Here is a 57,671-nt window from a genome sequence, read left to right as displayed (position 1 = left end):
CCGTATCACATCGCGGGCGTCGGTGCGGCACTGTCGAATCTCTATGCCGGCCGAAAAATGGTGTACCTCAGGCAGTTCGAGCCACGGGAGTGGATCCGGCTGGTCAACGACGAGCAGATCACCAACGCCACCGTGGTGCCGACGATGCTCGATCGGATCGTCGGCACGCTGGAGGCCACGCCGGTGACGCTGCCGACCCTGCGTACCCTCGCCTACGGCGGTTCGAAGGCGCCGCTGCCGCTCGTGCGCAAGACCCTCGAGTTGCTGCCCGACGTCGGCTTGGTGAACGCCTACGGCCTGACCGAGACCAGTTCGACCATCGCGGTACTCACCCCCGCGGATCACTGGAACGCTTACCACGCCGACGATCTCGCCGTCGCGAAACGACTCGGCTCGGTCGGCCGCGCGGTCCCCGGCATCGAACTGCAGACCCGCGCCGACGACGGCACGATCGCCGCCCCAGGCAAGACCGGCGCGCTGTTCGTCCGCGGCCCGCAGGTGTCGGGCGCCTACGCCGGTATCGGTTCGGTGCTCGACGGCGAAGGCTGGTTCCCCACCAACGATCTCGCCACCCTCGACGAGGACGGCTACCTGTTTCTCGGCGGCCGCAGCGACGACACCATCATCCGGGGCGGTGAGAACATCGCACCAGCCGAACTCGAGGACGTGCTCGTGGAACACCCGCACGTCCATGAGACCGCGGTGATCGGCGTCCCCGATCCGCAATGGGGCCAGATCATCGTCGCCGTGATCGTCCCCGCACCCGGTACCAATCCGCATCCGGACGTACTGCGCGACTACGTCCGCGCCAACCTGCGTGGGTCGCGAACACCGGACCGCATCGTATTCCGCGATCAGCTGCCAACCACACCAACCGGGAAAGTGCTGCGGCGCAACCTGATCGAAGAACTCACCCCGACCAGCGAGGAAGCATCGTGATCAACAGTGGCGCCCGGCTGGAAAGCCAGGTCTGCGAAACCCAGGTGATCGTCATCAGAGCCACCGACGCTCTCGACGGACTGCGCTGCGGCGGTGCCCCCATGGTGCCGATCGGAGCCGAGAAGACCACCGCCGATCTCGACCCGCGCTTTGCCGACGGCACCGCCCTCGGAAAACGCTACGTCCACGAGACCGGGGCCGAAATCCTCGTCACCCGACCGGGATCCGGCACGCTCGCGGTGCACGACATCCCCTTGGAACTCAAGCAAGCCAAAGCACTGCCGTCCAGCGACTGACACGTAGGAGCAATCGTGCATCACCCCCGGCCCCCAAGAATGGCGTGATCGCTGCCGAGGCATCCCGCTACGCTGCATCGGTGACTTTCACTACGAACGAGCAGCAGTTCCTCGCGGAGGCCGGGATCGGTCGGCTGGCCACGGTATCGCCCGACGGCGTTGTACAGAACAACCCGACCAGCTATCGGGTGAATGCCGACGGCACCATCGACATCGGCGGTATGCGCATGCAGACCAGCCGCAAGTACCGCAACGTCGAGGCGGGCAGTCGGGTGTCGTTCGTCGTCGACCAGCAGGTCTCGTTGGAGCCGTATGTTATTCGCGGCATCGAGGTGCGCGGCACGGCCGAGGCACTCGACGACCAGGAGCCGCCGTTCCCGCCCCAGGAGCGCTCGATCATTCGGATCCACCCCGAACGGATCATCTCCTGGGGCATCGACAGCGGTTCCTTCGATTTCACCAGTCGCACACCCAATAACTGATTCGAAGGCTCTCAGGCGTCGACGCCTTCGTCGGCGCCTGTGAAGTCCTTGGGCGAGAAAACCTTTCGCTGAACAATAGTGGTCGTCCCGGGCTTCATGGGGACCGAACTTATCGACAAATCCACAGGAAAGACACTGTGGGGACTGAAACCTTCGCACCGGTGCGGGCCGGATTCGAGCCGTACACCGATCTCGTCGCGAAACTCGCGACCGTGGTCCATCATCCCGGCGCCAGATCTGCGTTCAGGCGGTCCGTGGGGCGAAGGCCGTAACCCGCCGCACGCGTCCACCGATCTCGATCGAGCCGTCGGGCTTCGGACATGTCAGGATCTGCGAGCCCCGACCCTGTGTGATGGTCAGACATCGGCCGAGAGTGGCCGTCAGGAGTAGCGCCGCAGCACCGGTCGCCTCGTCCTCGTCGATGCCGTCGCCGCGGCCTGGGAATGCTCGGGCCCGGACCCGGCCGGTGGGTTCGTCCTGCCAGGCCCACGCGTAGATCCATTCACCGGGTGGAGGTACCTCGAGCTCGTATATCTCCTCGGCCGAGTCGTACTGCTTCAAGGTACGGGACGGCGCCCACTCTGCGCGGGCAGTGATCCAGGTGAACTCGCCGTCGCGGCGCGCAGTGACAATCCCTGCGGCGGTTTCGAGTTCCGATGTATCCAGCAGCCACGCCGCACCGACGCAGGGATGCCCGGCGAATGGCAGCCGCACCGATGGTGTCCAAATATCGATGGCGGCACGAACCGAATCATCGACAAACACCGTCTCGCTGAACCCGAGGTCGCGTGCGATCGCGAGCCGCTCGGCGTCGGAGGCGACATTCGGACCCTGCACGACGCCGAGTTCGTTGCCGAAATCGCCTGCTGGTCCACAGAACACACTGAGCACATCATGATCGATCACCGACACAGTCAACCGTAATCACAGACGTGACAGTTGTCGGCGCCCCGCCGCCGTCACCGGTCCGCTCGCAGCAGCAGCACACCGCTGGGCGTCAGCCCGCCGCTGGTGACCACGCCGACGCGAGCGTCGGGAATCTGTCTGACTCCGGCCTGACCCCGAAGCTGGAGGACGGCCTCGCGGACCAGGCCCATGCCGTGGGTGCGGCCGTGTGAGAGCTGCCCGCCGTGGGTATTGAGCGGCAATACACCGTCACGGGCGATGTTCTTGCCTTGCGCCAGAAAGTCTTTCGCCTCGCCGATACCGCAGAATCCGAGGGCCTCGATCCAGGACAGGCAGTTGAAGGTGAATCCGTCGTAGAGTTCGGCCACATCGACGTCGGCGGGTGTCAGGTCGGTGCGCGTCCACATGTGCGCGGCCTGGCCCAGTACCTGCGGCTCATGGGTGAGGGTGCTCTGATCCCATTCCAGGCGTTCGATGATCTGGGTTCCGACGGCCTCCACCAGCACCGGCGGTTGCGCCAGATCACCGACGGTTTCCCGGGCGGAGACGATCACCGCGACCGCCCCGTCGCATGGCACGTCGCAGTCGTAGAGCCCGAAGGGCGTGGTGATGGGACGCGCCGCGAGGTAGTCGCCCATGGTGAGCGGGTCCCGGTAGATCGCCGTGGGATCCAATGCGGCATTCGTTCGTTGGTTGAGGGCGATCCAGCCGAGGGTCTCGCGATCGGTGCCGTAGCGGTGAAAATGCCGCTGCGCGGTCTGCGCCAGCAGATGCGCCGCCGAGCTCGCACCGAACGGCACGAGCCATCCGTCGGCGATCCCGCCGGAAGGCGAAATGCGCCCGGCGCGAATCAATTCCCCATAGGTCGACTCCCATACGGTGCGGAAACACAGCACGTGCCGGGCCAGCCCGCTGGCCACCGCCAGCATCGCGGCGATGACCGAACCCCCCGGCCCGAAGGTCTCCGCGCCGCCGTTGTACCAGGTCGGGCGGATACCCAGGGCCGATTCGAGGGCGGTGACACCGCCCTCGCCGAATGGGCCGAAGCCACCGGATCCCGGATAGGTCGACAGCCCGTCGATATCCTCGAGGCGCAGGCCCGCGTCCTCGACCGCCGCCCGGCAGGCTTGCACCGTCAGCGACAGCGGATCGGCCATCAACCGCCGCCCGAGCTCCGACATCCCGATTCCGGTGAGAGCGACCTTGTCCTCGAACTTCTCCGGTGACGCCATCGGCCGCACATGGCGCGACACCGATGCAGGCTCGATATCGTCGGATGGCAAGGCGGCCAACGGCTTCTGCTCATCCGCCGGGCGGAACAGCGGCAGCCACACCTCGCCGAGACCCTCGAACACTACCTGCATGCGCATACCGAGGGTCAGTTGTTCCGCTTCGCATCCCACCGTATTGGTGGTCAGCCGCACGCGCGGATCCTCTTCCAGGGCAACCTGTGCCACCACGTAGGGCGTGGTCAGACCGGGCACACGAAAGCGGTGGTTGACGGTGAAACCGATGAGGGTGGCGAAGCCGCTGACCGCCCGCACGCCCATCCGGTCGCCGCGGCAATAGCGGCAGACCGGTTGCGGCGGGTGGATCAACGCGGCACAGGACAGGCATTCCCGGATGCGCAGCCGGCCGTCCGCGCCGGAGGTCCAGAAGAATTCGTTCTCGGGCGTGATGGCCGGTAGGGGACGCGTCACTCTTGGACCTCGAACACCGGCGGATGCTGCGCGGCCGGATCGGGATTCGCGATCGGCAGGCCCATGAATCGGCGTGCGTTGTCGCCCATGAAGTCCCAGGTGCGGCGCTCGTCCATGCCCTCGGCGTACTTCCAGTAGCCCTTGGGCTCCGGTAGTCCCTCGGGGTGGGGGTAGTCCGAGCCGAACATCACCCGGTCCCAGCCGACCGTTGCGACGACGTCGGCGACCGATCCCTCCCAGAACGGGCTGACCCAGATATTGCGCCGGAAAACTTCCAGCGGGTCTTCGGGGAAGTTCTGTGGCATCTTCTTGGTCAGGTCCGCCAGATCACGGAAGAGGGGATGGATCCACGAACTGCCGTTCTCCACACTGGCGATGCGCAGCTTGGGGAATCGGGTGAGGGTGCCGTGGCAGATCAGGCTGCCGATCATGTCGGAGATCTCCCGATGCCCGAGCGCCAGCCACCGGAATGAACTCATGGCCATGAAGTTCTTGGTGGCCGGCGGTTCCCACTTGTTGATGTACTCATCCAGCGGCGGCTGGCTGGCATGCAGCACGATCGGCAGCCCGGCGTTCTCCACGTCACGCCAGAACGGATCGAACTCCGGCAGCGCCGGGGATCGCCATCCGTGCAGACCCTTGACCGGCGCCGGCTTGATCAGGGCCACCTTCGCGCCGTTGTCGAGCAGATACTCGAGTTCTCGCCGGGCACCGTCGACTTCGGCGCAGTTGATGATCGGCGTGCTGAAGATCCGATCCCGGTAGGCGAAGCTCCAGTGCTCGAGCATCCATTGGTTGAGTGCGTGGATGATGGCCAGGGTCAGCTCGGGATCATCGGCCGCGGAGTGCTCGACGAGACTCGCCAGTGTCGGATAGTTCAGTGTTTCGCGGACACCCTGGCGGTCGAGTTCGATGATCCGATCGTCCGGATTGCGGGTGGCGGCGGGCGCTTCGATCGCGGCGCCCTGCATTTCGCGCAGGGTGAGGCCTTCGGTATTCGCACCGGCAAAGAACTTCTCGTGCGCGCCCGGCGCGGCGACACGATCGAAGGTCGGGTTCGGGATGAAGTCCGTGATCCGGCCGTTGATCGCGATCCGGGTATGGCGTCCGATCTGGACGTACTGGACAGCCTGCCGGTACTGCTCGGGCAGGTATCGGGTGAGAGCTTCGACGGTCTCGTACATGTGTGAGTCGGCATCGAAGATCGGGGCGGCTATCGGCTGCGCCATGTCTTATTTCCTTCGCTATTTGGCGATGAACCTGGTTGCGTCGAGCAGCAGCACGACCCGATCGTTCACGTCGGCGGGCAGGCCCTTCTCGGTTTCGCCGTACAACTCGTTCAACGCCGAATAGAACGAGCCGTCCTCATCCCCTTTGACGGTGACCAGCCATCCTTGCGCCTCCAAGACCCGGGACGGAGCGTCCGGATCGGTGATGATGAAGGAATAGTTGGGGTTGGCCTGCAGGCTCGTGAACTTCCGCCGCGGGATCGTATGGCTCATGCGTAGATGTGCGCCATCCCAGGTGAACCGCATAGGCGTCTGGTCCGGGGATCCGTGCGGGGTCACGGTCGCGAGCACGCCGACGATCGGGCGCCGCAGCAGGTCCTCGAATCCGGCAGGCACTTTCGACATCTTCCACCACCGTTCGCCAATAGTATCGAAATGAATACCGTAATGCTCTCTAGAGACTGCCGCAAGCGTCGCCGGGCGACGGCTCGACCTCGCGATCGGATGGTTGTGACAGCACTTCCGGTATGGCTTACTGTATAAGTATCCGCAAGCTGGAGGAACGAATATGCGCAGAATGATTGCCCCGGAGATCTCCAACTGGCCGAACGAAGAGTTCCGGCTCGTCGGCGGGTCGTGTGGCGAGTGCGGTGCGACCGTCTTCCCCATCCAGGACCTGTGCCCGCGGTGCAGTCGGCAATCGATCGAACCGATCACACTGCCGCGCAGCGGAACCCTGGTGGCCTGGACCACCCAGGGGTTCCTCCCAGGGCCGCCCTATCTCGGCGACGAGACAGCGAAAAACTTCGTTCCCTTCGGGGTCGGTCTGGTGCAGCTCGGCGATGTCATCCGGGTCGAAGCCCGGCTCACCGAAAACGACCCGGACAAGTTGGAGTTCGGAATGGAAGTAGCGCTGACAGCCGTGCCGCTCGGCACCGACCCCGAAGGCAACGAGGTGCTGACCTTCGCCTTCCAACCAGCCTGAGGGACAGGATTTTTCAGATGACCAACGATGTAGCGATCATCGGTGTGGGTATGCATCCATTCGGCCGCTTCGAAGGCAAGACCGCGATGCAGATGGGGACCGACGCCATTCGCGCCGCACTCGCCGATGCCGGATTGGAATGGCGAGATATCCAATTCGCCGTCGGAGGCAGTTGGGAGGTCGCCAATCCCGACGCGATTGTCGGCCTGATGGGACTGACCGGGATCCCCTTCACCAATGTGTTCAACGCCTGCGCCACCTCGGCCAGTGCCACCGAAGCCTGCGCCGACGCGATCCGGCTCGGCAAGTACGACATCGGCATCGCGATCGGCCTGGACAAACATCCACGCGGCGCGTTCACCGTCGACCCCACCCTCGTCGGCATGCCCAAGTGGTACGGCGAGAACGGTCAATACCTGACCACACAGTTCTTCGGGATGAAGGCCAACCGCTACCTGCACGACCACGGGATCTCCGTGCAGACCCTGGCCAAGGTCGCGGCCAAGAACTACCGCAACGGCGTATCGAATCCGAACGCTTTCCGCCGCAAGCCCGTCTCCGAGGCGGACATCCTCGCCGCGCCGATGCTCAACTACCCCCTGACCCACTACATGTTCTGCGCGCCGGACGAAGGCGCCGCCGCCGTGATCATGTGCCGAGCCGACATCGCGCACCGCTACACCAACAAGCCGATATACGTGCGCGCTGTCGAGGTGCGCACGCGCAAATACGGTGCGTACGAGGTCAATACGACCTACGCACCGGTGCAGGAAGACGTGTCCCCCTCGGTCTACGCATCGCGCGCGGCATTCGAGTCCGCGGGTATCGCACCGAAGGACATCGACGTCCTCCAGCTCCAGGACACCGATGCCGCGGCCGAGGTCATCCACATGGCCGAGGCCGGATTCTGCGCCGACGGAGACCAGGAGAAGCTGATCGCCGACGGTGTCACCGAGATCTCCGGTGCGATGCCGGTCAACACCGACGGCGGACTGATCGCGAACGGCGAGCCCATCGGCGCATCGGGAATGCGCCAGCTGCACGAACTCGTCCTGCAACTGCGCGGGACCGCCGGGGATCGTCAGGTATCCGGCGCACCCAAGGCCGGTTTCGCGCTGCTCTACGGCGCTCCGGGCACAGCCGGGGCAACTATCGTCACCACCTGATTTCTTCCGTTCCGGACCGGAAGACGCGGGCGATTGTGGCGGTGGTAGGGCCACCGCTACACGCATCCGGGAAACCGATTCCCACCACCGACAGCCACATGCACGGAAACTGCAGAGCCTGTTGCCGAACACGCCGAACATGCGATCGTGCCGTCACACCAACGCGCCCAGCGACAGACCAATCCCCTAGCGGCGGGCTAGATTGCGCCGTAGCGGTCCACATAGGCACATGACATGCGTCACGGCCAAGACCGCGCCAATTCGGCAACAAGCTCTGCAAGGTTGGCTTGACACCGGGTCCACCCTTACTGCAGCGAATTGGCCAAGATCGGGCCTGGTAGCCGCCGCGGGCACCGACCAGTTGTACAGGTGCGGTCAGGGGCTACCACTCGCTAGCGCCCCCAAGCATCCAACATGTTCGCTGTCGTGGTCACGGTGGCGAGCAGGGACAGCGTGTTCTCGATAACGGCGGCGCCGTACTCGCGCGGCACCCCCGCGACGGCATCGCTGGGCAGCACAACGCGATAGGCGGCATTCACCGCGTCCATGACCAAATTCGGGATGGCCACATTGAGCGACACCCCGACCGCGACGATGGTCGAGACACCGAGATTGCGGAGCACCGCGTCCAGATCGGTGCCGCCCATGGGGCCGAGGCCGTGTCCCCGTGTGAGCACGAGGTCGCTCGGTTCCGGCCCGAATTCCGGTAGCAGCGCGGCACCGGCACTGCCGGGAGCGACGGAGACACCCCGGCGGCCGACGGCGAAGAGTTTGGCATTGTGGTTGGCGCCTTGGCCGTCGGCCCGCCGCGATACCAGGCAGTGCACCACCCGGACTCCGGCCGCACGCGCCGCGGGCAGCAACTTGCCGATATTGGGCAGTGCCTCGCGACGCGCCTCGTCCGCGAGGGCGGGCAGACCGGCCTCGGGCCCGACGACCGCGCCCTGGCACTCCTGGGTGAGGATGGCTGTGCGCTCGGGCGCGACCAGATCCGCCAGCGCGAGCCGACTCACTCGGCGCCGACCGGCGGAACGTCGTAGAACTGGGTGGCCCACTTGCGAAGCGACAGATATGGTTTCGCGTCCTTGGGTGAAAGCGGCGGGCGCTCGACGTACTTCTGATGCCGCCAGATGCTCAGGTCTTCCCACACGGTGACCAGGAACTGCTTCTCGACGCGTTCGCGAACCTCCGGTGGCGGAACGTCGGAATCGTCACCCGGATTGCGCGGCCACCAGATCGAATAGAACAGGTCCGAGCACTCGTCGTCGACCGGCGTCGTGGCGAAGATGAGCCGGTGCTTGGACGATCCGTCGAATGCGCTGATGGAGCCGCCGAGGCCGAACATCTGCGCGTGGATCTTCAATGCCATCTTGTCCGGATCGTCACTGCGCGCGTCGGGCCAGCCGGTGAGGAAGTTCCAGGTGTGGTCGACAACGCTGTAGTCCAGCATCTGCGGGGTGACGGTGGCGCCGTGCACATACTCGAAATGCAGACTGTCCGGACCGTTCTCCAAAACGACCTGCGGATGCACCGGTTCGCGTTCGGTCTTGCGGGAGAACTCCGGATACGGCCGGTAGAAGTTGTCCGGGTCGGTCCCGAGTTCCGGGAACAGGCGCAGGATATCGGGCATCTCCCACTGCGGTTCCTTGCCGTCGGGCTGATGCCACATGAACACGCAACCGTTCTGCTCGTTGACCGGATAGACCCGCAACCGCAGTCCGCGGTTGGTCCGGTCTTCGCCGGGGATGCGGCGATTGGTGCCGTCCGGGCCCCAGCGCCAACCGTGGAACGGGCATTCGACACAGTCGCCGACCACCTTTCCGCCGTAGCCGATATGCGCACCGAGATGGCGGCAGTGCCCGGTCAATATGTGCAGTTCACCGGATTCGTCACGGTAGGCGACGAGATCCTCGCCGAAGTATCGGAGCGGACGAACCTCACCTTGCGGGAATTCGGCCGACCACCCCACCATGAACCACCCGGTGACCTTCCAGGTGAAGGGGACCTTCACGTGACACCTCCAGTCGTGCCAGGGCGGAAACCGCCGATACTGATATATTTACAGTAATGCATATTGCATGGCTTTCGCGACCCACCGCGGTCATCGATCGGCGATGACGGTCTGCCCGAACGTCCGCACGAAATTCACCGCCGCTTCGGGGCTCGAGCCGTCGACGTGCACGACCGTCCAACGGGCACCGCGCTTTTCGAGATCGCCGAGATAGTCCCGCGCTGCGCGCACCGTGCCCGCTGCGGCGAAATCCACATGCGGGCACACCACTTGCACATCGACCGCATCCGGGTCACGGCCAGCGGCGGCCAGCCGCCGGCGCAGTTCGGTAACACCGTCACTGAACTGATCGGGATTCTCGATGGCCTTGGTGCGCATCGCGGCGGCCATATCCGCACCCGCGATGATCGGCATCCACCCATCGCCGTGCTGCACCACCCGCCGCAGGGCGGCCGGACCATTGCCGCCGATCCAGATCGGCGGATGCGGTCGTTGCACCGGAGCCTGTAGCCACAACGGCCCGGGTGCCGCGAAATCTCGGCCCTCGAACGGCTTTTCGGGTTCGGTCCAAATCCGCCGCAGCGCGCCCAATGCCTCGTCGAGTAGTCCGGCGCGGCGTTCGTGGCGCACGCCGACGGCGGCGAACTCCGCGCGCAGATAGCCCGCACCCACACCGGCGATCGACCGTCCGCCCGAGACGATATCCAGACTGCCCAGCGCTTTCGCGGACAGATACGGATTGCGGAACGGGAGGACATACAGGTTGGTCAGCAACCGAATTCGCTCGGTGACGCCTGCCATGAAACTCAGCGCCGCGATCGGGTCGAGGGTGTTGTGCCCGCCGTTGCGCCGCCATTTCAGCGACGGGGCCGGATGTTCGCTCAATGCCACCGCCGAGAATCCGGACTCCTCGGCGGCGGTGACGACCGCCCGAATCACCTCCGGCCGCAGGAACTCGTCGGAGGCGCTCGGTAGCTCGCTCGGATATTCGAGCACGTATTTCATTGCGCTGGTCTCCTTGTCGAGTGCAGCGCGCACCTATTCAGTTCGCCTTCGCATTGGCCGGCGCGGCATAGTTGGGACGTCCGAGACCGAGCGCGTGCTGCGCGATCAAGTTGCGGAAGACCTCGAGAGTGCCGCCGTAGATTCCGCACAGCGGCGCCCAGCGGTAGAGGTATTCGGCGCCGCCGTCATCGATGGCGCCATCGGTATCGATCGGCAAGACCGAAGCGGAGCCGAGGATATCCATCAGATCCGGGGAGATGTCCCGCATAGCCTGGGCGATCGCGACCCGCCCGAACATATTCGGCGCCGACAGCGCGGCCTCCACCCGGGCGATGCTGCGGCCGAGCCGATACGCGACCGATCCGTCGTCGAGCAGCCGACGACCGTCCGGAGCGCGCCGCGCCGTAATCGCGGCTACCTTGTCGACCGATGTAGCCATCATCAGGCCCTGATGCACCAGGACCGACACATCCTGCAGGCCGTCCGGTGCGGCGTCGACCACTCCGTGCTCGACACTGAGCGGCTCCATGAGCACTCGCCAGCCGCCGTTCACTTCGCCGAGCCGGTACTTGTCATCGATCCGGACATCGCTGTAGTAGACGATATTGGTGCGATCGCCGTCCACCGTTCGGATGCCCTGGATCTCGATGCCCGGGGTATCCAGCGGGACCAGGAACATGGTGAGGCTCTTGTGTTTTCGCGCCTCGGGATCGGTATTGGTGATCAGGAAGACGTACTGGCAGTTGTGCGCGCCGGTGGTGAACATCTTGGCGCCGTTGATGACCCACTGGTCCCCGTCGCGAACCGCGCGCGTCTTGCACGTCGCGACATCGGATCCGCCCTCGGGCTCGGTGTAGCCCAGGCACAACCGGACCTCGCCCGTGAGCACCCGCGGCAACACCTCCTCGCGCAGTTCGGGCGATCCGAACTGCGCGACGGATTGCGCCACGATTATGGTGGTGCCCCAGGTAACCCAGGGCACGTGCACGCGCCGCTTCTCCAGATCCCAGATGCGCCGTTGCACGCGGGTCATCCCGCCCTCGGCGCCGCTGTTCATCTCGGCCGCCAGCCATCCTTCGGCGCCCATGGCCAGGTGTACGCCCGCGTCGAAGTTGTCGCCGGTTTCGCGATCGCGACGGCGCACCTCGCCGGTGACATGGGTGTCGAGAAACTTTCGCACCCGCTCGTGGAAGGCCGCGTCCTCGGCGGAGAGTTCAACGAGGGAAAAGTCCATCGGTAGCTCCGTCCTAGGCCCGCGCGAACAGTTCGGCGACCCGCACGGCGCTGGCACCGGGATCACCCGCCGCCAGCGGCCAGCCCCGGGCACGCACCAGATAGGCCGAGGCCGCCGATTCGGTCGTGACGCCAAGTCCGCCCTGGACGTGCACGGCCATCGTGGCGGCCTTGGCGGCCTCCTCCGCCATATACACGAAGGCCGCCGCCGCGAGTCCGGGCTGGACATCGGGTTCGTATTCGAAGAACCAGGCCGCGCGCCGAGCCAGGTTGCGCCCGCTCTGCACGACGATCGCGATATTGGCCAGCGGATGGGAGATGCCCTGCAGGGTCGAGATCGGAACACCCATGGTGTAGCGGGTTTTCGCGAATTCGGCCGCGATACGCATCGTCTCTTCGACCAGCCCGACCAGCGCGGCCGCGGTGAGCACGCGCCATTCATCGAGGGCCCGCTCGTAGTGCGCGAGCGCCTCGGCGCCGCTGGCCAGCACAGTCCGCCCATCGGCCGCCGCCGGATCGACCCATGCCATTGGCAGACGGCCGATATTGTCGACCTTCGCCGGTCGGCTGGCGAAGCTCAGCGCCACGATATCGTCGCCGTCGCGCACGATGATCCGATCGGCGACCGAACCCGATGGGATGAGCCGGATTCCGGCGACGGCATCAAGGCGCGGATCCAGCGCGACCACCTGTCGGCCTTCGACCACGTCGGCCGCCTCGGCGCCTAATGCGCCGAGCCGCCCGAGCAGACGCGCGGCGCAGACGTGATCAATCCACGGCACGGGTGCGATGGTGCGGCCGAGTTCTTCCGCGACCAGGACGAGGTCGACCAGTGTCGCGCCGTCGCCGCCAACGGATTCGGGCAGCGCCATGGTGGTGGCACCGGTACCGCACAGCTGCTCCCACAGATTCTTGTCGAAACCCGTCGGCTCGGCCGCGCGCACGACCTCCAAGGGGCACCGGCTTTTGAAGAACTTCGCATACACGGCCTGGAGTTCCGTTTGGTCTTCCGACAGGCTGTAATCCTGCCTGCGCAATTCGTAGCGGTCCATATTTCCCTTGCTCCTCGTTCCGCGCGCGGCTCAGTCGGCGACCGCTCGGTCACCGAAAAAGAATTCCTGGGCGTTGTTGTAGAGATAGTTGTCCAGCACGTCTTCGGGGAGGTCGAGCGCGAGCGCTTCCGGCACCACCCGGCTCATGCGAAGCACCGGCCAGTCCGAGCCGAAGATCACCTTTTGCTTGCCCCGGGTCCGCATGAAATGCACCAAACTCTCCGGCAGCCGTTTGGGCGACCAGGCCGAGGTCATGAGCCGAAGATTCTCGTATTTCATGAGCAGCCGGATCGCGATATCCCACCACGGATCGGCGCCGTGGATCATGCACAGCCGAAGCTCCGGGAACCGGAAGCACACCCGATCCAGGTAGATGGGATTCTGCACCTCACCGGGAATCGGCGGTCCCGGTATTCCGGTATTCATGCACAATGGCAGACCCAGCTCGGCGCATTTGTAGTACAGCGGGTAGTAGACCGCGTCGGTCGGCGGATACAGGCCGTCGCCCCAGAAACTCGGTCCCGCCGTCGTATAGACCACCGGCAGATCCTTGACCAGGGAATCCAGTTCACGCAGCGACCGAATCGGATGCAGGAGATCGACCCCGTTGATGGCCAGCGCGAATCGGTCCGGGTGGGCTTCGACGAATTTCAGCGCGGTCTTCGACGGTTTCGCCATCGAATACATCAGGATCGCCCTCTCGACGCCCTGCCCATCCATCTCGTCGAGCAATTCCGAGAGCTCGACTTGCGCGTACAACGACGCCGGGCCCTTGAAATAGTCGTCCCGAACCTTCAGCATCCAATCCGGCTGGTCGCGCTCACCGAAATGCACGTTCACCAGGCCGTCGATTACTTTGCGCACAGTCATGCCCCAATTTCCTCCGCGACGCCCGGCACCACACGTTTCGCGGCCCAGCGGTAATCAGGCTTACCGTTGCCGAGGCGTCGGATCTCCGCTACGAAAATGAATTCCTTCGGCACCTTGAATCCGGCAAGCTCGCGTTTGCACACCTGCCGCAGTGCCACATCGGTGATTTCCTCCCCCGCCCGAGGGCACACCAGTGCGACGACCTCCTGCCCCCAGCGCGGACTCGGCCGCCCCACCACCAATGCGTCGAATATCCCCGGATGCGCCCGTAGCACCTCCTCGACTTCTTCGACGAAAACCTTCTCCCCGCCGGTATTGACGACCAGCGAATCGCGGCCGAGCAACCGGAGGGTGCCGTCGGCATCGACGCTCGCCCGATCGCCGGGGATGGCCATGCGCTGACCATCGATCTCCGGAAATGTGCGCTCGGTGGCCGCGCGGTCGTCGAAATAGCCGAGGGGAACCCGGCCGATTCTGGCCGCCCACCCGATCTCGGTGTCACCGGGCGCGAGAAAATGGGTACGGTCCTGTGCCACCGCCGCCGCACCGGGACCCGGATCGAATGTCTCGACCTCGGCACCGCGGCGACTACGGCCGAAGGCCATACCGCCGGTCTCCGAGGCGCCGTAACCTTCGACCAGCATGACGTGCGGCAGCAACTCGAGCAGCTGCCGTTTGTGCAGCGGGTTGGTCGCCGCTCCCCCGGTCCCGAGCACCAGCAAGGATGGCAAATCATAAGGGCGCGTTTGCATTTCGCGTACCAGCGGCCCGGCGTAGGCGTCACCGACGATCGTCATCAGCGCGGCGTTCTCGCGCTGGGCGGTTTCCAGCGCGATGCGCGGATCGAAGGGATCGCGATCGTCGTACAGGACGATCGTCTGCCCGGCCAGCAGTCCCGCGAGCGCGGTCATGATGCCCGCGGCGTGCGAGAGGGGCGACACCGCGAACCAGACCTGCCCGGTCATCCGCGCGAGGTCGCGCAAGCCCGCGGCGGAGTCGTGATCGGCACCGTTCATCGATGACACATACAGATCGCTCTGCCGCCACAGCACACCCTTGGGCCGACCGGTCGTACCGCCGGTGCACAGCATGACCAGATCGTCGGGTGTCGTCGCGATCACCCGGTCGGGATCACCGAGGCGCACGGCATCCTCGAATGCCACCGTGCCCGCCGGTTCAGTGGCGTCGCTGCCGTCGTCGACCGATATCAACAATTCCACGTCATCCGGCGCGGCCTCGGCTACCACCGGCCCGAACGACCGGTGGTAGACGATGCCACGCGGCCGGACATACGCCAGCAGCTCCCGGATCTCGCGCGCGGTGTAGTGGTAGTTGATATTCACCGGGACGACGCGCGCCTGCACACACCCGAGCAGCACGTCGAGGTACTGATCGTTGCGCATGAGCAGGGCGATGCGGTCCTGACCGCACTCCCACCGTGCGAGCCGGTGCCGCGGCGTGTGCTCTCCGAAACCCTGTGCCGCAACGAAATTCGCGAACCGCCGGATGCGCAGCCCCGACTCACCGAAGGTGCCGCGCCGCTCGCCGCAGACGGTCATCGTCCGGTCCGGCACCGCCGCCGCGACAGCGTCGAAGACGGCCCCGATACTCCATTCGGTCAACGCGGCCCCGATCTCACGCGGTGGCTGCGACCGGCAGCCCCAGGAATTCCAGAGCGTTGTCGCGCATGATCTTTCGCACGTCGGCGGCGCCGAAGGCGGTCAGCTCGTGGGTAAAGTCCACCGGCTCGGCCAGCCCTTCGCCGTGCGGCCAGTCCGAGCCGAACAGAATGCGCTCAGCGCCGATCTTTTCCGCGAGCAGCGGCAGATCGTCCTCGTAGTACGGGGCCACCCACACATGCTCGCGCAGGGTGTCGACCGGATCGTTCGGGAACGCGCGCGGCGACTGGTTCGCCAGCTTCTTCATCCGCTTGGCCAGCCTGTGCACGAAGTCCGAGCCGTTCTCGATACTGGCGACCCGCAACGTCGGATGCCGATCGAACACACCGTGGATGATCAGCGAAGCCATGGTGTCGTGGATGGCGCGGTCGTCGACGAGGATCTTGTCCAGCGCATCTCCGGGCCCGAACGGCTCGAACGTATCCTTACCGCCCCACATGGCGGCGATCTTCAGATATCCGCTGTCGCCGAGGTGGAATGCGACCGGCACATTCGCCTCTGCCAGTCGCGCCCACACCGGATCGTGCGACCGATCACCGAGCGAGCGCGGCCTGCCGACACCGGGCACCGGGGCGGGCCGGATATGGACGACGCGCGCGCCGCGAGCCAGCACGAAATCGACCTCGGCGACCGCGGCCGCCGGATCGGCCAGCGAGATCATCGGCGCCGAGAGGATCCGGTGGTCCGGCCGGTCGAAACCCCAATCCTCGTCCAGCCACAGGTTGAAGGCGTGCAGGGACGCAGCCGTCGCCTCGACATCGTCCCTGAGCGCCTCTTCCACGCCGCAGCCGAAGGTCGGGAACATGAAGATCGTTTCGATGCCCTGCTTGTCGAGCACGGCCACGCGGGCATCCCGATCCTGGTATTCGGGCCGCATTTCCAGGCTCTCGACCTGCATCAGCGTCGCCGGATCAACGCCCTCGGGGACCTGACCGCGGAAGATCAGATCCAGGCAGCCCGGCACGATGATCGGGTCGAAGGTCGGATTGGGAATGAACCGGTTCACCCGGTTGCCGATAATCGCCGTGTGGTACTTGCCGTCCTGGACGATCTGGACACCCCGCCGCCGGAACTTCTTGTCCAGGTGCCGGGTGAACGCGTCCATCGGCTCGTAGTAGTGGTTGTCGACGTCGATCGCCTTGTAGTCGAGCGCGCTCATCAGCATCCTTTCAATTCGCCGGATGGTCGTTTCGACCTGTCCGGTAGCCCAAGCACCGACTTCGACAACAGCGGTTTACGCAGCCTCGTAGCGCGGTCCGAGTTGGGCGAATAGTGCGGTGTGACAGTCCATTCCGGCTGCCATCTGCTGCTATCGAACAACCTGCCGCAGGTCGAATAGATATGTCTACTGTATACCTATCGGTAGTGCATTGCACAAGAGTTCCACCGAAGGCCGGATCCGAACATCAGCCGCCGAAAACGCAAAGCGCCCGGGTGCCGGACGTTCGTTCCGGCACCCGGGCGCTCCGGGTTCGCGATCGGTCAGCAGGCCGGGGACTGACCACCCTGGAGTGCCAGCAGAGCGCAGAATGTCGTCGCGGCAACCTTCCACTGCGCGCCATCCTTGACCGCCTGGCCGGTTTGATCCGGCAGCACCGGATTACCACCCATCAGCAGGGTGTAGGTGACATCGGCATGGGTGGCGTCGACCGGCTTGACCGCAGACACCGTGACCGAGGTGCCCTGCGCCTGCGGGTTGCCCGCCTGCGCCTGCAACACCGGCGCGAAGACCTGCCCCTTCTCCACGACCGCGATCCGCTGGTCCGCGGGCGCCCCGCCATTGAAGAAGGTCACGTACGCATCGGTGACAGCCTTGATGGTCGCCGAATCAGCCGAGGCCGCCGCAGTGGCGGCGCTGGACGATGCGGCCGACGTCGATGCCACGGCACTCGAGTCGTCGGAACAACCGGTCAGAACCGCGGCCGCAATGACCGCCGAACCACAGCACGCCACCGCAGCGCGAAGGAGTGAATCACGCATGGAAATCCTCATCTCGAGTGCCAACTTGCATACTGTAGTTAATACAGTATGAAGGACTGGCGGATTGCTAGAATTTTGCCCAGGTACACCAGAAGGCCACCTGAGCCGACGCCGCCGCCAGCACGCACGGAAGTATAACGACGTTTCCGTACTTGAGAATTAGATTTCCCGAAAATAGTGACGGCGGACCATCGCTCCAGACGTATTGCCCGACCGGGCTGCACCAGCGCCGGGCGGGCCAACCATTGGCAGGTCTGCCGCCGAGTGATCCGATTTCGTGCGAATATGACCCGAGCTGACACCCAGGCCGGCCAACGCACACCGCATGCGCAAGAGCGTTACCATCACAGAGAATCCAATTACCGGGCGAAGATGCCCGGTCGCATGAATGGAGACAAGCATGATTCGTGACGTGCTGGTGGTCATAGGCGCCGGCGGGATGGGCCGGGCGATCGCACGGCGGCAGGCCGGTGGCAAACAGGTGTTGCTCGCGGATTTCGACGAAACCACATTGCGGACGGCCGCCGACGCCATGGCGGACGACGGCCACACGGTCATCGCCGCGAGCGTGGACGTCTCCGCCCGCGAGTCGGTCGCCGAACTGGCGAAGACGGCCGAGTCCCTCGGACCGGTCACCCAGATCGTGCACACCGCCGGGCTCTCCCCCGCACAGGCGCCGACGGCCGCGATCCTGCGGGTAGACCTCGTCGGCGTCGGCCTGGTGCTGGAGGAATTCGGCCAGATCGTCGCACCGGGCGGGGCGGGAGTGGTCATCGCGAGCATGGGCGGACATATGGGCACCCTGCCCGCGGATCTGGAGGCCGCGCTGGCCACCACGCCGACCGACGAGTTGCTGAATCTGCCCGCCCTGGCCCCGGACGTGCTGACCGAGCCCGGCTTGGCCTACGCAATCGCCAAGCGGGCCAATCATTTACAGGTCCGCGCCGCGAGCGTGGCATGGGGCGAGCGCGGCGCCCGGATCAACTCCATCAGTCCCGGCGTCATTTCCACCGCGATGGGGCGTCAGGAATTGTCCTCGGCGGCCACCGGCGACGGGATGCGCGCCATGATCGGTATGTCGGCGGCCAAGCGAACGGGCACTCCGGACGATATCGCCGCCGCGGCGGCCTTCCTGCTCGGCCCGGACGCGGCCTTCGTCACCGGCACCGATCTGTTGGTCGACGGTGGCGTGGTGGCTGCCTTCCTCGGGCTCGCCGCCAGCACTGCCGCCGAAACACACTGATCCGCAATGCCTTTGGCGCATGCCGAAGGGCGCCGGACAAATGTCCGGCGCCTCCCGTGCCAGCATCGATCAGGGCACGATGACCGTGCGAGAAACCGGCTCGGCGGCGGCCTGCCGGGCATAGATGCCCCGCTGCAGTGACACCAGCAGCGCGTTGCGCGTCTCCTCGGGACGGATGAGCTCGTCGAAGCCCATGTGTTCGGCCGAGTGGTACGACGCCTGCAGTTCCATGGCGCGCAGGGAGGCCGAGAGATCTTGCTCGGCGTGCGAGGCACTGCTCAGTGCGGCGGCGCTCATCGCACCCATGGTCGCGCCCGGGTACGCGAAGGTGGCCACCTGGCTGTCGAATCCGATCAGCGACATCACCATGGACCCGAAGCCGTACGCCTTGCGCAACGTCAGGTGCAGCTTCAGTGTCGTCGCCGCCGTCTGTGCGACGAACATCCGTGCGCCACTGCGTAATACGCCGTCCTGCTCGGATTCGCTGCCCGGGAGCATGCCCGGGTTGTCGGCGAGGAACACGATCGGCAGGTGGAACGAGTCCGCGACGGTGATGAAGTGGGCGGCCTTGTCGGCGGCGGCGGCATCGATCGACCCGGCCAATACCTGCGGCTGATTGGCTACGACCGCGACCGGGTGACCGCCGAGGTGACCGAGCGCGCAGATGATCGCCTCGCCGAAGTCGGGCTGCACCTCGAACCAGTCGGGATTGTCCAGAACTACATCGACCACCGCACGCATATCATAGGTACGCCGATTGTCACGGGAGATGATCTCGAGCAGTTCCGGCGTCGGACGCGGGTCCGCCGATTCGTCAACAGCCACCGCGGGTGGATAAGACCATGCGCTCGACGGGAAATACGACAGGTAGCGGCGGATCGCATCGAGAACATCCTCGTCGGTCTCGGCGAGATTGTGGATCAGCCCGCTGGGCAGCGCGACATCTGGCCCGCCGAGATCCTCTTTCGAAATATCTTCCCCCGTCGACACTTTCACTACAGGCGGCCCGGCGGTGAAGATCGCGCCCTGCCGGCTCATGATCGCGAAATCGGCTACGGGGGCGATCAGCGCACCGTGTCCGGCCGAGGGGCCGAGCACCCCGGTGACCATCGGCACCCGGCCGGAGCATCGCGCCTGGGCCAGCAAATCGGTTGGCGTGCGCCCGTAATGGTCGCCGGTGGGCCGAAATCCCGCACCCTCCAACAGCATTATCAGCGGCACCTTATTGCGCAGCGCGAGTTCGGCCAGCCGGTAGCGTTTGGAATTGCTGCCCGGCGCGATACTGCCCGCCAGGGTCGTGAAGTCCTCGGCGCCTACCATCACGGGCGCGCCGTCGATCAGTCCAGAACCGGTCACGACCGCGTCGGCGGCCACGTCACCACCGACCAGAGTGCCGAATTCGTGGAAGGTGCCGGGATCGAGCAGCAGCTCGATGCGGGCCCTGGCGTCGAGCTTGCCCCTGCCGCGATGTTTGGCGACCCGTTCGGGCCCGCCCATCGCCTGTGCGCGCGCACGACGGCGCCCGAGGTCTTCGAGGGTTTCGTCCCAGGTCTGGGCATTCGTCATCGCTACGTCCTAATCCACATTGATCGTTCGTTGATTCGCGTCTGGCGTTCCGGTCACATCAGCGAGTAGCGAATCGGAAGATGTTTGAGCCCGCCCACGAATGTGGTCGCACTGAGTTCGGGCACACCGTTCAGCTCGATCGAGGTCAATCGCGGCAGCAGTTCGGTGAGGAATTTATTGATCTCCATCCGGGCCAGTCCGGCGCCGAGGCAGAAGTGCACGCCGAATCCGAAGGCGACGTGCTTATTGGGCTCCCGCTCGATATCGAACCGGAACGGGTGGTCGAAGGCGTCCTCGTCACGGTTTGCGGAAACATAGGACAGCAATACCGATTCCCCGGCGGCGATGGGCACATCGTGGACCGTGGTGTCCTCGGCGGCGGTCCGCATGAATGCCTTGACCGGGGTGACCCAGCGGATGATCTCCTCGGTCGCCTGCGGCATGAGGTCCAGATCGGCACGCAACCGTTCGCGCTGATCGGGATGTTCGATCAGCGCGCGCACACCACCGGAGATGCTGCTGCTGGTGGTGTCGTGTCCGGCCGTGGCGATGATGGCGTAGTAGGACATGGTGTCGACATCCGAGAGCGGCTCGCCGTCGATACGGGCATTGGCGATCGTGGATCCGAGGTCTCCGGTGGGATTCTCCCGCCAGGACGCGGTCAGGTGCTGGAAGTAGGCGAACATTTCCAGCAGCGAGTTCATCTTCTCGTCCGTCGGTGTGCTGCGCTGCAACTCGGCGTCGTCGTTGCCGACCAATTCCTGGGTGAGCTCGAGCATCCGGGGGAAATCGGCTTCGGGGACGCCGAGCAGCGACATGATCACGTACAGCGGGAAATTCACCGCGACCTCCTGGACGAAGTCGCATTCCCCACCGGCATCGCGCATCTTGTCGACGTAGTGTTCGGCCAGTTGTTCGATCCGATCACCCATTGCCTTCATGGCTTTCGGGCTGAACCAATCGGCGGCGATAGCGCGCACGATGCGGTGCTGCGGATCATCCATATGGATCAGCGTGCGAATACCGGCCGCCGCCTGCATGTCATCCGATTCGGCGGTCATCAGCACCGGCCGCGGCCAGTTCGTGAACAGCCGGTCGGCCCGCTCGATCGCCATGATGTCGGCATGTTTGGTGATCGCCCAGAACGGCTTGTAGCCGGGCACATCGACCAGCGATACCGGAGCCTTCGCCCGCAGCGCGGTAAGCGCGCCGTGTAATCGGGCCTCATCGGTATAGGCGGTCGGGTCCGCGAGGACATTGGCGGCTTCGTCGACGATCGGCATGCTCATCAGCGGGACTTCCATTCCATCCGTCTTCATACGGGTCCGATCCGGGCAGGCGCACCGCGCCCCAGATCGTTTGTATCGGCCAACAGCCTGATTTATAGTGACCCTTACTGTCAAGCATTCTATAACGCGCATCCGTGCAGCGGAACGGTGGTATTCATGGGCTCCGGGCAACGCAAAATCCTGGTGGTAGGCGCCGGATCGGGAATCGGTGCGGCGACCGCCACCCACTTCCACGACAACGGCGACCATGTGCTCGCGGTCGATCTGCGTCCCAACGAAACTCCGGCCGCACAGCACGAACAGTGCGACCTGCGCGACGCCGCCGCGATCACGGAGCTGCTGGACCGGATCGGTCCGGACTGGGATCTGCTGGCCTACGTCGCCGGTGTGCCCGGCACGGCACCCGCCGCGGATGTTCTGAAAGTGAACTATCTCGGCATGCGGCTGATGGTCGAGGGGATGCTGCCGCGGCTGCGGCAGGGCGGCGCGATCGTCACAGTCGCTTCGGTCGCGGCCCTCGGCTGGCAGCAGCGCCTGGACGAGCTGGCCGGGCTGCTTGCCGCGACCGACGCCGAAACCGTCGAGTGCTGGCAGCAGAGCCAGGATCCGGCCTATCCGGTGTACAGCACATCCAAGCAGGCCGCGATCATCTACGCGAAGCGGCTGGCGCCGACGGCATGGCAGAAATACGGAATCCGGGTCAACACCGTGAGCCCGGGACCGACCGAGACGCCGATCCTGGCCGACTTCGAGGCATCGATGGGCAAGGACGTCCTCGACACCGTCAAGGCGACGATCGGCAGGCATGCCACCGTGGACGACATCGTGCCCGTGATCGCTTTCCTCGGCTCACCGCAGGCGCGCTGGATCAACGGACAGGATATCCACGTAGACGGCGGATTCGTCGCGCCGCTGGTCGCGGGGCCGCCCATTCAGCTGTAGCCGACGACCTGTCGAAATAACGATCTCCGCCAGCCCGGCATGCCTTCGATACGACTATACTGTATATATTACAGTATCTTGTACTGGCGACGTGCCGACCGCTGTGACGACGTAGAGGTGAGCTGTGGATATCCCTATTCGAGACCAATCGGCCGAAGAAGCCCTCGACCTGCGTGACCCCTACCCGTTCTTCGCCGCCAAGCGGCGTGACGGTGGGGTCTTCCACGGAACGGTCATGGACTATTCCCGGACACCGGAATCGCTGCGCCCTTCGGACAGCTATGCCGCCGTCTCCTACCCGGCGGTCAGCACCGCACTGCGCGATAGCCGGGTATTCAGTTCCAAGCTCTACGATTCCACCATCGGTGTGTTCATGGGCCCGACCATTCTGGCCATGGACGGCAAAAAGCATCGGGCACACCGGAATCTGGTCGCCACGGCTTTCAAGCCGCAATCACTGCTGCAGTGGGAACCGGAGATCGTCCGGCCGATCTGCAACGCACTCATCGACGAGTTCGCCGAGCGTGGCAGCGCCGACCTCGTCAAGGAATTCACCTTCGAATTCCCCACCCGTGTCATCGCACGCCTGCTCGGACTCCCTGAGGAGGATCTGCCCTTTTTCCGCGAGGCGGCGGTGTCGATCATCAGCTACGCCAACAAGGTTCCGCAGGCGCTGCAGGCTTCCAATGACCTCGAGGAATACTTCATCGGCCATATCGAGCAGCGGCGGTCCAAGCCGACCGACGACATCATCGGTGATCTGGTGAGCGCCGAGATCGACGGGGAGAAGCTGACCGAGGAGGCCATCTACTCGTTCCTGCGGCTACTGCTCCCCGCCGGACTCGAAACCACTTATAGATCGTCCGGAAATCTGTTGTACCTATTGCTCACCCACCCTGAGCAATTCGAGGCGATGCAGCGCAATCACGACCTGATCCCGCAGGCCATCGAGGAAGGGCTGCGCTACGAAACGCCACTCACCCTGGTGCAGCGGTACGTGACCGAGGACGCCGAGCTGGAAGGTGTCGCCATTCCGAAGGGCGCGGTGCTCGATCTGTGCCTTGGCTCGGCCAACCGTGACGAGATCCGCTGGGAGCGACCGGAGGAATTCGATATCTTCCGGACCCACATTCCGCACATCAGCTTCACCGCGGGTGCGCACACCTGCCTCGGCCTGCACCTGGCCCGCATGGAGACCCGAGTCGCCGTGGAGGCCCTGCTGAGCCGCCTCACTGGATTCACCCTGCAGTCCGAGGGCGATCCGCATATCTTCGGCCAGCCGTTCCGCTCGCCCAACGCACTGCCGGTGACCTTCGATGTCGTCGTCTGAGCCACAGCGGATTCGAAACCGCTTCGATCTGTCCGGCCGCGCGGCACTGGTCACCGGTGCTGGCAGCGGCATCGGCGCGGCCGTCGCGACCGCGCTGGCAGAGCAGGGCGCGGCGGTGCTGGTCACCGATCTCGACGCGACGGCAGCCGCGATCACGGCGGAGAAGATCACCGCCGAAGGCGGGCGGGCCGCGAGTACCGCACTGGACGTTCGCGATGCCGGGGCCGTCGACGCCGCTGCCGCCGCTGCCGCTCAATTGGCCGGTGGCACATTGCATATCGTGGTCAATAACGCCGGGGTGACCGCACCGGCGATGTTCGGCAATACCACCGAGGAGTCGGTGCAACTTTTGCTCGACATCCATGTGCTCGGTGCGTTCCGCTGCGCGAAGGCGGCGCTGGAATATCTGCCGACCGACGGCACCGGCCGGATCATCAATGTGACGTCCTCGGCCGGTCTGGCCGGGGCACTAGGACAGGTCAACTACTCGGCCGCGAAGTCCGCCATCGTCGGGCTGTCCAAATCGCTTGCCCGCGAACTCGCGCGCAAGCAGATCACCGTCAATGCCCTTGCGCCCGCGGCGGCCACGTCCATGACGGCCAAGATCCGCACCGATCCGAAGTTCGCCGAACAGATGCTCAATCGCATTCCGATGCGGCGGTGGGCCGAACCGGACGAGGTCGCGGGAGCCTTCGTATTTCTGGCCTCCGATGCCGCCTCCTACATCACCGGTCAGGTACTGCCGGTGGACGGTGGCCTGGTGATGTGATGACCGAACCGACCGCGGGTCCGCTCGCCGGAGTCACCGTCGTGGCCCTGGAGCAGGCCGTCTCCGCACCGATGTGCACCCGCACGCTGGCCGATTTCGGAGCCAGGGTGATCAAGATCGAGAATCCGCGCGGCGGCGACTTCGCACGCGACTACGACGATGTGGTCAACGGCCTTGCCGCGCATTTCGTTTGGGTGAACCGCGGCAAGGAATCGGTGACGCTCAACCTCAAAGATCCGGAGGGACAAGCGGTTCTGCACCGGCTGCTGGAATCCGTCGATGTTTTCGTAGCCAATCTGGCGCCGGGTGCGACGGCCGCACTCGGCCTGGCCGCGGACGATCTGGCGGTGCGTCATCCGCACCTGATCGCGATGGAGATCGACGGCTACGGTCCCGGCGGACCACTGTCCCATAAAAGAGCCTATGACCTGCTGATTCAGGCCGAGTCAGGAGTCTGCGCGGTCACCGGATTCCCGGATGCCCCGGCCAAACCCGGTCCGCCGATCGCCGACGTGTGCTCGGGCCTTTACGCGGCGCTGACGATCGTGGCGATGATCTGCGGCAGACGCGCACCCGGCGGAACCCCGACCAAACCCGCTACGGCGGCGGTGAGCCTGTTCGATACCGCCGCCGAACTAATGGGGTACGCGCTCAACTACACGCGGCACACCGGAATCGACCAACAGCCACTCGGCATGAGTTCCCCGGCGGTCGCCCCCTACGGCGCCTATCCCACCAGCGATGGCCGCACCGTAGTGCTCGGCACGACGAACGACCGAGAATGGCAGCGCCTGGCCCGCGACATTCTCGACCGGCCCGATCTCGCCGACGATCCGAGATTCACCACCAATGCCGGACGGGTGCGACACCGCCGCGAACTCGATGCCCCGATCGCGCAGTGGTGCGCACGCCACGACCTCGCGACCGTCCAGTCGTGCGCCGACACGGCCGGAATCGGGAACGCCCGCTACAACACCCCCACCGATGTGATCGGCCATCCGCACCTCGCGGCCCGCCGACGCTGGCGGTCGATCGAGACGCCCGGCGGTCCGGTACCCGCCCTGCTGCCGCCACCGGTCATCGCCGGATACGAACCGCCCATGGGGGCCATCCCCGCGTTGGGGCAGCACACCGAAACCGTCTTGGCCGCAGCTGGATTCAGCTCCGACGACATTGCCCGACTACGTGACCGGGGTGCCATCGGGCCCGGTGCCGCCAACCCGTCCGCTGACCCGGACATGAAAGGACGATGTTGTGGCCGATGAACCGGTATTGCTCAGCGAGCAAGTGGGTGCGGTACTGACACTGACGTTGAATCGCCCGCACCGTAAGAATGCGCTTACCCGCGAGGTGTGGGCGGGCCTGCGCGAGCAGTTCCGCCGGGTCGCGCACGGTCGTGAGGTGCGCGCCGTGGTCCTGACCGGGTCCGCTGGCACGTTCTGTTCGGGCGCCGACATTTCCGATACCGCGGGCATGGACGAGTTTCCCGATCCCAGCCGGGAGTTGCGCACCATCAACGAGGTCGTGCAGCAACTGCACGACCTACCGGTGCCCACCGTCGCGAAGGTGCGCGGGGTGGCGGCGGGCGCGGGGTGGAATCTCGCGCTCGGGTGCGATCTGGTGGTGGCGACGCCCGACGCGCGGTTCTGCCAGATCTTCAGTAGGCGGGCGCTGTCGCTGGATTGCGGGGGCTCCTGGCTGCTGCCCAAACTCGTCGGCATGCAGCAGGCCAAGCGCCTGGCATATCTGGCCGACATGATCGGCGCCGAGGAAGCACACTCACTCGGACTCGTGACGTGGATACAGCCCGATGAAGCTGCCGACAAGTTCGTCGATGAGCTGGCGGTACGGCTGGCCGCCGGGCCGCCGTTGGCACTCGCGCAGACCAAGGCGCTGTTGAACGACGGAACGGATCGGACGATGCGCGAGGCACTCGCCGACGAGGCGCGCGCCCAGACCATCAACTTGTCCGGTGCCGATGTGATCGAAGCATTCGCCGCGTTCGCCGAGAAACGCGAACCGGTCTTCACCGGGGCATGGGGCACAGGAGGTTAGCAATGGCGAAAAGGGTCACCGTGGAGCGGCGGCAGCGACGCGAACGCGGCTCGCTGAATCCGGAGGACATCATCGATGGCGCCTTCGAACTCGCACAACAGGTTTCGATCGACGGTCTGAGCATGCCGCTGTTGGGTAAGCATCTCAATGTCGGGGTCACCAGTATCTACTGGTACTTCCGCAAGAAGGACGATCTGCTCAATGCGATGACCGACCGCGCGCTGCGGCTGTATGTGTATGCCGTGCCCTACCCGTCCGTCGAAGCGCGTAATTGGCGTGAGACGCTGGGCAACCACGCGCGCACCATGCGGCGCACCTTCCTGGCCAGCCCGATCCTGTGCGATCTGATTCTGGTCAGATCGGCGCTGAGTCAGCACGCCGGGCGGGTGGGCGCCGAGCAGGTGGAGCGGACGGTGGCCAGTCTGGTCGAAGCGGGCCTATCAGTCGAGCAGGCCTTCGACATCTACTCGGCAGTCAATCTGCATATTCGCGGATCGGTTGTGCTGCAACGGCTCTACGACAAGAACCAGGAGCTGGAGGCGGAGGGCCGGGCGTATTACGACAGCATTCTGGTCGAACCAGAGACGACACCGCTGCTCGCCGAGGCCATGGCAAAGGGCCTGCGATCGGGTGCACCGGACGACCGGAATTTCGAATACGGTCTGTGCTGCATTCTCGATCACGCGAGCCGACTGATCCAGTTGAATGCGTCGGCGCACGCGAATTCCACCGCGCCGGCCCGCCCTGGCGAGAACGCACCGACCTCGTAACCGCTCGTCGTCCCGGCTGGGCACCTGCCTGCCGGGACGGCGAATCTTTAACGGCTAGTGGACAATTCCCGCTGTGCCAGGCTTACGTCTGCGCCGCATGATCACCGCGATGATCAGCGAGACAGCCCAGCCTCGACATGACCCCAGAAGGTGAGCATTCGGCCTTGCTCCGGGACTATTTCGCCGCACTATAGTTCGGACGCCCCAGCCCGAGAATGTATTGCGCGATCATATTGCGGAATACATCCAGCGTCCCGCCGTAGATGCCGATCAGCGGCGCCCACCGGTAAAGGTATTCGGCCGCACCGTCGGCCACCGCTTCCCCGGCCCTGGACGGTACCGCCGACCGCTCACCGAGGACGTCCATGAGGTCCGGGGCGATATCGCGCATGGTCTGCGCGATGGCCACCCGCCCGAACAGACTCGGTGCGCTCAGCGCCGCCTCGATGCGGGCATGGGCCCGGCCGAGCCGATACGCGATCGATCGGTCGTCGAGACCCCGTCGGGCGTCCGGCCCGGCCGCGGCGGCCACCGCGGTCACCCGGTCGGCGGCCACGGCCATCGTGGTGCCGAAGCCGCTCATGATCGCGATATCGGCCAGCCCATCCGGGTCGGCACCGCCGGCGCCGTGCTCGGCGGACAGCGGGCCGTTGAGCACCCGCCAGCCGTCGTTCACCTCGCCGATCCGGTACCGATCCGGAACCCGGACATCCTGGTAGTAGGTGATATTGGTGCGTTCACCGTCAACGGTCCGCAGGCCCTGGATCTCGATGCCGGGCGAGTCCAGCGGCACCAGGAACATGGTCAGATTGCGATGTCTGCGCCCGTCCGGATCAGTATTGGTCAGCAGGAATGCATACCGGCAGTTGTGCGCGCCGGAGGTGAACATCTTCTGCCCGTTGATAATCCAGTCCGCGCCCGCGCGCACCGCCCGCGTCGCGCAGTTGGCGATATCGGATCCGCCCTCGGGTTCGGTGTAGCCCATGGCGAACCGGGTGTCGCCGCGGTACACCCCTGGCAGCACCTCCTCGAGCAGCTCCGGCGAGCCGAATTCGCGGACCGCGCGCAGGATCATCATGGTGGCACCCCAGGTCACCAGCGGCACCTCGGCCCTTCGCCGCTCGAGATCCCAGATCCTGCGCTGCACCGGCGTCAATCCCCCGTCCGCGGCACTGTTCGCCTCGCGCTCGAGCCACCCCTGCGCGCCCATGGCCAGATGCAGCTCCTCGACGAATCCGTCACCGGACTCGTGCGCGCGGCGCAGCACGTCCTCGGTCACGGTGGCCGCGAGGAAATCCCGGGCCCGGTCCAGGAATTCCTGTTCTTCGGCGGTCGGCTCGACCCTGGCGAAGTCCACTTCGGTTCCTTTCCCTGTCGCGATCAGCCCGCGGCGATCGCTTGTTCGCGCGCCCAGCGGTAGTCGGCCTTGCCCACCGGACTGCGCACGATCTCCGGGCGGAACACCACGACCTTCGGAAGCTTGTACCGCGCAATGGATTCCGCCGCATGGGCAATCAATTCCTCGGCAGTCGGCTCGGTCCCGTCGACCGGTGCGATGATCGCGGCGACCTCCTGACCCCAGCGCTGGCTCGGGCGGCCGACCACCACGACGTCGGCGACGGCCGGATGCGACGAGAGCGCCAGCTCGACCTCCTCCACGAAAATCTTCTCGCCCCCGGAATTGATCGTCACCGCATCGCGTCCCAGCAATTCGATGGAACCGTCCGCCAACAGTCGTGCCCGATCGCCCGGCAGCACGTACCGCGCACCGTCGATGACCGGGAAGGTGATCGCGGACTTGGCGGCGTCGCCCTTGTACCCGAGCGGTGTGAAGCGGCGTTGTGCGAGCCATCCGATACCGTCGTGTCCCGCCGCCAGCACCGAACCGAAATCTTCGGCCACCACACAGGTGTCCGCTCCCGGGATGAATGTGCCGGTCGATACGGATCCGGACGACGAGACGTGATTCAGCTGGGTGCCGCCCTCCGAGGAACCGACGGCGTCCATCACGACCAGACCGGGAATCGCGGCGATCCACTGCTGTTTGGCCGACGGGCTCAGCACCGCACCGCCGCTGGCCAAAGCCACCAGCGACGATACGTCGGCCGAAGTCGACTCGATCGCGGCGAGCAGCGGACGGGCCATCGCATCACCCACCACCACCAGAATCGCTACCCCCTCCCGCTCGATGGCGCGCACGATCTCGTCGGCATCGAGATGCTGCACGACCGAGGACAGCACGACAGTCTGTCCGGTCATCATCGCGGTCAGCACGGCCCATTGCGCCGCCCCGTGGATCAGCGGAGGCAGCAGCATGATCCGGACACCGGGATTCGCACCCGCCCGAGCGGCGACCTCGTCGTAGGACCCGATGAGCGATCCGCTGAACATGTCCCGCCCGCCGCAGGCCGCCATGAAGATGTCGTGCTGGCGCCACAGCACACCCTTGGGCATACCGGTGGTGCCGCCGGTGTAGAGCACATAGAGATCGTCGGGAGAGGGCTGTACGGGCAGTGGATCCGGTGCGTTCGAGGCAATGACGGTCTCGTAATCGACTGCCCCATCCAGCAATTCGTTACCCGACTCGTCGGCGATCTGGATCAGTACGCGCAGCGTCGGCAGCTCGGGCAGCACCTCGGCGAGCCGCGGCGCGAACGCGGCGTGATAGATCAGCGCCGTAGCACCGGAATCAGCCAGCAGATGCCGCAGTTCGTTCTCGACATATCGGTAGTTGACATTGAACGGTGCGACACGCGCCCGGAAGGCGCCCATCATCGCCTCCACGTATTCGTGTCCGTTGTAGGCGTAGATGCCCAACAGATCCTGCCCCACCTCGTGATCGGCGAGCGCTGACCGCTCGGTATGGCAGCCCAGCCCCTGGGCGTACAGGTAGGCCGCCAATCGCTTGGACCGCTCGGCGATCTGCGCGTAGGTGTGGCGCCGATCGCCCTGACAGATCAGTTCCCGATCCGGGATGGCGGCCGCGGCGGCATCGGCGGCCGCGGCGAGCGTGAATTGCGAGGTCGACGGTTCGGATCTGGTCACGGAACGAGACAACGGTGGCTCCTCGGTCGTGTGCTGCGTGCGCAGCTGAACGATCTAACTGTAAGTCATACAGTAGTAACTACAACAGGTGTCGGGAAGGATTTCGGGTTCGCTGCTCGGACTCATTGCCCGGAATTACGGGCGACTAGACGGCGCCGTGTACGCCGGTGTGCGGTGCGCAGCGCGATATCGATGACGCGGTGGATGAACCGCGGGAACGGCGGCGCGGCCAGCGCGGTTATGACGAACGGGAGATCGGTGCCGACCAGGGTGCGGTAATGGGTGAAGGTGTCGAAGCCCGCCTTACCGCGATAAGCCCCCATACCGCTGGCGCCGACCCCACCGAACGGTGCGTCCTCCGGAAACATGTTGAGCGCGAAGTCGTTACGGGAGACCCCGCCGCTGCGCGTACTCCTGACGAAGGCGCGGAAGTCTCGCCCGCCCGGCCCGTACCAGTAGGCGACCAGCGGCGAGTGCCCCCCACTCAGATGGTCTACGACATCGGCGAGCCTCGAATACGGTCGCAGGACGAGAACCGGTCCGAAGATTTCCTCGGTAGCGATCCGCATGTCGTCGGTGATGTCGCGGACAACGGTCGGCGGGATCTTCCGCGTGCTCGGATCGGGCAGCGTCTCACCCGTCGGCACGATCTGCTCGACCCGCGCCCCTTGGGCGCGCGCCTCGTCTATGAGGGCGCGGACCCTGTCATAGTTCGCCTGGTCGACGCAGGCCGTGTAATCCTCGTTGGCGGCGACGGCCGGGAACATGTCGCGAAGACTCGCGCCGAGGGCATCGGCGAAGGCATCGATGCGGTCCTCGGGCACGAAGACGTAATCGGGACTCACGCAGACCTGCCCACCGTTGATCATTCGCGCCCGAGCGATTCGCGCCGCCGCCCTGGTGATGTCGGCATTCGGTGCCACGACCACCGGATTCTTCCCGCCGAGCTCCAAGGTCACCGGGACCAGATTCGCCGCGGCGGCCCGCTGAACCAGTCGGCCGACCCGGGTCGATCCGGTGAAAAACAGATGGTCGAAAGGTAATTCGGCGAAGGCGGCGCCCACCTCGGGACCGCCGGTCACCACCGCGAGCTCGGACGGATCGAAATACTGCGGTGCCAGCGATCGGGTCAGCTCCGCAGTATGCGCGGTGATCTCCGACATTTTGATCATGACCCGATTACCGGCGGCGAAGGCCGCCGCCGCGGGCACGACGACCAGTTGGAGCGGGAAGTTCCAGGGTCCGATGATGCCGACCACACCGAGTGGAGTGGGTTGCACCTGGGCACGGATCCCGTACAGGCGGGCCGTCGGCTTGGGGTTGCGTGGACGCATCCACTTGCCGATATGCGAGCGGGTGTGCTCGATGGTCGACAACATGCCCATGATCTCCGCGAACAGAATCCCCGTTCGGGAGCGGGTGCCGAAATCGCGAGCAAGCGCGTCGACATACGAGTCGAGATTGTCCAGAACCATAACGAGCAATCGGTCGATCCGGTGCCGCCGGACCGCGGCCGAAGGCGGCCCCTCCCGCAGATAGGCCTGCCGCTGCAGTTCCAGGATCGCGGCGGGCGCCGCCGATGCGGTGTCGTCGACCGGCTGCTCGGTGGTTCCAGTGCTCATGCGTGATGTCTTTCCAGTGGGAACTCAGCTGAGATCGAGGGGCTATCGCATATCTGCGCCCGAAGGCCGACCCAGCTCGAACCTGTTATCCGCCGTCGCGTCCAAGCGCGCCGAGACGGAACCGTGGACTATCCAGTAATACTAACTGTAACACCACTCACTCGTGCGGGGTACGCGAACAGCCGACTCGAGAACTGGGAATCGCACGCAGTCGTCACCGAGGAATTCATCGATCCGAACCCCGTCGCGGGCTGTGCGCACTGCTCGAATCCGGCGATCCCCCGCGGCCGGTCCCGCCGACGCCGCAACCTCACCCCGCTGCACGCCCCGAGTACCGACCATTCCGACAGCAGACAACAGCGACACCGATCTCGCGGCCGCCGCCGTAAGCGACAACGGGTCCGACAGTGTCACGCATACCGTTCTCACCGTCGATTTCGCCGCTCCCACAGACGAATTACACGGATAACCAGCGCGTCGTCGACTACTTGCACCGAGATACTGAATGTCTTACCGTTGACAGCACAGAGCGGTGGCGCTCAACAGACAGCCTCGGTGCGCGGTCACGGTCCGGGGCCGTTGCGCTAGGAGAGAATATGAGCGACAACGAGGTCCCCGGTCTCACATCGCGAACCGTCGAGGCACTGCTCGGCGCGGGCGAGGCGCTGGCCCAGCAGGTGCGGACGAAGATCCTGCACAGCCCGCGGCCGGTATTCCTGCACTACATCGAGCAGACCTTCGACGCGCTGCGGACCAAGCTGTCGCGCGGACTCGACCCGCATCCGGACACCCCGGCACAGCAGCTGTGCTTGTATCTGATGGTCGCGTACGCGGAGCGACGGACCGGATCGCTCGATGCCGATCTCATCCGGATCCACCGTGCGCTACTGGCCGACGATGACATCCTGGCCGAAGTCTGCCGCGTCGGCGGGGACCCCGGTCCGTCCTACGACTTCGTCGCACTCGGCGACGCACTGACCGGACGCGGAATGAGCGCGTTCTTCGCCCCGTTCGAACCGGACGACCTGGTCGCCTGACAGCGCCCGCGAGAGGACGAACCATCGTGGGTTCGGATACCACCTTCCACCCCGAACTCCGCATTGCGCGTTACCTGCCGCGCTCCGCGGTCGGTGCGCGCACCATCGGGCCGGTCCGCAGGCTGACGAAACTCACCGGGCGCAGTCGACCGGCGGGCGGGACGATCGAGGCGGTCGACGCGCACGTCTCGGTGCGCGTATTCCGACCGGCACGGGCTCCCCACCAGGCACCGGGTCTGCTGTTCATCCACGGGGGCGGCTACGTCATCGGCACCGCCGCGATGGGAGATGGCTTCTGTCGCCGAGTCGCGGACCGCTTGGGGGTTGTCGCGGCATCGGTGGAATACCGGCTGGCACCCGAGCATTCCTTCCCGACACCGCTCGAGGACTGCTATGCCGCGTTGCGCTGGCTCGCCGACCAACCGGATGTCGATCCCGAACGTATCGCGATCGCCGGTGAGAGCGCGGGCGGTGGCCTGGCCGCCGCGCTTGCGCTGCTGGCCCACGAACGCGCCGAGGTGCACCCGGTGCTGCAGGTGCTGTCCTATCCGATGCTGGACGATCGGACCACCACGCGCACCGATATCGCCCACCGCGGACTACGTCTGTGGAGCCCGCGGAACAACTGCTTCGGATGGCAGTCCTACCTGGGCCCGGCCGCGACCGGCACGGTGCCGGCACTGGCCGCGCCGGCCCGATACGAGAACCTGGCCGGGGTCTGCCCGGCCTGGATCGGCGTCGGCACCAACGATCTGTTCTACGACGAGGACGTCGCCTATGCCGAACGCCTGCGCCGGGCCGGTGTCCCACGCACGGTGCACGTGGTGCACGGCGCGTACCACGGCTTCGATCTGATCGAGACCTGGGCGCCGGTCTCACGAGCCTTTCTCCAAGCGCGGCTGACGGCGTTGAACGACGTACTGAACGGCGGTGCGCACACTCGCGGCTGATCCATCGATTTCATTGACGAGATTCAATGACATCTGTCAGTATGTTCTGAGCCGCACTTCGAGGATTCATTCCGCGATAGAAATCGTAAGCCGGAGAACATATTTCGGGTTATACCCGAATCGTGCGGATCGTTCTTCATTGACACCCGTCAGTGACAGAGTTAGAAATTGGCGCATGAGCGAAGTTCAGGACAAGCCCCAGGGCCGCGAAGCCCAGCGTCTGCAGACCCGGCAGCGGGTATTCGACGCGGCCATCGCCGAATTCAAGAACGTCGGCATGACCGATGCCGATATCGGCACGATCGTGGAGGCGGCGGGCGTTGCGCGCGGCACCTTCTATTTCCACTTCCCCAGCAAAGAACACGCGCTGCTGGAACTGGAGGCACGCGAGGAAGCCCGGATCGCCAAGGAACTGACCCGCTTTCTCACCGCACCGCACGACCTCGAATCGGCGCTGCGGAAAACGATCCAGCTGATAGTCGGTCTCGAGCGGCGCCTGGGCAGCCTGCTGTTCAAAGAGCTACTCGCGATTCACTTTTCGCCGACCCGGCCACTGGATGACGAGTGGCGCGAACATCCCGTGATCGTCCTGGTGGTCGAGGAGATCCAGCGCGCCCGCGACCACGGCGAGGCCGAGATCGCCGTCGATCCCTACCACAGCGCGGTGTTCTTTCTACTCGGGCTCTACGCCCTGCTGACCACGACCTCGGGCTCGAAGGCGTTGCGCGCCAACGCACTCGACAACTACCTGATCACCGTTCTGCGCAGTCTGGAGCCTCGATGAAGCAAGCATCGCGGACCACCCATCGAACCGCTTCGAACCGAAGAATATGGAGATATGGCCATGCTGTTGGACCTTGTGCGCATCGCCCTCGCGTGGGGCGCGGTGCTGCTGATCATCGCGTTCTGGTACTGGATCATGAAGAATATCGGCACCTTCTGAGCAGCTCCGGCCCCGGCGGCAGTGGATATTCGTCATGAACGGTGCGGTGCAAGGGCTCTCGATCGAGCGCAGTTGCGCGGTCACGGCCGTCGCATTCTCCGGACGTCGCCGTGAGGGTGTGCGGCTGGTGACCGGTGAGCGGCGCAGTTTCGGTCTGAACCCCATTCGCAGCGTCGTGCAGGTGCCGTATCCACCCGTGGCTGCAAACTGGACCCGGGCAACGCTGACATGCGGTGTGGCACTGCAGTGTTCGCCATCGAAGGACCGCATCGCGCGGTACCCGTTGCACGAGCTGTCACCCCGGGAACTGGGTGCGCTGTCGATCGTCGAGGGTGGTGTGGCGGCGGGCTGGATCGCCGACCGGCTGCCCGGCCTGCTGCCCGAACTCCGTCGGCTGCTACCCCACCTCGAGATCGCCGACCACGATCTCGATGGCGACGAAATACTGGACCGCGCACTGTGTTTGGCGCGATCACGGCAGCAGATTCACGGACATCCACTGCTCGGCAAGCTCCCGCTGGCCGCTCCCACACGCGGCGGCCTGGCCGTGGCGGCACGTCGGGCATACGCCCGGATGCCGTGGACCTCGACGCGCAGCGACTCCTATCGCGTCATGTCGGTACCCGTCGGCGGTGACGGCGGCAGCCGCAATACCAACCTTCCCCCGCCGAGCCGACCGGAGAACGAAGACGTCGAAATCCGAGCCGATCAACGCGCGGGCCTGCCCTATCCGGAATGGAACCTCTGGACGAGAAGCTTTCTGCGCGACCACGTCGCGGTACTGGAACGCAAGCACCCCACCCGGCCACGACCGCTCGCACCGGTTTCCCCCGACATCCGCCGCTGGTTCGAAGAACATACCCACCGCGCCATGCGCAGCGGCCTCGAGGACGGCTCGGATCTCGATATCGACCGGTATGTCGGCCACTACGTCGACATGATTTCCGGTGCGACGGCCGAGCCACGGGTGTTCCGCGAGCTGTTGCCCAGTTCCCGTGACGTCACCACCGCAGTACTCCTGGACGGCAGTTCCTCCCTCGGCGTACACGGCGGCCGGATCTTCCGGCTCGAATTGGCCTGTGCCGACGCACTTTCCCGAGCCATGACGCTCGCCCGGGAACGCCACGCCCTGTTCGTCTTCACCGGCAATACCCGCCACCGGGTCGAAGTGCGCTGTCTGAAGGACTTCGACGATGCCCGTTTCGTGGACCCGAGCAGCCTGGGCCTGATCACCGGCGGCTACACCCGCCTCGGCGCGCCACTGCGGCACCTGACCCGCCGCCTGCTCGAGCAGCCCTCCGAACGACGCCTGATCATCGTGATCGGCGACGGCCTGATGTCCGACGAAGGCTACGAGGGCCGCTACGCGTGGGCCGATGTCGCGCACGCCATCGAAGAGGCCGACGACGCAGGGGTCACGATCTACTACCTCGCCGTCGGCCCGACCCGCGTCGATCCCCTGCCCGAGGTATTCGGCGCGCGCCGATCACGCCGGATCCTGCGGGCCGAAGAACTGCCTCGCGTACTCGCCCATATCCACCGCGAGTTGGTCGACCGATGATGTTGCGAATTCCGGAGTTCCGATGACAACCGATCTGTACTACTCCAACGGCACCGAGGTGCAGTTGTTCGAATGGGCCTTCCAGCAGCACATGCCGGTCATGCTCACCGGACCGACCGGCTGCGGCAAGACGCGATTCGTCGAGCACATGGGCCACCTGCTCGGCCGCCCGGTGGTCACCATCAGCTGCCACGACGATCTCACCTGCTCCGATCTGGTCGGCCGGTTCCTGGTATCCGGCGGCGACGTCGCCTGGCGAGACGGCCCACTGACCAAAGCCGTCAAGTCCGGTGCGATCTGCTATCTGGACGAGGTCGTCGAGGCCCGGCACGATTCGCTGGCCATCCTGCATTCGCTCACCGACCACCGGCGCACGCTGTTCCTCGATCGCGCCGACGAAGTGGTGTCCGCGCCCGGCACGTTCATGCTCGTCTGCTCCTACAATCCGGCCTACCGCAGCTCGTTCAAGGAGTTGAAGCCCTCGCTGCGACAGCGGTTCGTCACCATCGCCATGGGTTATCTGCCGCCCGAGCGCGAGGCCGAGGTGCTGGCCGCGGAGGCCGGTATCGGTCTTGCCGTCGCACGGCGACTGGTCAACTGCGCCAACACCATTCGCAATGCCGATGACGTCTTCCAATTCGAATCGCCGTCGACGCGTGTGCTGGTGGCGGCGGCGCGGCTCATCGCCGCGGGCGCGAACGAACTCGAGGCGGCCGAAGTATGTGTGCTCGCGCCGCTGAGCAGCGACGGCGCCATCAACGAAGGCCTACGCGAGATCGCGGCGGCCAGCCTGCTCACCGCCGAAGACCCGGCCGTGTAGTCACCCTAGGAGGACCGTTCGATGAACGAACAAGATCGGCAGCGCCGCCGGGCGCTCATCGTTTTCCAGATCGCCATATACGGATTTCTACTGGCGATGTTCCTGATCCAAATACAGATGTATATGACCAGGGACTGGTAGGTGCGATCATGAATATGCCGACATTCACCCTGCGCCGCGGCACCGGAAAGACAGCGCGGGAACCCTCGGTGACCTACGACGAACACCACGAGGAAAGCCGGCGTGCGCAACGTCGGGCCGACCAGTGGCTCACCGTCGGAACCGCGCTGATGGGCACCTTCATCTTCGGATTCGTCGGATTGCCGATCTTCCTGCGCGGAGTGTGGTTGCAGCGCAACGCACAACGCGACGGTCTGTCCGTCCGGCCGATCATCGTCACCCTGATCGGCTATCTGGTCATCCTCGACGCCTTCCTCAACAGCATCGGCTGGGTACTCGATCTATTCGCCAACCACACCATCGTCACGCGCGTGTTCTTCACCGCGTGGGGCAATTTCGTCGATGCCGGATACTTCTGGCACTACAACGAATTGTGGATCGGCGGCGCGGGCGCGCCCGGCGAAAAAGGCTGGGAAGTCGCGCTGATCTTCACCGTATTCCCGATGCGGGTCGCGGCCGCGATCGCATTCCTGCAGATGAAGCGCTGGGGCCACCAGTGGCTGATCGTCACCTGCTGGTTCGGTGTGGTGATCTGGATCGGCTACGTCGTCAATATGACCGTGTACGCCGATGTGCGCTTCCACGGCATCGTGCTTCCGGTGATCGGTTGGTGGTTGTACGACATCTTCTACATCACGCCATTCCTCGCGATCCCCTACCTGCACACGGTCAATCGCGAGATCTTCTCCGACTGACCTCGAATCCGGCTCCAGGAGAACACCATGAGCAATAAGTCACCCGCCGCCGAGTCGTCGCCGGAACAAGATCTGCCGCTCGGTACGACGGCGCCGTTCGCACGAATGCACAAGTGGCTCAAGCGCGGCATCCTCGTCTGCCTGATCGCATTGGTCGTCGAAGGTTCGCTGACCGTGCCCGCCCTCGCCCTCTGGTACGGCTGGCCCACCTTGTCGATCACCGAAATCTGCGACGAGATGATGAAGGTCCGCTACTCCGACGACACACTCGAATGCAACCAGGGTGCCCTCAACGCGCCACCGCTCGGCGGCAAACCCGAAGCCGCAGGCCAGACGACCGCCCAGGATCAATGGGGAGTGCAGCCGAAACCGCAGTGGAAGCATATCGGTTACCGCGAACTCGTCCGGATCCACAACGAGCGGATCGCCCGGGAACAGGCGCAGCAAACGGGACACCGGTAAGACCTTGCGATCACTCGACACCACCCTCGGCCTCGGCATGGCCGCACGAGAAGCCGTCCGGGCGGGACTCGATCGAACCGTACCCGGCCCGGCGGCGCTTCCACTGCGCATCCACGAGGTGAACGCACGCTGGCTCGGCGCGGCACTCGGTTTGCGGCCAGGCGCGATCACCGCGGTGCATGTGCTGGACGCGCATTCCGGTACCGCGGCGCGCGCTCGTATCGCCGTGAAATCCGACAGCGGCGAGGTGCCCGAGCAGCTGTTCGTGAAATTGCCGCCGCGCAACTATTTACAGCACGTCCTGATGAACGTCTTCCGCCTCGGGACCCACGAGGTCATCGCCTACCGCGCACTGGGCGCGAATCCCTCGGTGCGGGTGCCGAGATGCTATGTCGCGCAATGTGATCGACTCCGACGCCGCAGCGTCCTAGTGCTGGAGGATCTGTCGGGAACCGCGCACTTCCGTACTGTTGTCGATACGGTCACGCGCACCGAGGCGCAGGCCGTCGTCGACGCCATGGCCGATCTGCACCTCGCGTTCTGGGGTAGCGGCCGGTTCGCCAACGACCTGCGGCCGCTCACGGTGCGCACGACGGCGGATATCCGTCTCGGCGATCTCATCCGCCGCCGGTTCCTCCATGAGGTCACCGGCCATACCAGAGATCTGATACCCGAGGTGATGAAGCGCCAGTGCCGGATCTTCTACCAGCGCAGCGCGGATATCGACGCCTTCTGGGCCGCGCAGCCGCAGACCCTGATCCACGGCGACCCGCACCTGGGCAACCTCTTCTTCACCGATACCGGGCCCGGATTCCTGGACTGGCAGATCGCGACAGCCGGTGTCGGCATCCGTGATATCGCCTACTTCGCGAATGCCTCGGTCGAGCCGGATCTGCTCCGCACCATCGAAGGAGAACTCGTAGAACGGTACACGGCCCGGCTCACGGCCGCCGGGATCGGTGTCGACCTCGAGCGCATGTGGACGCTGTATCGCGCCGGTATCACCGAACTCTTCCTCGCTGCCGTCTGCACCGCCGAGGCCGGAGAGCGGATGCAGCCGTTCGAGGTGTCGCGGGTCGGCGTCGAGCGAGCCGTCGCCGGTGCCGCGGCACATGACAGTTTCGCGGTGCTGACCGCACTTGTCGACGGCAAGCGAGTCTGACGCACTGGGCGACCGACCCGAAGCTTGGGCTCGACGGCCCGACCCGAAGCTTGGACTCAGCGGCCGTCCCGCGACCTGGACTCAGCGACCTACCGGAGTCTGAGCTCAGGCGGCCTTCCCGGGCCCGGGCTCAGGTGAAATCCGAACCGCCGTCGACATTGACATTCGCACCGGTCATATACGAATTGCGGCGCGAGGCCAGAAAGGCGACGACCGGACCGATCTCCTCGGGGCGGCCCGCCCGGGGCAGCTGCGCCGGATGTCCGTAATGCTTGGCGATCTCGGCCATCAGCCGATAGGGGTCGTCGCTCTCGACGCCGACCGAGTGAGCCCAATCGACCAGCGCCGAGGTCACGAAGGTGCCGGGCGAGACGACATTCACCAGAATCTCGTCTCCAGCAAGCAACAGTGACAGATTCTTGGACGCACTCGTCACCATCGCCTTCGCGGCGGTGTAGGCCGCCAGCGGAATACTCTGCCGCTGCGTCGAATGCGCCGAAAAGTTCACTATCCGCGCCCATTCGGCCTTGCGCAGCAACGGCAGCGCCGCACGGACGCTGCGCACCATCGACAGCACGCCGTCCTCGACGGCCTCGAGCCACTGGTCGTCGGTGAGGATGTCGAAACGGCCCTGCACGGTCGGTCCGACCGCATTGACCAGCACATTGAGTTCGCCGTGCCAGCGCTGCCCCAGTTCGGCGAATGCGGCGGCGACCTGATCGGCGGCACGCACGTCCGCGACCAGTCCGATGGCATCCGGGCTGCCGCGGCGGGTCAGGTCCTCGACCGCGTCATCGAGATCCGGGCGGGAGCGACCGAGCACCGCCACCCGAGCGCCTTCGTCGGCCAGGCAGCGGGCGGTGCCCAGGCCCATGCCGCGGCTACCGCCGACCACCACCGCTGCCGCGTCGGTCAATCCCAGATCCATTGCCACCGCCTCTGTCGCGAGCTTACAGATATACATACTGTATCCACGTCAGTATGCATGCGCGACACCCGCACCGGCTCAGCGGCCCGCGACGCGCCGATAGAAGGCATCGCAGTAGGATTTACGGTTATAGGTACGATGGCTGTTGCTGTCGGTTTCCCGGGACCGGGAAACGATTGCGTCGGAGCGGACTTCACGGAGGTGGGCGCACATATGGCGAAGCGGGCAGCCGCGGAGAAACGGCCGCGGCGTGAGCGCGGATCCCTCAATCCCGGGGACATCCTCGACGGTGCGTTCGAGCTCGCGGATCAGGTGTCGCTGGACAACCTGAGCATGCCGATGCTGGCCAAACATCTCGACGTCGGCGTGACGAGCATCTACTGGTACTTCCGCAAGAAGGACGAACTGCTCAATGCCATGACCGACCGCGCGCTGCGCCAGTACGCCACCTTCGTCACGCCTTTCGTCGTCGCGAGCGACTGGCGCGAATCACTGCGCAACCACGCCCGCACCATGCGGGAGACGTTCAACGCCAATCCCATTCTCTGCGATCTGATACTCATCAGGTCGGCACTGAGCCCGGAAGCCGCGCAACTGGGCGCACGGCAGACCGAGGAGGTCATCGCCAATCTGGTCGAGGCCGGACTGTCCCTCGACGACGCCGTCGCGACCTACTCCGCTGTTCAGCTGCATGTGCGCGGATCGGTTGTGCTGCAACGCCTCTCCGACAAGAACGAGGAATCGGAGTCCGGCGCGGGCGCGTACTACGACAGCCTCACAATCTCCCCCGACACCACACCGCTGCTGGCGGAGGCGGGTTCGAAGGGCCTGCACAGCGGGGCGCCGGACGATCGGAATTTCGAGTACGGCCTCGACTGCATTCTCCAACAGGCGAGCCGGTTGCTCGAGTCGGGATCGGGCGCGAAGGCGAAGAAAGCACCCGCCAAGAAGGCACCCGCTAAAAAGGCACCCGCCAAGAAGGCAGCGCCGACGAAGTCATCGGCCACGCGCCGTCCTACCAAGGCCGCTGCGGCGAAGTAGTCACCCGCTATCCGTACCCCGCCGGAACTCGGCGGGTACGGCCGTTTACGACGGCATCTCCCCCTGCTCGATCGAGTGGGCGGCGATATCTCCTGCTCGCCGTGATCCGTTGTCGCCCTTCATGTCCGGCGACAGCGCGCATTCGCCTGTCGTAATTGCGCGCGAACACCTGGACACAATTCATCGCAAACGCCTGGGCAAGCCCCTTGCCGTGATGTATCGTCGGTCGCACTGTAAGCGCAATAGTTAGTCATTCGACCATCCCGGTGTCGGCATCGTCCACAGCGCCGAGTGGTCCGCTGGAGGATCGATGGAACTGGCACGGCTCAATACACCGGTTCGGGAAGTCGGTCAGTTCTTCGCCATGATCGCCGAGGTCGGACGGGGTTTGGTGCGGACGCGATTCCGGTTCGGCGAATTCGTCGAGCAGAGCTGGATGCTGGCGCGGGTGTCACTGCTGCCGACCATTCTGGTGGCGGTGCCGTTCACCGTACTGGTGAGCTTCACCCTCAATATCCTGTTGCGCGAGATCGGCGCGGCCACCATGAGCGGGGCGGGTGCGGCATTCGGCGCGGTCACCCAGGTCGGCCCGATGGTGACCGTACTGATCGTCGCCGGTGCGGGGGCGACGGCGATGTGCGCGGATCTGGGGTCGCGAGTCATCCGCGAGGAGATCGCGGCAATGGAAGTGCTCGGCATCGATCCCATTCAACGGCTGGTAATACCGCGTGTAGTTGCCTCGACGATGATCGCGGTACTGCTCAACGGTCTGGTGTGCGCTATCGGAATCACCGGCGGATTCGTGTTCTCGGTATTGCTGCAGGGCGTGAATCCAGGAGCGTTCGCCGCCGGTGTCACATTGCTGACCGGGTCGACCGAGCTCGCCATCTCCGCGGTCAAGGCCATGCTGTTCGGACTGATCGCCGGACTGGTGGCGTGCTATCGCGGCCTGTCGGTATCCGGTGGCCCGAAAAGCGTCGGGCAGGCGGTCAACGAAACCGTGGTCTACGCGTTCATCGCCCTCTTCGTGGTGAACACCGTGGTGACCGCGGCCGGAATCCGATTCTCGGGGAGGTGATTTCGATGGGTATCGCCGAAACCGGCAAATTCGTCCGCACCCGGCAGCGGCTGGGCCGCTGGAACCACGAAATCGATGCCGTCGGTGCGCGAATCGTCTTCTATGGCAAGGCAATTCTGCAAACTCCCGGCGCGGTGGCCAGACATCCGGGCGAAACCCTGCGCCTGGTGGCCGAAATCAGTATGGGCAGTGGTGCTCTCGCGATGATCGGCGGAACCGCGGCGATCGTCGGATTCATGACGCTGGCGACCGGCAGCACCATCGCGATCCAGGGTTTCAGCTCTTTGGGCAATATCGGCATCGAGGCGCTGTCCGGATTCCTGTCGGCCTTCATCAATGTGCGGATCGCGGTGCCGGTGATCTCGGGGATCGCCTTGTCGGCGACGCTCGGGGCCGGGGCGACGGCGCAGATCGGGGCCATGCGGATCGCCGAGGAGATCGACGCGCTCGAGTCCATGGCCATCCGGCCGGTGCCCTATGTGGTGAGCACGCGCGTCGCGGCGGGCATGATCACGATCATCCCACTGTATTCGCTGGCATTGGCGGCGTCGTTCCTGGCGGGACGGTTGACCACAGTGGTGATTTTCGGGCAGTCACCCGGACTGTACGACCACTACTTCTCGACCTTTCTCAATCCGCTCGACGTGGCGTGGTCGTTCGTGCAGGCGATCGCGATCGCGGTGCTGGTGATGCTGATCCACACCCATTACGGATTCACCGCCGCAGGGGGTCCGGCGGGAGTGGGCGCTGCGGTCGGGCGGGCCGTGCGGATGTCGCTGATCATGGTGGTCCTCGTCGTGCTCCTGGTATCACTCGCGTTGTACGGCGGCACCGGCAATTTCCACCTTTCCGGATAGGGCGTGGATGCAATGGTGCAGCAAGTAATGCTGAAACTCGCGGTGCTCGGGCTGGTGGTCGTGACGGTGGGTGTCGGCTGGCTGGTGCTGGGCAGCTACCAGCAGCGCTTCGCCGACTGGGTGACGGTGACGGTGATCGCCGATCGTGCCGGGCTGGTCATGGACCGCGGCGCGAAGGTCACTATGACCGGCGTCGAGGTCGGCGAGGTGACGGCGATCGAGTACGGCTCCGGTCAGGCCCGGCTGACGCTGCGCGTGCATCGCTCGGCGCTGACGTCGATTCCGGCCGATGTCACCGCCGAGATCACCTCCAATACCGTCTTCGGCGCGAAGTTCGTCAGCTTCGACGCGCCGCACCCGGCCGCCGTCGAACGGCTGGCTCCCGGCGCGGAGATCGACATTTCGCGCGTCACCGTCGAAATCAATACCGTCTTCGAGCAACTCACCAACCTGCTGCGCGTGGTCGACCCCGCGCAACTCGAGGCGACCCTCGGCGCGCTGGCGACGGCACTGCAGGGCCGCGGTGACCGGCTCGGCGCGGCAATCGACCACGCCGCCGGTGTGCTCGCTCAATTGAATGCCGCCGATCCCGGATTCGCCGAGTTGCTGCGCACTGCGGCACCCACCGCGGAGCTCTACGCGGACATCGCACCGGATCTGCTGCGCACGCTGGACGCCCTCACCACGACGAGCCACTCGGTGGTCGACGAGCAGCGCCAACTCTCGGTGCTGCTCGCCAGCACCGCGACCGTCTCGAATACCGGCTCGGATCTGCTGGCGCACAACGGTTCCGGTCTCGCGGACGTACTGCGGCTGCTGGACCCCACCACCGCACTGCTGGCCTTGTACTCGCCCGAAATCCCTTGCGTGTTCAAGGGAATCACTGCGGGCAACGAAGCCAACCCCGCCGCCTACACCGGGCAGCCGGGCATCAAGATGTTCGCCGGGCTGGTACCGGGCGCGACGCCGTACCACTATCCGGAAGACCTACCCAAGGTCAACGCGACCGGCGGGCCGAACTGTATGGGGTTGCCCTACACCGACCCGGTCGTAAACGTGCCGTACATGGTCACCGACACCGGCGCGAATCCGTACGATCCGACGCGGCAGGCGATCGGACTGCGGACCCCGGACCTCGTCAGCTACCTGCTGGGTCTCGGGGGTGGCCGGTGAACCGGTCGCGCGCACTGAAATTGGGCATCTTCGTGCTGGTCATGGTCTTGGTGAACGGCGCGATGATCCTGGTGTTCACACAGGTCGACGCCGGAGGCTCGCGGACCTATCACGCGGTGTTCACCGACGCGTCCGGAATGCGTCCCGGCGCGAAGGTCCGCATCGCGGGGGTTCCGGTCGGATCGGTCGGCGCGGTGCGCTACGGCGCGGACCACCGGGCCCACGTCGACTTCTCGATCACCACGAACGACCGGCCGACCACGTCCACGCGGGCCGCCATCCGATACGAGGACCTCGTCGGCAACCGCTACCTCGAACTGCAGCGCGGGCCGGAAACCACGCAACTGCCGGTGGGCGGAACCATCCAACCGCCGAACACCGCGCCCGCGCTCGATCTGGACGCCCTGCTCGGCGGATTCCATCCGCTGCTGCAAGCGCTGGACCCGCGACAGGTCAACGAGCTATCGATGGCATTGCTGAAGATCTTCCAGGGTCGCGCGGGAACCATCGCGGAGGTGCTGACCCGGGTCGGCTCGGTCACCAGCACGCTGGCCGATCGCGATCAGGTCATCGGGCGGGTGATCACCAACCTGAATACGGTTCTCACCGAAATCGCTTCGCGGGGCGACCAATTCAGCAGCACCCTCGACCATCTGCAGCAGCTGGTGTCGGGTCTGGCGCAGGACCGGGACATCCTCGGTCACGCGGTCGACAGCCTCGACGGCGCCGCCGACGCGTTCACCGGCCTGCTCGCCGATGTGCGCCCCGATCTGTCCGCGACGGTCAGCCAGTTGAACGCCGCGCTCACACCGACCACCAACCACATCGACACTCTCGACGAAGTGCTCAACCGGCTCCCGGACGACTACCGCAAGCTGATCCGGATGGGCACCTACGGATCCTTCTTCAACTTCTATCTGTGCGGCCTGTCGTTCAAACTGACCGGCGCGGACGGCCGCCCGGTGGTCATCGAGATGACCGACCAGCAGACCGGCAGGTGCGCGCGGAAATGAATCGACTCTCCCAGCGCGAAGCCGGTCGCATCGGTCTCATCGGCATCGTCCTCACCGCGGCGATCTGTTCGGTCTCACTGCAATTCGACAAGATCCCGCTGCTCAGCACCCAGCCCCTGCGGTACGGGGCGCTGTTCGACGATGCGAGCGGTCTGCACGTCGACGACGACGTTTCGGCCGCGGGAGTGCGGGTCGGCACCGTCACCGACATCACCGTGGACAGCGGTCACGCGCGCGTCACTTTCACCGCCGACCCGGATATCGCACTCGGCGACGCGACCACCGCCACCATCAAGACCACCTCACTGCTCGGTCGGCGCGCCGTCGAACTGGCCCCTGCCGGTGTGGGCCGTCTGCGCACCGGCGACACCATCCCGCTCGACCGAACCCGTTCCGGTTACACGCTGCCGACCATCCTCAACGAGGCCACCACAGCCATCCGGGATATCGACCTCGACCAGTTGACCCGCGCGCTCGACAGCGCCTCCGATGTCCTCTCGGCGGCCGCACCGCAGGTGCGACCCGCGCTCGACGGGATGCGACGCCTCGCCGAATCGGTCAACCAGCGCGATGTCGCGTTGCGTGGCCTGCTCACCGGTGCCGAGCAGGTGACATCGGCACTGGCGAAGCGCGGGCCGCAGGTGAATTCCCTGCTGCTCGACGGCAATTCGCTGCTCGGGGAATTACAGGCCCGCAGTGGGGCGCTGGGCGGGCTCATCACCGGAATCGACCAGCTGTCGCGGCAACTGTCCGGCCTGGTGCACGACACCGATGCCGACCTGGCACCGGCCCTGGACAAGCTCGGGCAGGTTCTCACGGTGCTGAACAACAATCGCGACAACGTGGCAAATTGCATCCAAGGGCTGTCCACATATATCGGCACGCTCGGCGACGCCGTGGCGAGCGGCCCCTACTTCTACGCATACCTGCAGAACCTCGTACCCGCCGACTACACACAGCCCCTGATCAATACGGTGCTCGGTCTTCCGCCGGCGCCCCTACCGATCCCGCAGGTCCGATGATTGCCCGAATTCGACCCGGCGCCTTCCGAATTCGACCCGGCGCCCGCAGCCGGTGGCTGCTCCGACTCACCGCCGCCGCGCTGGCGCTCGCCGTCGTGGTCGCCGGATACGACACCGTCCAGCGGTCACGCTATTACAGCGTCACCGCGCATTTCACCTCCACCAGCGGTCTGTACGTCGGTGACGAGGTTCGCGTGGTCGGGGTGAAGGTGGGCACCATCGAGGCGATCGAGCCGCACGGCACCGAACTCACGGTGCGCATGCGACTGCCGCGGTCGCTGCGGTTACCGGTCGACGTGAAGGCCGTGATCATGGCCCAGAGCCTGGTCGCCGCCCGGTTCATCCAGCTCACCCCCGCCTGGACCGGCGGGCCCAGTGCCGGTCGCGAGGTCGATATCCCGGTGGACCGCACCGCCGTACCGGTCGAATGGGATCAGGTGGAGGAGCAACTGTCTCGGGTCACCGGCGCGCTCGCGCCGCGGCCCGATGACCCCACCGGACCCGGCGCCCGATTTCTCGGATCCGCCGCCGCGGCGATGAACGGCAATGGCGACACCCTGCGGTCCAGCCTCGATCAACTCTCCGCCACCATGGCGACGTTGTCCGCCGGCAGCGCGGACCTGTTCGGCACCGTGCGCAACCTACAGGCGTTCACCACCGCACTGGCGGCCAGCGAGCAGCAGATAGTGGTATTCCAGGGTCGGCTGGCATCAGTCAGCGAGGTGCTGGCGGGCAACCGCAGCGATCTGTCGACCGCGCTGGGCACCCTGGACACCGCCATCGGCGATATCCAGGCATTCGTCACCGAGCATCGTGATGGGCTCACCACACAGGTGCGCCAGCTCGTCGACGCCACCGATGTGATCGTCGCCCAGCGCGATGCGCTGGAAACCGTGCTGCACCGCGCGCCCACCGCGCTGTCGAACTACTACAACACCTACAACCCGGGGCAGGGCGCGATGACCGGCGTTCCTGGCCCCCAAAATTTCGGCAATCCCATCAATTTCATCTGCGGCGGCATCGCCGCCCTCGCGAACGCCACCTCCGAGCAAGGAGCCCAGCTGTGCGCGCAATACCTCGGGCCGCTACTGAACACGCTGCGGATGAACTACCCGCCGGTGAGCATCAACCCGTCCACCGGCACCGGCGTGGGTCCCGGCCAACTCGTCTACAGCCCACCGCGATTACAGCAGCTTCTGCTGCCGGGACAGCCGCGATGAGCACGGCCCGCCGTCCCGCAGCACTGCTGTGCGGAATCGTACTGTGCGCCACGGTATCCGGATGCCAGTGGACCGGATTGAATTCACTGCCGCTGCCCGGGACGCAGGGCCACGGCCCCGGCAGCTACCACGTGGTCATCGAGATGCCGGACGTCACCACCATCACCCCGAACTCACCGGTACTCGTCGACGATGTGGAAGTCGGCACCATCACGACCATCACCACCGAGGACTGGCATGCGCGAGTGACCGTGGCGCTCAACGGTTCCGTCGTGCTGCCGGCCAATGCCACCGCCAAAATCGGGCAGACCAGCCTGCTGGGCTCGACCCACGTCGAACTCACCGCACCGGCCGACCCGCGGGGCACGCTGATCGAGGGCAGTGTGATCCCGCTGGAGCGAGCGGGCAGCTATCCCACCACCGAGCAGACGCTCGCGGCGCTGTCCATGGTGCTCAACGGCGGTGGGCTGGGACATCTGCAGACCATTGTCACCGAGGCCACCAAAGCAATTGCTGGACACGAAGACTCGATCGGCAATGTGCTCGATGGAATGAATACGCTACTCGGCGAATTGGATTCGCAGCGGCACGCGATAACCGCCACCCTGGACAATCTCGACAGGTTCGCCGCTCAGCTGTCCAGTGACAACGACACCATCGGTCGAGCCGTCGCCGCCATCGACCCCGCACTCGGCGTGCTCAACGCGCAGCGGCGCGACCTCACCGATGCCTTCGCGGCACTGACTCGATTCGGCGACGCCGGAACCGCCCTGGTACGACAGATCCACGGAGACCTGAAGCAGAACCTGGCCAACCTCGCACCGACCCTGCAGCAGATCGCCGCAACCGGAGACGATCTCGTCGCCAATATCAACCAGCTCGCCACCTTCCCGTTCCCGCCCGTCTCCATCACGAACGGCATCCACGGCGACTACATGAACCTGTGGGCGGAAGCGGATCTCACGCTGCCGCGGCTGCAGCAAGGCCTGCTGTTCGGTACCCCGTTCGCCGCCCCACCGGCGAGCGGAGGCGGCCGATGAGTACCGACCCGAGGGGTGGGCGTACTTCCCGCCTCGTCCGCAACCAGCTGATCGTCTTCACGATCATCGCGCTGGTGTCGACGACTTTCACCGGCATCTACTATCTACGGATTCCGGCGGCACTCGATATCGGCCGCTACCGCGTGACCGTCGAATTGCCAAGGGCCGGTGGACTTTATCGCAACGCCAATGTCACCTACGACGGGCATACGATCGGCCGCGTCACCTCCGTCGACCTGGCACCCACCGGAGTCACCGCGACGCTGTCGCTGATCGACTCGGTCGCCGTACCCGCCGACCTGACCGCACGGGTCCGCAGTATGTCGGCGATCGGCGAACAATACGTCGATCTGCAACCCGCGGCCGCCCACGGGCCGTTCCTGCGCGATGGCGATACGATCGCCGTCGACCGCGTGCGGGTAGCCGACCGGATCGGCCCCATCCTGGAGCAGACTCGCGCGATCCTCGCCTCGCTCCCACCCGACACCCTGCACACGGTGCTCGACGAGTCCGCGCGCGGATTCGGCGGTGCGGGAAAGGATGTGGCGAGCCTATTGGACTCCACCGTCACCTTCGTCGACGCCATGGCCGCCAATGGCGACGCCCTCACCACCCTCGTTCAGCAACTCACCCCGCTGCTGAACACCCAGGTGGTCAGCAATGCCGAAATCCGTGATTGGACCGCGAATCTGGCCTATCTCACCGAACAGCTCCGCACCGCCGACCCCGCCGTGCGCAATATCCTGGAACGCGGTCCGGCCGCGGCCGACGATGCCAACCAGCTGTTCCAGAATCTGGCACCGACACTGCCGCTGCTGCTGGCCAATTTGACCACCGTGGGACAGGTCGCCCTGACCTACAACCCAGCCATCGAGCAGATCCTGGTCCTGCTGCCGCCCCTGATCGCAGCCGAGAACACCGCCGGTGCACGCGGCGCAGCCGACGGCGGCGCCAATGTCGTCTTCTCCGTGGAGGTTCAGGATCCCGCCGCCTGCACCACCGGATATCTCTCCGCCGACGAACGCCGCAGCCCCACCGACACCAGTACCCCCGATACCCCGCCCAATCTGTACTGCAATGTCCCGCAGGATTCGCAGTTCGCCGTGCGCGGCACGCGGAACCTGCCGTGCCTGGAAAACCCGGGCGTGCGCGCCGCGACCCCCGAGCAGTGCCGCAACGGGGTGATACCGCCCGCCGGAAACAATGGGCCGTTCGAGTTGAGCCCCTCACCCGCGCCCGCGGGAGTCGCCCACTATCTGCCCGGCAGCCCCATGTATCTGACGCCGGACGGAAATCCCTACCGCCACATCGACATCAACCGACCAGACTCCCAGGAAGCGTCATGGACCTCACTGTTGACCGCTCCGATTCCCTGACCGCGACCGACGCTGCGACCGCGTTGATGACGGAACCGCCGCGGCGTCGGCGGGCAACCCGGCCGACCGGGCCACCGTGCGAGTCCTCGGATCCCCCGGATGCCGTGGCGAGCACTGATACAACGCCATGCGCGGGCAAACCACCGTCGGAGCCGAAACCCATGCGACTGCGGTTCGCTCGTCCGAAGCTGGAGCGCAAGAGTTTTCGCACCGCTGCGGTAGTGCTCGCGGTCGCCGCGCTCCTCGCCGCGACCACGGTGACGGCACTGGCGCTGCGCGAGCATCGGCGGACCGAGGCCGCCGCGAATCACCAGGCCGCCATCGTCGACACCGCCCGGCGCGGTGTCACCGCCCTGATCAATATCCGCCGCGACAGCGCCGATTCGGACTTCGCCCGCCTCAGCGATATCACCACCGCACCGTTCGCGGACGAACTGCACAGCCAGTCCGGGAACTACCTGCAGGCCATCCGAGATGCCGACGTGTTGTCCACCGGCGAGGTCGTCGCGGCGGCCATCGCCGCCGACGACGGCGCCGAGGCTCCGGAAGACGGCGCGGTCACCGTCATGGTCGCCGCGAACGCACAGGTCACCAATACGCAGACTCGGCAGCAGGAACAGCGCTCCTACCGGTTCAGCGTGCAGATCAAGGAAGTCGACGGCACCCCGAAGGTGTCCAACGTGGAGTTCGTGCCATGACCGATCGATCCGTAACAGCCCTGCGAAACATTATGCGGCTCAGCATGATTCCGCTGCTGACAGCCGTGATCGTGGCACTGACCGTGGCCGCGGTACTGCTCGTGCGCGACAACCGCAGCGACGCCGCCACGGCCGCCGCCCACCGGGACGCACCGACCACCGCCCGCGAAACAGTCGCGGCAATGCTCAGTTACACCTCGGCCACGGTCGACAAGGATCTCGCCACCGTGGCGGGACTCACCGGCTCGTTCCAGGACGACTACCGCAATCTGGTGAACAAGACGATCGTGCCGGTGGTCAAGGAGAAGGGTGTGAGCACCAGAGCGCGGGTGATATCCGCAGGCGTACTGTCGGCCTCGACTGACCGTGTAACGGTGCTGATGTTCATCGACCAGGTGACCATCAGCACCGCCGTGCCCGCACCGACCACCAGTTCCAGCCGGGTGACCGTCACCGTCGAGAAGCACGACGACCACTGGCTCGTCAGTGGTATGACACCGCTGTAGCCCGAGAGGATGATGTCATTTGCCGAATCCCGCGACCTCCGCGGCGCAGCCGCTGGCCGGTGTGCGCATCGTGGAGATCTCCAGCTTCGTCGCCGCACCGCTCGCCGGTATGACGCTGGCGCAGCTCGGCGCGGAGGTCATCCGCGTCGACCCGATCGTCGGTGCGGCCGATTACCGTCGGTGGCCACTCACCGACGACGGCGAGAGCATCTATTGGACCGGACTCAACAAGGGAAAGCGCTCCGTCACAGCCGATTTGCGCGCACCGGCCGGGCAACTGCTCGTCACCCGCCTGATCACCGGCGGCGGACCCGGCGGCGGCATCCTGCTCACCAACGCCACCGGACGGGATTGGCTCGACTACGAGACGCTCACCGCCACGCGGCCCGACCTGATCCAGCTGGAAATACTGGGCCGCGCCGACGGTTCGGCCGCCGTCGACTACACCGTCAATGCTGCCACGGGTTTTCCGCTCGTCACCGGACCCGCCGACCACGAGGGCCCGATCAATCATGTACTGCCAGCATGGGATCTGCTCTGCGGTGTGTACGCGGCGCTGGCGATCACCGCGGCGGTGCGCCACCGCGACGCGACCGGACAGGGCAGCCGGATCACCCTCCCACTGGAGGACGTCGCGCTGGCCACGGTGGGCAACCTCGGCTTCCTCACCGAGGCAGCGCTGTGCGGGCGGCAGCGCCCGCGCTTGGGCAATGCCATCTACGGCCAGTACGGTCAGCACTTCACCAGCGCCGACGGCGTCTCCTTCATGGTGGTTGCCCTGACCCCCAGGCACTTTCGTGATCTCACCGAGCTGACCGGCACCACCGCGGCGGTCGACGCGCTGGCCACCGCGCTGGCGGCGGACTTCACCGACGAGGGCACGCGCTACCGTCATCGCGACGTACTGACCGGACTGTTCACCCCGTGGTTCCGCGACCGCCCCGCCGAGGAGATCGGCACCGCCCTGGCGAAAACATCGGTGCTCTGGGAGCGCTACCGCAGTTTCGACGAACTCGCGACCGACCCGCGCATCACCGCGAACCCCCTGTTCACCCTGCTCCATCAACCCGAGATCGGCGAATACCGCGCCCCCGGTTCCCCGATCTCGGTGAACGGCACGCACGTCCCGGCCCGCCCCGCACCCCGACTCGGGGAACATACCGAATCCGTGCTGCGGGATCGGCTCGGGCTTTCCCCCGAATCAATTGCGGCACTGCACATGTCGTCGATCGTCGCAAATGACCCCTCGGAACGAACCGCCCGGTGATTCCGCCCGGAGACCGACAGCAGATCGGCCACGACAGCCGAATCGCGCGGCATCTTGCTAGCCGCAGCACTCCGGGTCGAGTACGAAACATAAGGCGGACAATGCATCCCGGCGTGCCGCATGCTGCACGGTCATGCCCTGACGTACCGATTCCACCAGACCGGCGGCGCGCAATTGCCCCAGATGATGGCTCACCGTCGACTCCGCCAGCGCTACCGCCGCGGCCAGCTCGCGGGTATTGACCGTGCCGTCCCGCTCGGCCAACAGCAGCGACATCAATTTCACCCGCACCGGATCCGCCAGTGCCTTCACCCGCAACGCAACTTCCAGCGCGACCCGATCGTCGACCGGGGCCGCCGCCACCGGCGCGCAACAGATCGGCGCGGACACATCCAGCGCGGGCAGCGTCTTAGGCATACCTATATCGTGGCATAAATCGAAAAACCCGAGCCGCGCCGCCACGGCGAAAGCATCAGTCCCCCACCGGAAATACGCCGGAGATCTCAGATCTCGGCGAGCTTCTTCGCATCCTTGCGGACACCGAACGAGGTGATGATCTCCATGATGCCCAGGACGATCAGCCACCACCCGGCGACCAAGGCCAGCGTCGCCACCGATGCGACCGGCCACACGATCAGCACTACACCACCGATCGCGGTGATGATTCCGAAGAAAGCCTCCCAGCCTCGACCCGGTAGCGCGGGCTCGGAGATCGCTGCCATCAGCAGCGCGACACCGCGGAACAGCCAGCCGATACCGATCCACAGGCCGAGCAAAAGAATCGATTCCAACTCGTCACGGAAGCAGAAGATACCGATGATGATCGACAACACACCGCTGATAAAGGCGAGCACCCGGATTCCGGTGCTGGTGTGCGTGCCGAATGCGGCCACCAACTGCAGGAAGCCACTCACCACCAGATAGATGCCGAAGATGATGCCTGCGGCCACCAGTGTCACATCGGGCCAGACCAGGATCATCACACCGAGGATCACCGACAGGATGCCGGTGACCAGCACCGTTTGCCATGCACTGCGCGCAACCCGTTGCAGAGGACCCTGTAGCACGCTGTTTGTCGTCATAGCGTGATGCTATGCCTCGCGCCAGCGGTTTTCTGGACATTTGCTCGAACGCGTCGAGCGACCGCGCCCTAGGCGGGTGTCGCGATATTTACCATCCACGCGATACCGAAGCGGTCCAGGCACATGCCGAATTCGTCGCCCCACATCTGCTTCTCCAACGGCACGGTCACGGTGCCACCGGCAGACAGCCTGTCCCAGTAGCCGCGCAGTTCATCGGGGTCGTCACCGCTGAGACTGATCGAAATGCTGCTACCTGGTTTGTATTCCATACCTGGCGGGGTATCCGAAGCCATCAGCGTGTATCCGCTCGGCGTTTCCAGCATGCCGTGCATGATCAGATCCGCGCCCGGCGCGTCCTTATCCCCCATATCCCCGAAGGTCTGCATGGTCAGCGTGCCGTCGAACACATCTCGATAGAACTCCAACGCGGTGCGCGCCGAGTCGGAAAAACTGATGTAAGGGTTGAGTCGGGAGGTCATAGGAACGCTCCTTGGTGGTAGTTGGCCGCCATCGCAGAGGTTAGTCCTCCGACTCGGACAGTGGGCCAGATAACGAGCTACTCGCTCACGTTTATCGCCGAGGGGGCTCGGGTAGTCATCCCTAAGTGGCTCTCGTCGTGTGCATCCATGGGGTGAAGCGGGTGGGTCGGGTTCGCGAGTCTCGGGTGGCTAGGAGAAGAGGGTGGCGGTTGTTCTCGTGCTGCAGGCACGTGGCCTCGGTGATCTGCTCACCGCGGTTCCCGCGTTGCGCGCGCTGCGACGGGCGAAACCGCACGATCAGATCGTCCTCGCCGCTCCGCATCGCTTGAAGCCGATCGTCGACCTCATCGCCTCCGTCGACTCCATGATCCCCACCTCCGACGTCGGTGACCTGCGCTGGGACGCTCCCGAACCCGCAGTGGCGGTGAATCTGCACGGCCCGAGCGCCGAGAGCATCGTCGCGCTGACCAAGACCGATCCCGGACGCATCCTCTCCTACCGCAATCCCGCCTTTCCGGAGCTGGAGGGCCCGGAATGGCAGACGGATATGCATCACGTCGAGCGCTGGTGTCATCTGCTCGAATCCGACGGCATCGTGGCCGATCGCCGCAATCTCGGACTCGTCCCACCGGTCGCGACCACCAGTCGCCGCAATTGCATCGTGGTGCACGTGGGAGCGGGCGCACCGGCCCGTCGCTGGCCGCCGGACCGGTTCGCCGCGGTGGTACGGCATCTGCTGGTGCTCGGTCGCGAAGTGGTCCTCACCGGTGACGAGTCCGAGCGCGATATCGCGCTGAATATCGCCGCCCGCGCGGGCCTACCGGGTGGCCGGGTGCTCGCGGGCGAGCAGAACCTCATCGAACTCGCCGCCACCGTCGCCGAGGCCGCGCTCGTGATCTCCGGTGATACCGGCGTCGCGCATCTGGCCACCGCCTTCGGAACCCGCACCGTATTGCTGTTCGGACCGACACCGCCGCGCTGGGGCGGGCCGCCACCACATCTCCTCGGCAGGCATGCGGTGCTGTGGGCCGGTCAGCTCGGCGATCCGATGGCAGATACGCCCGACCCCGGATTGCTGCGAATCGGTGTCACCGAGGTGATCAGCGCGGTCGACAAGCAGCTCGCCAAGCGGGCGTGGCCTGCCAGCGGAAACAATCGCGGGCGAACGGCCTATCGCCGCGTGGGTTGACCACGAGCATTCAGGTGTTGCCCTCGCCGCGGGCGTTGCTCAAAGCCGCGGCATAGGCTGCCAGCGCGCTGGGCCAGAACTGCTCCAGATAGTCGCGCGCATCGCCTAGTCCGCGCGGATCCAGGAAGTACAGCCGCCGATTGCCATCCGGACGCATCATCACCAGCCGGGCCTCGCGCAGTACACGTAGATGCTGGGAAGCCGCCGAGCTGGTTACGCCGACGAGTTTCGCGAGATCGCCGACCGATAGCGGCGCGGTCGGCAATGCCTCGAAAATGGCCCGGCGGGTCGGGTCGGCGAGCGCTTCGATGGCTTGAACTCCATTAGTCGCCACTGAAACAGTGTGAGCGACCGGCATCGTGCCGGTCAACTCCGCGCGGTACGGCATCACGCCAGGTCGACAATGCATCCACACCGTGTCGTTATCGAGTTGTAACCAATCAACTGGGCTTTTGCTGACCTGTGACCGTTAGCACAGGATTACGGAACCCGAATGGCCGTCCCGTACGTTCTAGCCATGCCCGTGACCGTACCGTTACCTTATCGTGTCGGCGCGACCCGCTCACGCCGCAATCGCGCCGCAACCCGAGCGGTCGCCGCGGCCGCCGTCGTCAGCGCCTCGCTCGGCGTCATGGCCGCCGTAGAACCCGACGCACTGGCCGGGAAAACGGACCAGTCGGCCGACCGGACCAGTGGCGCCGTCGCCTTCACCGCGCTCACCCCGCGCGAGGCCCAGATGCCGCAGTCCGTGCCCGAAGCCGTGATCTGGGAGCAGACCCGCATCGCCACCGAGGCGGCCCGGCCGCGCACCGTTCGTCCCATCGAGGGTGTGCTGACATCCAACTTCGGCATGCGCTGGGGTGCGCTGCACGCCGGCCTCGATTTCGCCGACGCCATCGGGACCCCGATCGCCGCAGTCACCGACGGCACCGTCATCGAGGCGGGTCCGGCGTCCGGCTTCGGCCTGTGGGTGCGGGTGCAGCAGGATGACGGCACCATCGGCGTCTACGGCCACGTGAACGACATTCTCGCCACCGTCGGTCAGCAGGTGCGCGCGGGCGATGTCATCGCCACCGTCGGCAACCGTGGCTTCTCCACCGGCCCGCACCTGCACTACGAAGTCCACTCGGGCGACGGCGCACCGATCGATCCGATGCCCTGGCTCGGCGCGCGCGGTATCGCCGTCGGCGTCGCCCCGGAGTAAGCGAGCCCGCCCGCCGCTCCGCGTTCGATTCGGCCGCCGGCGCATTCGCGATTCGATGAGGGATTGCGAGTGCGTCCGGTGGTCGATTTCTACTACCTCGGTACTACCCGCGAATGGCGCCACGGCGGGACGTGGCCGGGCGTCGTCGATTCCTACCGTCGGATCATGCCGACGATCGATACCCTTTCCGACCCTGGCGATTCCGCGCGCCACCGCCGTCCCGCCGTCGTACCGGACCTGCCGGGCGGCAGTCTCCATCGCCCGCTGCTGTGGATGGTGGCCACGATGGGTGCGCTCGTCTTGTTCTCCGCCGGTGGCATGGTGTTCGACAACCGGATGCTGCTCGACGAATCCGTATGGCTCAAACCGTTCAAGTTCGGGCTCGCATTCGTGCTCTACGGGATCACCCTGGCATGGCTGCTGTCGTTGCCGCACAAGGGAAGCCGGGTCACCTGGTGGATGGGGACGGTGTTCGCGATCACCGGATTCGTGGACGTCGGGTTCATTGTGGTGCAGGCCGCGCG

58 protein-coding genes (2 of these 58 cut by a window edge) are annotated in these 57,671 nt (G+C 65.6%); 35 read left to right on the top strand and 23 right to left on the bottom strand.

What is annotated here, in order from left to right; translation table 11 throughout:
• The 3 genes from ACZ60G_RS10065 to ACZ60G_RS10055 all read left to right on the top strand — a co-directional run.
• Positions 1-939: the 3' portion of a class I adenylate-forming enzyme family protein gene (locus tag ACZ60G_RS10065; protein WP_465808956.1), read on the top strand. The gene continues 570 nt to the left of window position 1, outside the view; the window shows 939 of its 1,509 coding nt (coding positions 571-1,509); its start codon lies beyond the left edge, outside the window; the stop codon is at positions 937-939.
• The gene (locus ACZ60G_RS10060; RefSeq protein ID WP_465808954.1) at positions 936-1,235 is read left to right on the top strand and encodes a hypothetical protein; all 300 of its coding nucleotides are present in this window, start codon (positions 936-938) and stop codon (positions 1,233-1,235) included. The genes ACZ60G_RS10065 and ACZ60G_RS10060 overlap by 4 nt, the downstream gene beginning before the upstream one ends.
• Before the next feature lie 80 nt (positions 1,236-1,315).
• The gene (locus ACZ60G_RS10055; RefSeq protein WP_387293680.1) at positions 1,316-1,717 is read left to right on the top strand and encodes a PPOX class F420-dependent oxidoreductase; all 402 of its coding nucleotides are present in this window, start codon (positions 1,316-1,318) and stop codon (positions 1,715-1,717) included.
• Positions 1,718-1,960: 243 nt separating this feature from the next.
• Here ACZ60G_RS10055 and ACZ60G_RS10050 read toward each other — a convergent pair whose 3' ends face one another.
• The 4 genes from ACZ60G_RS10050 to ACZ60G_RS10035 are packed head-to-tail and all read right to left on the bottom strand — an operon-like array spanning position 1,961 to position 5,957.
• Positions 1,961-2,623: a PhzF family phenazine biosynthesis protein gene (locus ACZ60G_RS10050; protein WP_465808953.1), complete on the bottom strand. Its 663-nt coding sequence runs from the start codon at positions 2,621-2,623 to the stop codon at positions 1,961-1,963.
• Between the two features lie 53 nt (positions 2,624-2,676).
• Complete coding sequence (locus tag ACZ60G_RS10045; RefSeq protein ID WP_465808951.1) at positions 2,677-4,323, bottom strand: thiolase C-terminal domain-containing protein; 1,647 nt, start codon at positions 4,321-4,323, stop codon at positions 2,677-2,679.
• Positions 4,320-5,552: an amidohydrolase family protein gene (locus ACZ60G_RS10040; RefSeq protein ID WP_465808949.1), complete on the bottom strand. Its 1,233-nt coding sequence runs from the start codon at positions 5,550-5,552 to the stop codon at positions 4,320-4,322. The genes ACZ60G_RS10045 and ACZ60G_RS10040 overlap by 4 nt, the downstream gene beginning before the upstream one ends.
• A 15-nt stretch (positions 5,553-5,567) precedes the next feature.
• Positions 5,568-5,957, bottom strand: a complete 390-nt coding sequence (locus ACZ60G_RS10035; RefSeq protein ID WP_465808947.1) for a pyridoxamine 5'-phosphate oxidase family protein — start codon at positions 5,955-5,957, stop codon at positions 5,568-5,570.
• 163 nt (positions 5,958-6,120) lie between these two features.
• Between ACZ60G_RS10035 and ACZ60G_RS10030 the strand changes: the two genes are divergently transcribed.
• Positions 6,121-6,537, top strand: a complete 417-nt coding sequence (locus ACZ60G_RS10030) for a Zn-ribbon domain-containing OB-fold protein (protein ID WP_465808945.1) — start codon at positions 6,121-6,123, stop codon at positions 6,535-6,537.
• Between the two features lie 17 nt (positions 6,538-6,554).
• On the top strand, positions 6,555-7,703 hold the full coding sequence (locus tag ACZ60G_RS10025) for a thiolase family protein (protein ID WP_465808943.1): 1,149 nt from the start codon (positions 6,555-6,557) through the stop codon (positions 7,701-7,703).
• Positions 7,704-8,095: 392 nt separating this feature from the next.
• On the opposite strand, the gene ACZ60G_RS10020 is transcribed toward ACZ60G_RS10025, so the two are convergent.
• The 9 genes from ACZ60G_RS10020 to ACZ60G_RS09980 form a co-directional block, all read right to left on the bottom strand.
• Positions 8,096-8,716: a cysteine hydrolase family protein gene (locus ACZ60G_RS10020; RefSeq protein ID WP_465808941.1), complete on the bottom strand. Its 621-nt coding sequence runs from the start codon at positions 8,714-8,716 to the stop codon at positions 8,096-8,098.
• Positions 8,713-9,714, bottom strand: a complete 1,002-nt coding sequence (locus tag ACZ60G_RS10015; RefSeq protein WP_465808939.1) for an aromatic ring-hydroxylating oxygenase subunit alpha — start codon at positions 9,712-9,714, stop codon at positions 8,713-8,715. The genes ACZ60G_RS10020 and ACZ60G_RS10015 overlap by 4 nt, the downstream gene beginning before the upstream one ends.
• A 90-nt stretch (positions 9,715-9,804) precedes the next feature.
• Positions 9,805-10,752, bottom strand: coding sequence for a TIGR03619 family F420-dependent LLM class oxidoreductase (locus ACZ60G_RS10010; RefSeq protein ID WP_465808937.1), 948 nt, complete (start codon positions 10,750-10,752; stop codon positions 9,805-9,807).
• 4 nt (positions 10,753-10,756) lie between these two features.
• Positions 10,757-11,953, bottom strand: coding sequence for an acyl-CoA dehydrogenase family protein (locus tag ACZ60G_RS10005; RefSeq protein ID WP_465808935.1), 1,197 nt, complete (start codon positions 11,951-11,953; stop codon positions 10,757-10,759).
• A 13-nt stretch (positions 11,954-11,966) separates the two neighbouring features.
• On the bottom strand, positions 11,967-13,004 hold the full coding sequence (locus ACZ60G_RS10000) for an acyl-CoA dehydrogenase family protein (RefSeq protein WP_465808934.1): 1,038 nt from the start codon (positions 13,002-13,004) through the stop codon (positions 11,967-11,969).
• Between the two features lie 30 nt (positions 13,005-13,034).
• Positions 13,035-13,874: an amidohydrolase family protein gene (locus ACZ60G_RS09995; protein ID WP_465808933.1), complete on the bottom strand. Its 840-nt coding sequence runs from the start codon at positions 13,872-13,874 to the stop codon at positions 13,035-13,037.
• On the bottom strand, positions 13,871-15,496 hold the full coding sequence (locus ACZ60G_RS09990) for an AMP-binding protein (RefSeq protein WP_465808932.1): 1,626 nt from the start codon (positions 15,494-15,496) through the stop codon (positions 13,871-13,873). The genes ACZ60G_RS09995 and ACZ60G_RS09990 overlap by 4 nt, the downstream gene beginning before the upstream one ends.
• Positions 15,497-15,509: 13 nt before the next feature.
• Positions 15,510-16,712, bottom strand: a complete 1,203-nt coding sequence (locus tag ACZ60G_RS09985; RefSeq protein ID WP_465808930.1) for an amidohydrolase family protein — start codon at positions 16,710-16,712, stop codon at positions 15,510-15,512.
• Between the two features lie 323 nt (positions 16,713-17,035).
• Complete coding sequence (locus ACZ60G_RS09980) at positions 17,036-17,533, bottom strand: MTB12 C-terminal domain-containing protein (protein WP_387293695.1); 498 nt, start codon at positions 17,531-17,533, stop codon at positions 17,036-17,038.
• Positions 17,534-17,933: 400 nt separating this feature from the next.
• On the opposite strand from ACZ60G_RS09980, the gene ACZ60G_RS09975 reads away from it, so the two are divergent.
• Positions 17,934-18,776 carry an SDR family oxidoreductase gene (locus ACZ60G_RS09975; protein WP_465808929.1) on the top strand — a complete coding sequence of 281 codons (843 nt, stop codon included), beginning with the start codon at positions 17,934-17,936 and terminating at the stop codon, positions 18,774-18,776.
• 69 nt (positions 18,777-18,845) lie between these two features.
• On the opposite strand, the gene ACZ60G_RS09970 is transcribed toward ACZ60G_RS09975, so the two are convergent.
• Both ACZ60G_RS09970 and ACZ60G_RS09965 read right to left on the bottom strand, forming a co-directional pair.
• Entirely contained in the window at positions 18,846-20,342 is a 1,497-nt protein-coding gene (locus ACZ60G_RS09970; RefSeq protein ID WP_465808927.1) for an acyl-CoA carboxylase subunit beta, read from the bottom strand.
• Positions 20,343-20,395: 53 nt separating this feature from the next.
• On the bottom strand, positions 20,396-21,631 hold the full coding sequence (locus ACZ60G_RS09965; protein WP_465809179.1) for a cytochrome P450: 1,236 nt from the start codon (positions 21,629-21,631) through the stop codon (positions 20,396-20,398).
• Positions 21,632-21,787: 156 nt separating this feature from the next.
• Between ACZ60G_RS09965 and ACZ60G_RS09960 the strand changes: the two genes are divergently transcribed.
• The 6 genes from ACZ60G_RS09960 to ACZ60G_RS09935 all read left to right on the top strand — a co-directional run bounded on the left by ACZ60G_RS09960 (position 21,788) and on the right by ACZ60G_RS09935 (position 27,497).
• A complete protein-coding gene (locus ACZ60G_RS09960; RefSeq protein WP_465808925.1) occupies positions 21,788-22,573 on the top strand; it encodes a coniferyl-alcohol dehydrogenase in 786 nt (261 codons plus the stop codon).
• Positions 22,574-22,697: 124 nt separating this feature from the next.
• A complete protein-coding gene (locus tag ACZ60G_RS09955) occupies positions 22,698-23,903 on the top strand; it encodes a cytochrome P450 (RefSeq protein WP_465808923.1) in 1,206 nt (401 codons plus the stop codon).
• Complete coding sequence (locus ACZ60G_RS09950) at positions 23,890-24,672, top strand: SDR family NAD(P)-dependent oxidoreductase (RefSeq protein ID WP_465808921.1); 783 nt, start codon at positions 23,890-23,892, stop codon at positions 24,670-24,672. Before ACZ60G_RS09955 ends, ACZ60G_RS09950 begins: the two co-directional genes overlap by 14 nt.
• Complete coding sequence (locus ACZ60G_RS09945; RefSeq protein WP_465808919.1) at positions 24,672-25,937, top strand: CaiB/BaiF CoA transferase family protein; 1,266 nt, start codon at positions 24,672-24,674, stop codon at positions 25,935-25,937. The genes ACZ60G_RS09950 and ACZ60G_RS09945 overlap by 1 nt, the downstream gene beginning before the upstream one ends.
• Positions 25,927-26,727, top strand: a complete 801-nt coding sequence (locus ACZ60G_RS09940; RefSeq protein ID WP_465808917.1) for an enoyl-CoA hydratase/isomerase family protein — start codon at positions 25,927-25,929, stop codon at positions 26,725-26,727. The genes ACZ60G_RS09945 and ACZ60G_RS09940 overlap by 11 nt, the downstream gene beginning before the upstream one ends.
• A 2-nt stretch (positions 26,728-26,729) precedes the next feature.
• On the top strand, positions 26,730-27,497 hold the full coding sequence (locus ACZ60G_RS09935) for a TetR/AcrR family transcriptional regulator C-terminal domain-containing protein (RefSeq protein WP_465808916.1): 768 nt from the start codon (positions 26,730-26,732) through the stop codon (positions 27,495-27,497).
• Positions 27,498-27,672: 175 nt separating this feature from the next.
• Here ACZ60G_RS09935 and ACZ60G_RS09930 read toward each other — a convergent pair whose 3' ends face one another.
• The 3 genes from ACZ60G_RS09930 to ACZ60G_RS09920 all read right to left on the bottom strand — a co-directional run bounded on the left by ACZ60G_RS09930 (position 27,673) and on the right by ACZ60G_RS09920 (position 32,164).
• Positions 27,673-28,854: an acyl-CoA dehydrogenase family protein gene (locus ACZ60G_RS09930; RefSeq protein WP_465808914.1), complete on the bottom strand. Its 1,182-nt coding sequence runs from the start codon at positions 28,852-28,854 to the stop codon at positions 27,673-27,675.
• 23 nt (positions 28,855-28,877) lie between these two features.
• Entirely contained in the window at positions 28,878-30,542 is a 1,665-nt protein-coding gene (locus ACZ60G_RS09925; RefSeq protein ID WP_465808912.1) for an acyl-CoA synthetase, read from the bottom strand.
• Positions 30,543-30,664: 122 nt separating this feature from the next.
• Entirely contained in the window at positions 30,665-32,164 is a 1,500-nt protein-coding gene (locus ACZ60G_RS09920; protein ID WP_465808911.1) for an aldehyde dehydrogenase family protein, read from the bottom strand.
• A gap of 596 nt (positions 32,165-32,760) precedes the next feature.
• Here ACZ60G_RS09920 and ACZ60G_RS09915 point away from each other — a divergent pair.
• The 8 genes from ACZ60G_RS09915 (at position 32,761) to ACZ60G_RS09880 (ending at position 39,974) form a co-directional block, all read left to right on the top strand.
• A complete protein-coding gene (locus tag ACZ60G_RS09915; protein WP_465808909.1) occupies positions 32,761-33,201 on the top strand; it encodes a hypothetical protein in 441 nt (146 codons plus the stop codon).
• A 26-nt stretch (positions 33,202-33,227) separates the two neighbouring features.
• The gene (locus ACZ60G_RS09910; RefSeq protein ID WP_465808907.1) at positions 33,228-34,151 is read left to right on the top strand and encodes an alpha/beta hydrolase; all 924 of its coding nucleotides are present in this window, start codon (positions 33,228-33,230) and stop codon (positions 34,149-34,151) included.
• A gap of 175 nt (positions 34,152-34,326) precedes the next feature.
• Complete coding sequence (locus ACZ60G_RS09905) at positions 34,327-34,935, top strand: TetR/AcrR family transcriptional regulator (protein WP_465808905.1); 609 nt, start codon at positions 34,327-34,329, stop codon at positions 34,933-34,935.
• Positions 34,936-35,128: 193 nt separating this feature from the next.
• Positions 35,129-36,655, top strand: a complete 1,527-nt coding sequence (locus ACZ60G_RS09900) for a nitric oxide reductase activation protein NorD (protein ID WP_465808903.1) — start codon at positions 35,129-35,131, stop codon at positions 36,653-36,655.
• A gap of 22 nt (positions 36,656-36,677) precedes the next feature.
• Positions 36,678-37,475, top strand: a complete 798-nt coding sequence (locus ACZ60G_RS09895) for an AAA family ATPase (protein ID WP_465808902.1) — start codon at positions 36,678-36,680, stop codon at positions 37,473-37,475.
• A gap of 155 nt (positions 37,476-37,630) precedes the next feature.
• The gene (locus ACZ60G_RS09890) at positions 37,631-38,350 is read left to right on the top strand and encodes a hypothetical protein (RefSeq protein WP_465809177.1); all 720 of its coding nucleotides are present in this window, start codon (positions 37,631-37,633) and stop codon (positions 38,348-38,350) included.
• A gap of 27 nt (positions 38,351-38,377) precedes the next feature.
• On the top strand, positions 38,378-38,812 hold the full coding sequence (locus ACZ60G_RS09885) for a hypothetical protein (RefSeq protein ID WP_465808901.1): 435 nt from the start codon (positions 38,378-38,380) through the stop codon (positions 38,810-38,812).
• A 4-nt stretch (positions 38,813-38,816) separates the two neighbouring features.
• Positions 38,817-39,974 (top strand): phosphotransferase, encoded by a 1,158-nt coding sequence (locus ACZ60G_RS09880; protein WP_465808899.1) that lies wholly within the window; start codon positions 38,817-38,819, stop codon positions 39,972-39,974.
• 130 nt (positions 39,975-40,104) lie between these two features.
• Here the strand turns inward: ACZ60G_RS09880 and ACZ60G_RS09875 are convergent, their stop codons facing one another.
• A complete protein-coding gene (locus ACZ60G_RS09875; RefSeq protein ID WP_465808898.1) occupies positions 40,105-40,902 on the bottom strand; it encodes an SDR family NAD(P)-dependent oxidoreductase in 798 nt (265 codons plus the stop codon).
• 213 nt (positions 40,903-41,115) lie between these two features.
• On the opposite strand from ACZ60G_RS09875, the gene ACZ60G_RS09870 reads away from it, so the two are divergent.
• The 12 genes from ACZ60G_RS09870 (at position 41,116) to ACZ60G_RS09815 (ending at position 53,193) form a co-directional block, all read left to right on the top strand.
• A complete protein-coding gene (locus ACZ60G_RS09870) occupies positions 41,116-41,943 on the top strand; it encodes a TetR/AcrR family transcriptional regulator (RefSeq protein ID WP_465808897.1) in 828 nt (275 codons plus the stop codon).
• A gap of 310 nt (positions 41,944-42,253) precedes the next feature.
• Entirely contained in the window at positions 42,254-43,021 is a 768-nt protein-coding gene (locus ACZ60G_RS09865) for an MlaE family ABC transporter permease (RefSeq protein WP_465808895.1), read from the top strand.
• 5 nt (positions 43,022-43,026) lie between these two features.
• On the top strand, positions 43,027-43,878 hold the full coding sequence (locus ACZ60G_RS09860; protein WP_465808893.1) for an ABC transporter permease: 852 nt from the start codon (positions 43,027-43,029) through the stop codon (positions 43,876-43,878).
• A 12-nt stretch (positions 43,879-43,890) separates the two neighbouring features.
• Positions 43,891-45,051 (top strand): MCE family protein, encoded by a 1,161-nt coding sequence (locus tag ACZ60G_RS09855; RefSeq protein WP_465808891.1) that lies wholly within the window; start codon positions 43,891-43,893, stop codon positions 45,049-45,051.
• Entirely contained in the window at positions 45,048-46,064 is a 1,017-nt protein-coding gene (locus ACZ60G_RS09850) for an MCE family protein (protein ID WP_465808890.1), read from the top strand. The genes ACZ60G_RS09855 and ACZ60G_RS09850 overlap by 4 nt, the downstream gene beginning before the upstream one ends.
• Entirely contained in the window at positions 46,061-47,086 is a 1,026-nt protein-coding gene (locus tag ACZ60G_RS09845) for an MCE family protein (protein WP_465808889.1), read from the top strand. Before ACZ60G_RS09850 ends, ACZ60G_RS09845 begins: the two co-directional genes overlap by 4 nt.
• A complete protein-coding gene (locus ACZ60G_RS09840) occupies positions 47,083-48,306 on the top strand; it encodes an MCE family protein (RefSeq protein WP_465808888.1) in 1,224 nt (407 codons plus the stop codon). The genes ACZ60G_RS09845 and ACZ60G_RS09840 overlap by 4 nt, the downstream gene beginning before the upstream one ends.
• Positions 48,303-49,346, top strand: a complete 1,044-nt coding sequence (locus ACZ60G_RS09835) for an MCE family protein (protein ID WP_465808887.1) — start codon at positions 48,303-48,305, stop codon at positions 49,344-49,346. The genes ACZ60G_RS09840 and ACZ60G_RS09835 overlap by 4 nt, the downstream gene beginning before the upstream one ends.
• Complete coding sequence (locus ACZ60G_RS09830) at positions 49,343-50,722, top strand: MCE family protein (RefSeq protein WP_465808886.1); 1,380 nt, start codon at positions 49,343-49,345, stop codon at positions 50,720-50,722. The genes ACZ60G_RS09835 and ACZ60G_RS09830 overlap by 4 nt, the downstream gene beginning before the upstream one ends.
• A gap of 161 nt (positions 50,723-50,883) precedes the next feature.
• Complete coding sequence (locus ACZ60G_RS09825; protein WP_465808885.1) at positions 50,884-51,420, top strand: hypothetical protein; 537 nt, start codon at positions 50,884-50,886, stop codon at positions 51,418-51,420.
• On the top strand, positions 51,417-51,926 hold the full coding sequence (locus ACZ60G_RS09820; RefSeq protein WP_465808884.1) for a hypothetical protein: 510 nt from the start codon (positions 51,417-51,419) through the stop codon (positions 51,924-51,926). Before ACZ60G_RS09825 ends, ACZ60G_RS09820 begins: the two co-directional genes overlap by 4 nt.
• Positions 51,927-51,945: 19 nt before the next feature.
• Entirely contained in the window at positions 51,946-53,193 is a 1,248-nt protein-coding gene (locus ACZ60G_RS09815; protein WP_465808883.1) for a CoA transferase, read from the top strand.
• 57 nt (positions 53,194-53,250) lie between these two features.
• Here the strand turns inward: ACZ60G_RS09815 and ACZ60G_RS09810 are convergent, their stop codons facing one another.
• The 3 genes from ACZ60G_RS09810 to ACZ60G_RS09800 form a co-directional block, all read right to left on the bottom strand.
• Positions 53,251-53,610 carry an Rv2640c family ArsR-like transcriptional regulator gene (locus tag ACZ60G_RS09810; protein WP_465808882.1) on the bottom strand — a complete coding sequence of 120 codons (360 nt, stop codon included), beginning with the start codon at positions 53,608-53,610 and terminating at the stop codon, positions 53,251-53,253.
• A gap of 86 nt (positions 53,611-53,696) precedes the next feature.
• Positions 53,697-54,275: an HdeD family acid-resistance protein gene (locus ACZ60G_RS09805; protein ID WP_465808881.1), complete on the bottom strand. Its 579-nt coding sequence runs from the start codon at positions 54,273-54,275 to the stop codon at positions 53,697-53,699.
• Between the two features lie 68 nt (positions 54,276-54,343).
• Entirely contained in the window at positions 54,344-54,754 is a 411-nt protein-coding gene (locus ACZ60G_RS09800; protein WP_465808880.1) for a VOC family protein, read from the bottom strand.
• 202 nt (positions 54,755-54,956) lie between these two features.
• On the opposite strand from ACZ60G_RS09800, the gene ACZ60G_RS09795 reads away from it, so the two are divergent.
• Positions 54,957-55,943 (top strand): glycosyltransferase family 9 protein, encoded by a 987-nt coding sequence (locus ACZ60G_RS09795; protein ID WP_465808879.1) that lies wholly within the window; start codon positions 54,957-54,959, stop codon positions 55,941-55,943.
• A 10-nt stretch (positions 55,944-55,953) separates the two neighbouring features.
• Here the strand turns inward: ACZ60G_RS09795 and ACZ60G_RS09790 are convergent, their stop codons facing one another.
• Positions 55,954-56,277 (bottom strand): ArsR/SmtB family transcription factor, encoded by a 324-nt coding sequence (locus tag ACZ60G_RS09790; protein WP_465808878.1) that lies wholly within the window; start codon positions 56,275-56,277, stop codon positions 55,954-55,956.
• 183 nt (positions 56,278-56,460) lie between these two features.
• Between ACZ60G_RS09790 and ACZ60G_RS09785 the strand changes: the two genes are divergently transcribed.
• Both ACZ60G_RS09785 and ACZ60G_RS09780 read left to right on the top strand, forming a co-directional pair.
• On the top strand, positions 56,461-57,147 hold the full coding sequence (locus ACZ60G_RS09785) for a M23 family metallopeptidase (protein WP_465808877.1): 687 nt from the start codon (positions 56,461-56,463) through the stop codon (positions 57,145-57,147).
• Positions 57,148-57,216: 69 nt separating this feature from the next.
• Positions 57,217-57,671: the 5' portion of a hypothetical protein gene (locus ACZ60G_RS09780; protein WP_465808876.1), read on the top strand. 718 nt of this gene lie beyond the right edge of the window; only the first 455 of its 1,173 coding nucleotides appear in the window; its start codon is at positions 57,217-57,219; its stop codon lies beyond the right edge, outside the window.

The sequence above is a fragment of the Nocardia sp. NPDC102475 genome (assembly GCF_055584605.1).
The sequence above is the reverse complement of the archived record's forward strand: the minus strand, read 5'-3'. Positions and strand labels throughout refer to the sequence as shown.

Bases quoted from the DNA above. Each gene is read 5' to 3' on its own strand.
- ACZ60G_RS09995 (WP_465808933.1), bottom strand. From the start codon at position 13,874: ATGACTGTGCGCAAAGTAATCGACGGCCTGGTGAACGTGCATTTCGGT.
- ACZ60G_RS09975 (WP_465808929.1), top strand. From the start codon at position 17,934: ATGATTCGTGACGTGCTGGTGGTCATAGGCGCCGGCGGGATGGGCCGG.
- ACZ60G_RS09820 (WP_465808884.1), top strand. From the start codon at position 51,417: ATGACCGATCGATCCGTAACAGCCCTGCGAAACATTATGCGGCTCAGC.
- ACZ60G_RS09805 (WP_465808881.1), bottom strand. From the start codon at position 54,275: ATGACGACAAACAGCGTGCTACAGGGTCCTCTGCAACGGGTTGCGCGC.
- ACZ60G_RS09985 (WP_465808930.1), bottom strand. From the start codon at position 16,712: ATGAGCGCGCTCGACTACAAGGCGATCGACGTCGACAACCACTACTAC.
- ACZ60G_RS09835 (WP_465808887.1), top strand. From the start codon at position 48,303: ATGAGCACGGCCCGCCGTCCCGCAGCACTGCTGTGCGGAATCGTACTG.
- ACZ60G_RS09865 (WP_465808895.1), top strand. From the start codon at position 42,254: ATGGAACTGGCACGGCTCAATACACCGGTTCGGGAAGTCGGTCAGTTC.
- ACZ60G_RS09845 (WP_465808889.1), top strand. From the start codon at position 46,061: ATGAATCGACTCTCCCAGCGCGAAGCCGGTCGCATCGGTCTCATCGGC.
- ACZ60G_RS09980 (WP_387293695.1), bottom strand. From the start codon at position 17,533: ATGCGTGATTCACTCCTTCGCGCTGCGGTGGCGTGCTGTGGTTCGGCG.
- ACZ60G_RS09885 (WP_465808901.1), top strand. From the start codon at position 38,378: ATGAGCAATAAGTCACCCGCCGCCGAGTCGTCGCCGGAACAAGATCTG.
- ACZ60G_RS10040 (WP_465808949.1), bottom strand. From the start codon at position 5,552: ATGGCGCAGCCGATAGCCGCCCCGATCTTCGATGCCGACTCACACATG.
- ACZ60G_RS09890 (WP_465809177.1), top strand. From the start codon at position 37,631: ATGCCGACATTCACCCTGCGCCGCGGCACCGGAAAGACAGCGCGGGAA.
- ACZ60G_RS09945 (WP_465808919.1), top strand. From the start codon at position 24,672: ATGACCGAACCGACCGCGGGTCCGCTCGCCGGAGTCACCGTCGTGGCC.
- ACZ60G_RS09860 (WP_465808893.1), top strand. From the start codon at position 43,027: ATGGGTATCGCCGAAACCGGCAAATTCGTCCGCACCCGGCAGCGGCTG.
- ACZ60G_RS09840 (WP_465808888.1), top strand. From the start codon at position 47,083: ATGATTGCCCGAATTCGACCCGGCGCCTTCCGAATTCGACCCGGCGCC.
- ACZ60G_RS09920 (WP_465808911.1), bottom strand. From the start codon at position 32,164: ATGAGCACTGGAACCACCGAGCAGCCGGTCGACGACACCGCATCGGCG.
- ACZ60G_RS10025 (WP_465808943.1), top strand. From the start codon at position 6,555: ATGACCAACGATGTAGCGATCATCGGTGTGGGTATGCATCCATTCGGC.
- ACZ60G_RS09970 (WP_465808927.1), bottom strand. From the start codon at position 20,342: ATGACGAATGCCCAGACCTGGGACGAAACCCTCGAAGACCTCGGGCGC.
- ACZ60G_RS09825 (WP_465808885.1), top strand. From the start codon at position 50,884: ATGCGACTGCGGTTCGCTCGTCCGAAGCTGGAGCGCAAGAGTTTTCGC.
- ACZ60G_RS09870 (WP_465808897.1), top strand. From the start codon at position 41,116: ATGGCGAAGCGGGCAGCCGCGGAGAAACGGCCGCGGCGTGAGCGCGGA.
- ACZ60G_RS10035 (WP_465808947.1), bottom strand. From the start codon at position 5,957: ATGTCGAAAGTGCCTGCCGGATTCGAGGACCTGCTGCGGCGCCCGATC.
- ACZ60G_RS10005 (WP_465808935.1), bottom strand. From the start codon at position 11,953: ATGGACTTTTCCCTCGTTGAACTCTCCGCCGAGGACGCGGCCTTCCAC.
- ACZ60G_RS09830 (WP_465808886.1), top strand. From the start codon at position 49,343: ATGAGTACCGACCCGAGGGGTGGGCGTACTTCCCGCCTCGTCCGCAAC.
- ACZ60G_RS09935 (WP_465808916.1), top strand. From the start codon at position 26,730: ATGGCGAAAAGGGTCACCGTGGAGCGGCGGCAGCGACGCGAACGCGGC.
- ACZ60G_RS09875 (WP_465808898.1), bottom strand. From the start codon at position 40,902: ATGGATCTGGGATTGACCGACGCGGCAGCGGTGGTGGTCGGCGGTAGC.
- ACZ60G_RS09895 (WP_465808902.1), top strand. From the start codon at position 36,678: ATGACAACCGATCTGTACTACTCCAACGGCACCGAGGTGCAGTTGTTC.
- ACZ60G_RS09965 (WP_465809179.1), bottom strand. From the start codon at position 21,631: ATGAGCATGCCGATCGTCGACGAAGCCGCCAATGTCCTCGCGGACCCG.
- ACZ60G_RS09905 (WP_465808905.1), top strand. From the start codon at position 34,327: ATGAGCGAAGTTCAGGACAAGCCCCAGGGCCGCGAAGCCCAGCGTCTG.
- ACZ60G_RS09855 (WP_465808891.1), top strand. From the start codon at position 43,891: ATGGTGCAGCAAGTAATGCTGAAACTCGCGGTGCTCGGGCTGGTGGTC.
- ACZ60G_RS09915 (WP_465808909.1), top strand. From the start codon at position 32,761: ATGAGCGACAACGAGGTCCCCGGTCTCACATCGCGAACCGTCGAGGCA.
- ACZ60G_RS10030 (WP_465808945.1), top strand. From the start codon at position 6,121: ATGCGCAGAATGATTGCCCCGGAGATCTCCAACTGGCCGAACGAAGAG.
- ACZ60G_RS09960 (WP_465808925.1), top strand. From the start codon at position 21,788: ATGGGCTCCGGGCAACGCAAAATCCTGGTGGTAGGCGCCGGATCGGGA.
- ACZ60G_RS09810 (WP_465808882.1), bottom strand. From the start codon at position 53,610: ATGCCTAAGACGCTGCCCGCGCTGGATGTGTCCGCGCCGATCTGTTGC.
- ACZ60G_RS10000 (WP_465808934.1), bottom strand. From the start codon at position 13,004: ATGGACCGCTACGAATTGCGCAGGCAGGATTACAGCCTGTCGGAAGAC.
- ACZ60G_RS09950 (WP_465808921.1), top strand. From the start codon at position 23,890: ATGTCGTCGTCTGAGCCACAGCGGATTCGAAACCGCTTCGATCTGTCC.
- ACZ60G_RS09800 (WP_465808880.1), bottom strand. From the start codon at position 54,754: ATGACCTCCCGACTCAACCCTTACATCAGTTTTTCCGACTCGGCGCGC.
- ACZ60G_RS09900 (WP_465808903.1), top strand. From the start codon at position 35,129: ATGAACGGTGCGGTGCAAGGGCTCTCGATCGAGCGCAGTTGCGCGGTC.
- ACZ60G_RS09785 (WP_465808877.1), top strand. From the start codon at position 56,461: ATGCCCGTGACCGTACCGTTACCTTATCGTGTCGGCGCGACCCGCTCA.